Genomic DNA, 44,890 nt, shown 5'->3' with positions numbered 1-44,890 from the left:
GAACTGCTCCAACGATCGACCAAAACAGCAATGAGCTGTGAACTCTCAATTGAGAGCACCAGAGGCAAACTCTAGACCGCTTTGCAACACGACCAGTATTTTGCCGCCGGGGGATTCAGAGAAACGGAACGCGTCGTCGACCACCTCGGGACCGATCCATTCTATGCCGTTATCGGTCGGGAACCACACAGCTGAACGGCCAGTCGGTCTCCAGATGATGTTCCTGCTGCTCTGTTGAAATAATCAAAAATTGATATGTTTTGTGGTCGTGGTGGAAATAGAGCGGTGGTGACGCGTTCAACAGCTCAACCCAGAAGGAGATCATCCTCGGCGCGCTCCGGGAGTGGCAAACGTCGCGTGGGCTACTCCCCTTCTGAGTCCGCAAATTCGGAGCGTTCAGCATCTGACTTTTCGACGTTCTGTAGGAGTAGATCTGTACCAGCTGCAGCAATCATGCCGACACCAATCGCACGCAACTGTTGGAGGTACGCTGGGTTTGCCTCAAGTTCAGAGGCGTTGTCGAAGTTCTTCCCTATCATTTTCTTTGTGAGTCTGACACTTGCCTGTGGAAAGAGTACAGTCACGACTCCCTGTAAGAGTATCAACACTGATCCAAATGAACGGCTGTTTTCGCTGTCTTTCACATATTACTATACACGTTTCTGTCCCATAAGTATTGTCTTACACATCCAATACTGAGTTGATTGGATACTTAATAAGGGCGTTACAGTGTGGATATGCGATTTTTGTCTTGCCAGCATTACCCAACACTACATTTATGAGTCTAGCATTCTTGTGTATGATGTGAACAAAAACGTCGGGCCGACAGATCAGCGAGTGAGAACAGCCATCGGTGCGGTTTCGGGCGTGACCGCTATCGCAACTCTTCTGGGAGCAGTCCCGCTTCCACCCGCAGTGTCTCCAGTGCTCGGTGTCGTTGCTCTGTTATTACTCGGTACAGCATCCGTCCGGAACTGTCCTGCATACTCGCTGCTCGGGGTTGACTCCTGCTCGCGTGCGAGTAATGTCTCCGAATAGCAAGCCAGCATGCCATCTCAGAATCCAACAGCCGCTCGGGCGCTTGCCACTCGGGGAATCGGAACGTTCGTAATTGCGGTCATCGTCAATCTGATTCTCGGCTGGATCACACTATCACAGAACCTTGTAGCTTCAACTGAGTTTTTCCAGTACCCACCGATCATCGTCTGGACGCTACTCGGAACGGTTGGCGCAACGCTCGTGTACGGCGCGCTCACACGACGTTCCGCAACGCCAGACCAGACGTTCGTCCGCATTGCTGTTGCGGTGCTACTACTGTCATTTCTTCCCAATATCGGTCTTCTCTTCGCTGTCGACGATGTGACGACGAGCGAGGCAATCGGACTGATGGCACTTCACGTCCCACCCGCAATCGTCGCAGTCCTTGCGCTTCCTAATACCCCGCTTGGGCGGTAGTTCGTTCCCACTTTCGGCTTCCCGGTGGAGCGTTGACACCCTCCACGACGTCATTTGACGTGGCAATCTTGATTTTGACACCGGATTATCGAGCATCACACTTAGGTAAGCAACTATACCTTATCTCTCGTGGAGACTAGGCACTATCCGTCAGATCGGCAATTGACTCGATGACCTCGGTCGGTCGGTATGCGTACTCCGGTATTTCATCACGATTAGTTGACCCCGTTAACACGAGGTATGTGTTCAGGCCGGCTTCAATACCGGCCACCACGTCTGTATCCATACGATCGCCGATCATCGCCGTGGATTCAGAGTGAGCACCGAGTCGGTTCAACGCGCCGCGAATCATGATTGGATTGGGTTTACCGACGAAGTACGGCTTGTTCCCCGTCGCCTCTGTGATGAGGGCAGCGACGGATCCTGTCGCTGGAAGCGGACCGTCACTAGACGGGGCCGTTGCATCTGGGTTTGTTACAATAAATCGCGCACCTCTGTCGACTAATCGAACGGCCTCGGTGATGTTCTGGAATGAGTACGTGCGACTCTCCCCGAGAACGACGAAATCCGGATCCGTATCAGTGAGCGTATACCCAACGTCATGTAGCGCCGTTTTCAGCCCGGCCTCGCCGATTACGTACGCAGAAGCCTCCGGCATCTGATTCGATACAAACTGTGCCGTCGCGACGGCTGATGTCCAAATTCGTTTTTCTGGGACAGTGAGTCCGGCTTTCGAGAGGTGGGCGGCGAGGTCGCGCCGCGTATATATCGAGTTGTTGGTAAGGACGAGGAATTGACGCTCTTGCTCCCGTAACTGAGCAATAAACTCTTTAGCCCCGTTGAGGGCGGTTTCATCACGTATTAGCACACCGTCCATATCGATCAGCCACGTCTCGTGTTGTGTCTCCGACTTAGACATCCTTCCCACACCTACATCTACTTATCTGAGCAACGAACTTGAGACTTTGTCAGGGAGTCAGTAACTCGTTCAGACGGCCGATCAGACCGAATAGGACGGCCACTATTGTTGTTCAATACAGCGATCCACGGCGAGCACGACCCATAGTTCAGGTCCAGTCGTCGCAATCCGCCGCAGCAAGGATTTCTGGGTAACGATTTCGTATCGTTACCTCACTCACGTCCGCAGCACGGCTGATGTCGACCTGTCGTATCTGCTCGTCACACAGTCGTGCCGCCGCGTACAGCGCCCCTGCAGCGATCCCCACCGGGTGTTTTCCGCTATGAACGCCCTCTTTCCTTGCTGCCTTGACCAACTGTCGCGCCCGCTGTTCCGTCGCCGGCTTACAGTCAACATCCGACGCAAGCCGGCCAATGAATGCGCTGGGGTCCGTGGGAAAAATCTTCAGCCCGAGTTCACGTGAGATGTGTCGGTATGCTCGCTCAACGCGCAGCTGCTTGACCCGGCTCACTGTAGCGATTTCATTAATCGAACGGGGAATACCATCCATTCGACTCGCTGCGTACAGTGAGGCCGACGCAACAGCTTCAACGGCCCGGCCGGGAAGAAGCCCATCGTCAAGCGCCTGCCGATAGATCACGCTTGCCGTCTCCCGCGTACAGTCAGGGACACCGAGTGCGGCGGCCATCCGATCGATCTCACCGAGCGCATGCATGAGGTTGCGGTCGGTTGCTGACTGTTGCCGAGAGCGTTTGTCCCATTTTCGCAGGCGGCTAAACTGTTCTTTCCGCTCTCCTGAGAGATTGTTCCCGTTTGCGTCGACATCTTTCCACCCGATCTCCGTCGACAACCCCTTATCATGTAGGAGATTTGTGGTCGGCGGCCCAACACGTGAGTCCCCATCAGCTTCACCACTCGGTGTGTATAGCGTGATACTCGTGTCAAGTGTTGCGTCTGGAATGACTATCCCGCAGTCGGCACAGACGATCTCCGTGTCATTATCATTTTGACAGAGCTGTCCGTCACACTCAGGACAGAGAGTAGGATCTCCAGACTTCGTGCTTTCATTATTGGTTGTCGGCTTGGAGCGGGTCCGCTGGTCACCACCTACGTTCGGTGTCGCAGCTGATGATCGACCTCGTTGCAGGGCCGCCTCCGTTTCATCCGTGCTGAGGTGTTGTCTTACCACTGGTCATCACCACTACTGGGTCTCATAGATCCACCACAGCAGACGCCACCGAACCGTATTTCGTTCATAACGAAGCCCGGTTTGTTTTTTTATTTTTGATCCTGATCCCGTATGCGGTGACCGTAGTAGCGACACTAGGCGGAACCGACCATATCGGATCAGCCGGAACCCGCATGCCGTCGATGGTGAGACAGACGAGGCTCCCTCGTCCACGGCGTGCTGCGATCTCGAACTCGAACCGCCGTGAGTGTGCGTCGACTGCCGTCACGTGAATTGCCGAAAGCCCGTTTGCACTCTCCCAGACATCCGTATCTACTACTTCAGTATTGCCCGCTGGCGTGACTGATGTCGATCCACACGCTGGGCATGACCCTTGGTGTGGATCCGTTCCGATGTATCCGTAGTCGGTATCACATGCGAAGCAGTGTTCCATGGTTCGGAGCTAGTGACGGTTCCTGATCGTCTCTGCGATGTTCGCTTGACTGGAACATGCTGGGCAGGCAACTACGTCACCGCCGTCTAAGCCGAACACCGTCACGAATCGCTGTGAGACGTGTCCTCCGCAATGTGTACACTCCGGCATCAGATCACCCGAGCGAGCCCTCCATCTCGAGTTCGACGAGTCGGTTCAGTTCGACTGCGTACTCGATGGGTAGCTCTTCCGTGATGGGCTCGATGAAGCCCGAAACAATCATCTGTTTCGCGTCGTCGTCGTCGAGACCACGCGACTGGAGGTAGAAGATATCCTCGTCGCCGATCTTCCCGACGGTCGCCTCATGGGCGACGTCGACTTTCGACTCGTTGATCTCCATGTACGGCATGGTGTCCGACGTCGACTCGTTGTCGAACATCAGCGCGTCGCACTCGACGGCGGTCGAGGAGTCAGAAGCGCCGTCAGCTATGTGGACGAGTCCGCGGTAGTTCGTGCGGCCGCCGTCCTTCGCGATCGATTTCGACTCGACGGTCGACTTCGTCTCCGGCGCGTTGTGGTACACCTTCGCGCCGGTGTCGATGTCTTGGCCCTCGCCCGCGAAGGCGATGGTGATGTGGTTGTCGGAGGCGCCGCGACCCTTCAGGATCGTCGAGGGGTACAGCATCGTCGCCTTCGACCCCATCGATCCCGAGATCCACTCCATGCGCCCGCCCTTCTCGGCGATGGCGCGCTTGGTGTTCAGGTTGTACGTGTTCTTCGACCAGTTCTGCACCGTCGAGTACTGGACGTGGGCGTCCTCGTCGACGAACACTTCGACGCCCCCACAGTGAAGATTAAATTTCGAATACTTCGGTGCCGAGCATCCCTCGATGTAGTGGACTTCGGAGCCCTCCTCAGCAATGATGAGCGTGTGCTCGAACTGGCCCATTCCCTCGGAATTCATCCGGAAATACGCCTGAACCGGCATGTCGACGGTGGTGTTTTCGGGGACGTAGACGAATGAGCCGCCGGACCAGATCGCACCGTGAAGCGCCGCGAACTTGTTGTCGCTCGGTGGGACGCACTCCGTCATGAAGTACTCCTTGACGAGCTCCTCGTGCTCTTGGACGGCCTCGTCCATGTTACAGAAGATGACGCCCTTCTCCTCCCACCGCTCCTGCATGTTCTGGTAGACGACCTCCGATTCGTACTGCGCGCCGACGCCCGAGAGCGCGTTCTTTTCCGCCTCGGGAATGCCCAGCTTGTCGAACGTGTCCTTGATGTCCTCAGGGAGCTCCGTCCAGTCATCGACGCCGGCGCGAACATCGACGTCGGGGCGGATGTACGGGACGATCTCGTCTACGTCGACCTCGCTCAGGTCCGGCTGGCCGGGCCAGTCGGTCGGCATCGGCATCTCTTGGAACTGTCTGAGCGCGCGCAACCGGCGCTCCAGCATCCACTCGGGTTCGTCTTTGTCCTCAGAGATGACGCGGACCGTCTCCTCGGTGAGCCCCTTCTCGCTTTTGAAGGCGGACTTCTCCTCTTTTTTGAACTCGAAGCGAGCCTCGGTGTTTGTCTCTTTAAGATCGTCTTGTTTTGAACTCATCAAAGTATTCTTCAGAGACTACGAATATAAGTGTGGCGCGCTAGAATATACTTTTGTAACGTATATAGGTTTCTTTAACGAAAGAGAACAACTTTATGAGGTTTAATTTGGTTATTCTAATTAATGAATTTAATAAGCGCCGAGAGGGCGATTCCGTGCAAAAAGGAACACAGTCACTCGTTAGCGAGAACGACTCGACAGCATTCAATCGCCGCTTCGATGTGGCGGTCGGCGACCACATCGTCTGTTTCGTCAGCCGACTCAAGCAGTGTGACAACCTGACGAACCCGTTTCTGTCTGGTTTGCGGGTCAAGATCGTCACTGGTAGCATCACGGGCGACTGCTTCAGCCTCTCCGAGCCATCGGTTCGTTGCTGGCGCTACTGGGCGATCTGCGGTCGCAGTTAGATGAGTCGCCAGTGCGTCGACCGCAGCCCGCGGCTCGGTTGGGATATCTATTTCGTCCGTCATCGTTGACGTATTGGCACCCACTGTGAAGAATTGTTGTCCCAAGCTACACTCCAGATGATTGAGGCGTCCCCAGCCTAGCACGACCCCTTGTTAGCCAGTGGTAACGCGTCCTCGGTATCTGTCCGGTCTCGTTCGATAGACACACCAGACGACACAAACCAATACGTAGCCGAGAACGACTGTGATCGAGTCGCTCCTCCGGATTGACGTCGTGCTCTTCGTCCTCATCGGCGTGCTGGGCGGCGCACACTGTATCGGGATGTGCGGTCCACTTGTGACGATGTACTCGAAGCAGATGACGCCGCAGCCTGACAGCGGAACGGCGACAGCCAACGACGGACGTGCCGGTCATCTCACGACCTACGAGGTTCGCCAGCACTTCCTGTTCAACGTCGGGCGAGCGACGACGTACGCAATTCTTGGAACTGTCTTCGGCGCGCTCGGAAGCGTCGTCTTTGTCACCGCTGATCAACTGACACCGATGGCTGGCCTCCTGCGAGGCATTGTCGGTCTTGCGGTAGGAGGGTTCATTGTGCTGACAGGGGTTCGGTACGTCATCGGAGGGAGTGGAGGCGATATTCGAATACCCGGCGTACAGCGCGTCACATCGTGGCTTGCGACGCGAGTTCACCGACACGTCAACAGCCCAAGTATTGTCGGTCTTGGCGCCGTCCATGCGTTTCTTCCCTGTCCGATGCTGTATCCCGCGTATCTGTTCGCTTTCGCGAGCGGATCCCCGACCGCTGGGGCAATCGCTCTCGGTGCCCTCGGTATCGGGACGATCCCGGCCGTCTTCCTCTATGGAACGATTATCCAGTCGATCGACGTTGCCCACCGGCGTCGCGTCCATCGGTTGCTTGGCGTTGTGTTCGTTGTGCTGGGGTACGTGTTGTTCACGCACGGACTGATGGCACTCGGTATACACCTCCCACACCCAATGTTCCCACATTATCAGCCTCTCGGTGGGATGGTACACTGACGCATTCGATGGATGTGTCGAATTAGTACCTAATTCAGTAGATTTCTCTAGGCAGAACACGGAATATCGAGGCGGAACCGTGACCGGAGACCGCGGCAGACCCAACAGACAGGTCTCCTAAGTTGATATACACCCGGAACCCAGACGGGGGTCTGTTGAGGATTTTAAAGACATTACACACCTCGTCTGGACCTGTACCTCACGTACGGACTCTTTCCATATCACTTCGATATATCGAACAACAGGACAGGGGGAGACCGTAATTTCAGACCACTCTCGTGTCGACTGGGAGATTCCGGGAGGAACTGGCAAAAAGAGGCCAATACCAACCGAACTGGATACTTTATCCGATGCGACTGAGCTCACTTACGCCAACAAAATAGACGTGATTGGGGATATAGGGCTGGATCTAATGGGGTTTCTGAAACAGATGAAGCCAAAGCATTCGCTAATAATCACGTCGGATCGACTATCGGGTCCAAGAGTAGCGATCGACCACTCGTCGATAAAATCCAAATGACAGAGATAGAGTAAGTAGACCACTTTGCTGTTAACCGCCTCAGAAATCACATGTACTGTTCTGACGACTCAACTCGCGACGAGTGTCTGTGAATGCGCTCTCTGTGTGAAGCGTACCAACTGGGGAGTACTATTCGGAACAAGCTCAAAGAAACCGATCTCGTCACCGCGTTCGAGAAGCTCGATCATTCGATAGATGCTATCGAAGACGGGTATCCAGCGTGGCATCCTGGGCCACTCTCGTTTCGCGCGATGGTCCTCTCGTTCGTGTTCATGGAGATAACGGGTGACTCGTACGCTAACTTCACTCGACGACTCACCCGACAACCGGAAGTGGCGACTATCCTCGGCTTCAGTCGAGTGCCCGACGAATCAGCGTTCTCGCGGGCATGGCGAAATCGATTCGACGACGCGACCCACGGATACATCCACGCTGCCGCCCACTTCGTTGTCAAAGAAGTCCATGATCGCAGCATCTCAGAGCCGGAGGTGCGGCCTAAGGCAGAGATCGTCGACAATACGCAAGAAGACGCAGACCCAGTCGAAGACAAATCCTTCTCACAGGACGAGATTGTCCAGATAACGCGCCTCGCGCGTGATCACGCCTATGGACACTTCGACTCTGGTCGGGCGTCGAACGCCTCGTACGAGGACACCCAATTTTTCGAGTTACAGACGTTCATGGGGATGGTCCGCTGTGGCACCGCGCAGGGAGCGACTCGCTTCCAATATCGTCGTGGTGAAGAGTACGGTCCCCACGGTGACACCCACCTCCGCACTGTCAAGCAGTTCGATCCCGAAGAGCTCGTGAACGGCTTCGATGAAATAACGGACCACTTGCTTTCCGTGATCGCCTCAGAAGCATCCTTTCGAAGGCCAGTCACTGCCGCGATCGATATCACGACTATTCCCTACTACGGGGATACCGAGGAGATGCCAATGGTCAGCGGGACCAAAGATAGAGACAGCCGAGCCTTCAAATTCGCAACGCTCTCGATCATCGGACAGAATATCCCGGTCGTTCTCGCCGTGGAACCAGTTCGAGAGAGCTCTGAGTGGGATGAGAACCCGTCGAATCAGATCCATCGTACTGTGCGACGGCTCGTTCGACGAGCGAAAAAGCATGTTCCGATCGAGACGGTGCTGTGTGATCGAGAGTTTGATTCGATACAAGTGTTCCAGACACTCTCAAACCTCGATGTGAACTACCTCATTCCGAAGCGGGTCTCCAGCTCCGAACGGGATGTACTCGAACAAATGGAGGAAGACGACCAGGAGGTGGCTGTTGAGTCAGCTTCTGTCCATGTGGAATCTGGATCGCATCCAATGCGGCTCCTGTACGTGCCGTCGACGAGTGGAGAGGGGACGGCCGTCTTCGCGACGAATCTTCGAGTCGGTCCCGAGGAAGCCGAGACATTCTGTCAGCGCTACAGCCGCCGGTGGCAGATCGAGAGTGAGTACAAATCGATCAAAGGTGATTTTCTCGCGAAGACCTCCTCGAAAGATTACCGTGTTCGCCTATTCTACTTCGTGTTCGCGGTCCTCTTGTACAATATTTGGCGGCTGACCGACTTCCTGCTGAAAGCGGATATCGACGGCGAGATGGACTACGCACCTGTGATTACTGCGGGTGAGTGTGTTGAGCTCGTTGCCTCGGCGTTGATCCCGCACGACTAATCGGCTGAGCTCCCGCTGGGTCCGCCGTTCAAGAGTGACAACCGTATTCAGCAGCGCCAAAATCCACGCAATTTCGTACGCTCGTCCGGTAGTTCGACAGTAAGGATTCAAAATCGATTTCCGACCGCTGAGAATCACCACGACTTGATGGCGATTCGATCCAAAACTAGCCCACCCTCCGAAACTGTGAACTACAGACACACAGATTCTATATCGCGGAATGAGATTTATGAAGGATCGAACGCGCGGATCGTCTCGAAGGGGCCGTCGGCGATGGCGGCGGCGATGGCGTCGGTATCGGCGTCTCGTGAGACCTCGTGGGGATACTTGCGGGCGAAGTACCGCAGGAGGTTCGCCACGTCGCGTTCGAGGAACTCACGAGCGTTCTCGTGGTCGACCGGGACCGCCTGCGGCCAGTCGAAGATCGTGATCCCGCTTTCGGCGACCGCGACGTTGTGCTCGGACATGTCCGCGTGGACCCATCCGAGGTCGTAGGTGGTCGCGAGCTCGCGGAACACGAGATCGAGGACGCCGACCGCCTGTTCGGGTTCGAGGGTCGCGCGAGCGAGCTCGACGCCGTCGAACTTGTCCATCACGATGGCGTGACGGTTGTGATCGACCGGTCGCGGGACGCTCACGTCGGGATACAGCGACTCCATCGCCTCGTACTCGCGCTCTGCCGCCTTGCGCGCGGTGTAGAGCCAGGAGACGTGATCCCGGTCGGCGGTGTACTCGCGCTCGCGGTTCACCTCCCGGAAGTTCGTGTATCCCTCCCGGTGGTACTTCAACGCGAGCGGCTTGAACGACTGGACCTCGTACACGTCGCCCTCCTTGCCAAACCCGAGCGGGGAGCCGACGCCGTCGATGGTCTCTCGCTCCGAGAACGTTCGGAGCGCAAGCGCGTCGTACCCCTCGAAAGTGAGTTGGTACCCCTCGTACTGGATCGTCTTCCGCTGGATCAACTCGCGGTCAAGACACCGGTCGATCCGGAACTCCACCTCCTCACGGGTCAGGTCGGCGTAGTCGGGGAGCTTGTCGCGACGCACCCACTCGGAGAAGCGCATCCCCTGCTCGACGCCCGAGAGCAGGTAGAAGTCCTCGGGCGCGAGCTCCGCCATGTCGCCGGCGACGTTTCGAACCATACCGACCCTTACTCCACCGGTTCCTAAAAGCGACACGCGTCGGCCGAGACCGCTCATAAATCGTAATTCACGATATAGAATACGCGAGTTCGACCCGAACCGAGCACAACCGCTTTCGGCACGCCCGACTGAGGGAAGTCTATGACCGCGCCCGACATCGACTGGCGGGTGATACGCGAGGAACAGCGGCCGGGACCGCTACAGATGGCGCTCGACGAGACCGCGGCCGCGACCGCGGGGAGCGGGGGTCCCGCCACGGTCCGGACGTACCGCTGGGATCCGAGCTGTCTGAGTCTCGGATACGGGCAGAACCCGGACACCGTCGACTGGGACGCATGCGATCGGGCAGGCGTGGAGGTCACGCGCAGGCAGACAGGCGGCGGCGGCATTTATCACGACGCGGTCGGGGACATCGCGTACTCGATCGCGGTCCCCGCAGACGCAGTGCCCGGGGCGCTTCTCGACGCGTATCACCTGTTGTGTGAGCCGATCCTCGATGCGTTCGACCGACTCGGGATCGACGCCGACTACGTCGAGGAGGCGGTGCCGGAGCTGTATCACCCGGCCTGTTATCTCCGGGAACTCCATCCCGCACACGACGTGGTCGCCGCGGGGCGGAAGATCGCCGGCAATGCCCAGTATCGGACCCGCGACGCGGTCGTCCAGCACGGTTCACTGGCCTACTCCGTGAACGCGGCAGCCCATCTCGACGTGTTCGCGGATCCACCCGTCGACGCGGAGGGGTTCAGCGAGCGCGTCATCGGCATCGACGAGGTGGCCGACGCCGACAGGTCGACTGCCGTGAGCGCGCTCGAAACGTCGCTGTCGGCGTGGGTCAGGTCGGGCGTCGCGGACGGCGGCGGCTCGGTCGACACGGACGGGTCGTGGACGGACGCGGAGCTTGACCGCGCCCGCGAGTTGGCCGCGGAGAAGTACCGCGACGACGACTGGGTGCGGAGCCGGCGAGGCGGCGGGGACCGCGAGTGATGGATCGGAGCGGTCGATCGCGGCCGATCTCGTGTCGCTCCGGAATGGAAAACGTCGGCTTCCGGAGCACTACGACCCGGGGGGTCGAGAGCTCGGCCCCTTCCGAAGCCGCTTTTTCCTCCGACATCATACGACGGCTATGAGCCTCAGAGTCGGCGCGCACGTGTCGATCGCCGGCGGCATCGACAACGCCGTCGCGAACCAGACGGAAGTGGGCGGCAACTGCGGACAGATCTTCACCCACTCCCCGCAGGTGTGGCAGGACCCGAACGTCGGAGACGAGGAGGCGGCGGCGTTCCGCGACGGGACCGAACGCGAGTTGGAGGGGCCGTGGGTGATCCACACCTCCTACCTCGTGAACCTCTGTACGCCCAAGGAGGGGCTCCGCGAGAAGTCGCTCGACTCGATGCAAAAAGAGGTTGACGCGGCCGCCAAGCTGAACATCCCCTACGTGAACGTCCACCTCGGGGCTCACACCGGGGCGGGCGTCGAGGGCGGCCTCGACAACGCAGCGAGCGTCATCGACGACATCGATGTGCCCGACGGCGTGACGATCCTCATCGAGTCAGATGCCGGGTCGGGGACGAAACTCGGCGGAGAGTTCGAACACCTCGCGGGGATCATCGACCGGACGGAAACCGACATCGACGTCTGTATCGACACTGCCCACGCGTTTGCGGCGGGCTACGACCTCTCAACCCCGGACGCGGTCGACGAGACCATCGCGGCGTTCGACGACGTGGTCGGGCTGGAACACCTACAGTACGTCCATCTGAACGACTCGAAACACGCGTGCGGTACCAACAAGGACGAACACGCCCACATCGGCGAGGGACACATCGGCGAGGACGGGATGCGACGGTTCCTGAATCACCCCGACCTCCGTGACGTGCCGCTCGCGTTGGAGACGCCGACGGAGGACGGGAAGAGCTTCGCGTGGAACATCGAGCGAGTCCGGGAGCTTCGGGAGGAGTGATGCCGGCCCCGAACTAGTTCGAGAAGAGAATCCGAACGGCACGGTCATCGGCGAGAGGCGTGGGGACCGACGCCGCACGTCCGACGCGGCTTTTTAGCCTCCCGGTCCCGATCCCCCACGTATGGCGACCTCGGAAGCCCTGCTGGTCGGCCGCCGACGCGACCGCGCCGTCACGCTCGTCGTCGGGTTCGCGGCCGTCGTCGCGGTCGCGATGGTCGCGGCGGTCGCCGCCGACTGGGCCGATGCCCGGATCGCGGCGACACTCACGGAACGAGCGGTACCGCTCCTCCTCTTTTATGCGCCCGCCCCGGTGGCAGCGCTCGGTGCGTACACCCGGTGTGGCGGCCCCGCCTGCCTCGCGGTCGGGGTCGTTCCCGCCGTCGTGTTCGCCGGCCTCGTCGTCGTCGGCACGCTGTTCGGGATCCCGGGCGTCGGTGCCGCCGACGGCCCCTTCGGATCGCTGACGGGCGGGTTCGCGGCCGTCGGCCTGACAGGCGCGTTCATCGGCTACTGCGTCGGCGTCGCGGCCGCGATGGTTACGGACCTGTTCGGGATCGGTGGTGGCGGAGATGAGGGGGGACGGAAGGACGACGACGGCTCGGTGTGATCCGTCCGGGATCCCCGCGTTTAATCCGGACCGCCGCCAACGACGCGGCGTGAGACGGTTCTCCGCGGCGTATCTCGAACGCACCCGCGAGGGGATGTGGGACGGCGACCGGGAGACGCTCGCCGACCTCGCGCTGGCGAGCCGGCGGCGCGTGCTCGACGTGGGGTGTGGCACGGGAGAGTTCACGCGCGTCCTCCGCGAGGAGACCGGTCCGGACGCGACCGTGCTCGGGGTCGACGCCGACACGAACCTGCTGGCAGTCGCTCGCGACCGATCGGGGTCGCCCGCCTACCTCGCGGGCGACGCCACGCGGCTCCCGCTCGCTGATGACGCAGTCGACCTCGCGACCTGTCAGGCGCTCCTCATCAACCTCCCGGACCCGGCGGCCGGCGTGCGGGAACTGGCGCGGGTCTCCGGCGACCTCGTTGCGGCGGTCGAGCCCAACAACGCGGAAGTCTCGGTTGCCTCGACGGTCGACCGTGAGGCCGACCTCGAACGGGAGGCACGGCGCGCGTACCTCGCCGGCGTCGACACGGACGTCGCGCTCGGCGACCGCGTCCGAACGCTGTTCGCCGACGAGGGGCTCGTCGACGTTCGGACGCGGCGCTATCTCCACGAGAAACGGACGGCCCCGCCGTACGACGACGCCGCGCTCGAAGCGGCCGCGCGGAAGGCCTCCGGGTCGGGGCTCGCCGACCACGAAACGGAGCTGCGAGCCGCGCTGTCGGCCGCCGAGTACGACGATCTCCGGCAGCGCTGGCGCGAACTCGGCCGCGACGTTATAAGTGGGATGCGCGAGGAGAGCTACGAACGGGTCGAGTTAGTCCCGTTCGAGGTGACGGTCGGCCGGGTCCCCGACGCGTCGTGATTGAGGGCGGCACGAGCGACGATCTCTTATAAACCAATACGCGACACGCCATATAAATCGACATGCGATGGCCGGAGCGGTGGCGCGTGCGAAGCGAGGGCGACCGGCGGGAGCCCTCGCCGCGCGCGAGGGAGCCCGCGACGGGCATTTATAAATGCCCGTCGCGGCGAGGCTGGGGAGGTGTGAGGTGCGGTGCCGTGTGGCGGGACTCAAAAGGGCAGCCTCGCGATCGGGGCTTCAAAACGATTCACCGTCGATCAACGATCGACGCCGTATAAACCGCCGCCGGCGACGCCGCTCGGTTACGTATAAACACCGACCAGACCGTATCGGTACGCACGCTTCCGACATCGAACCACGGCTCCGGAACCCGCGACACGACTCCGGAACCCGCGACACGGCTCCGAGAAGCACTCGGCTACGTATAAACCGGTCACGACGCGTCCCGCCGACGCCGGCCTCACACCATGTCGCCACGGACGGAGGGGCCCTCCTGGTCCGCACGGCGCGTTTCGAGTGCCGCCGCGGCCGCCTCCGCCGCCGACTCGTCCGCGCCGAGCATGCCGAACGCGTCTGACAGCGTCGGCATCGGGAACGCGGCGTCACGCAGTTTTGTGAGTGCCTCGTCGTCGCGCTGCCCGTCGACCCACAGGCAAACGCCTCGGGGGTCAAGCGCGTCTTCGTACGCCTCGCGCGCCAGTGCGCCCTTAAACCGCTGTGTGACGTTGTCGTCGAAGCTCGCGTTACACACCTCCAAGTGGATCGGCTCGTCACCAGACGCGTCGACGCCGTCGACCAATTCGGCCGCGAGACACTTTTCAGGGGCGGCGTATCCGTTGTCGCTCGTGCGCACGCGGTCCGGATTCGCTCTCGCCCACGCGGCATCGACCGTGGTGCCCACGCCCTTGATTCCGTACTCGGCCTCAAACTCGGCCGCCGCGTCAGTGTCCCCATCCATGATCACGTCCTTCGTCACGTACACGTCGAGCCGCTGGATCGGGTCGAGCCCGAGCGTGATATCCCCGAACGCCCATACCTCCCGCACCGGGACGGGCATCGGCTCGCGCTCGACACGGTCGACAATCTCCTCAAGCCGGTCGACAGCCGTCGCCAGTTCCATTGCCGGAACGTACGTGCGGCGGGCGCATACCGGTTGCGCTCCGGACGGACCGTTGCTTAGAGATCCCTAAGCGTCGCCGCGACCGACTCCCAGTGGCCCCCTTTCCAGAACCACTGCCCGCACTCGCGACACCGCCAAAGCCGGTCGGGGCTCTCTGGGCCGGGGTCCGGGACGTAGTCGGGGCGGTCGTCGTTCGATATCGCGTCCCCGTCGCTCCGCTCAACCGGCCCGTTACAGGAGCCACACCGGGTCGGTTCAGCCGCGAGCGACACCGGATAGCCGGCAGCCACAACCTCGCGAAGCTGGTCTACGACCTCACGCTCGGTGAGCAGCACCGCATCAGCGGTACGGGCCGCAAGCTCGCGGTCGCGCGTGATCAGCACTCGCCTCTCCGCAGCCGCGAGCTCACGGAGCCGGTCGTCAGCCTCGACGCCACGGTCGAGTGCGTAGGCGGCGTCGTACCCGCACATTCGGAGGTACGTCGCGAGCGACCCGCACATAGCGTCAAGGAGGACGCGCGGCGGGTCGGCAGCGTCGCCGTTGTCCGACTCGTCGCTCATCTATCCGAGGAACTCCCGAACCTCCGTGACGGACCACGTATTGAGCACGTCAGCGTGCTCGGCCCACCCTCGGCGAGCGGTGTGAGCGCCGTAGCGGGCGTTGTCGAGCTCTCGCGGCGAGTGAGCGTCCGTGTTCACGGCGATCGTCGCGCCGGCCTCGACCGCGGCGCGGACTGCGGCCCCGTCCGCATCGAGGCGCGCGGGGTTGGCGTTCACTTCGATCGCAACGCCCTCACGGGCCGCCGCCGCCGCCACCGCGTCCATATCCGGCGCGAGCCCCTGCCGGCTGTTGATAATCCGGCCGGTCGGGTGCCCCAGCACATCGACTTCGGGATGCTCAACCGCACGAACGAGCCGCTCCGTCGCGGCGTCGGAATCGGCATCGAGCGCCGAGTGCGGGGAGGCAACGACGACATCGAGGTCGGCGAGGACCTCGTCGTCGGTCGTGATCGCCCCCGCTGCGTCGATGTTCGCCTCAATTCCGTGGAGCACCTCGATATCGTACTCCCCGGATATTTCCTCGCGGACAGTCTCGACCGCGCCCGCCTGCTCGCAGATCGCGGCCTCATCGAGCCCGGTGTTCCCGAAGATCCCGGGTCCGGCTGCGTGGTCGGTGACCGCGTGGAACGCGTACCCGCGCTCGGCCGCGGCGTCGATCATCTCCCGGATCGTGAACGCGCCGTCCGACCACTCAGTGTGGGTATGGAGGTCGCCGCGGAGATCGCTCGTCTCGATCAGCTCGGGGAGCTCACCGTCGGCCGCGGCCGCGACCTCCCCCGTGTCCTCGCGGAGCTCGGGGGGGACGGGATCCATGCCTAACGCCTCGTAAACGCCCCTCTCCGTTTCGCCCGCTACACGGTCGCCGACCCGCTGACCGGCGTCGGGATCGTCGACGTCGCTCACGTCGAACAGCCCGTACTCGTTGAGCGTGAGCCCCTGGTCGATCGCGCGGTTCCTGACCGCGACGTTGTGCGCCTGCGACCCGGTGAAGTACTGGAGCGCCGCCCCGAACTCGGCGTCGTCGACGATCCGGAGATCGACCCGGGTGCCGTCCGCGCGGACGCTCGCCTTTCCGGTGCCCGCCTCGATCGTCGCGTCCGCCGCCGGCCAGTCGACGAACGCCGCGACGATCGGGTCGCGCTTGTCGCTGGCGACGAGGAGGTCGATGTCCCCGATCGTGTCCTTCCACCGCCGGATCGAGCCGCACACCTCGACGCGAGAGACGGGATCGAGGTCAGCGAGGTACTCCAGCGCCTCGTCCGCGACCGGGCGGGCGTCGCCGAGGCGGGTTCGTTTGCGCGATTCGCGGGCGAAAGGGATGTTCTCCAGAATGGACTCCTCGGTCTTCGCGCCGAACCCCTTCACCTTGCGGATCTCGCCGGCCTCCGCCGCGGCCTCCATCTCGTCGAGCGTCGTGATCCCCAACTCCTCGTACAGCGTGCCGACCGTCTTCGGGCCGACTCCCTCGATAGCGGTCAGTGCCTCGATGTCGGCGGGCAGCTCGGTTCGCAGCTCCTCCAGCTCCTCGATCTCGCCGGTCTCGAAGTACTCGACGATCTTCGCGGCGATGGCGTCACCGACGCGGTCGATCGTCGCGACCGACTCGTCCCCTTCGCCCGCCAAGTTCTCGATCGGCGCGGTGTGCTCGCGGACGTTCTCGGCCGCGCGGCGGTACGCGCTCGGTTTGTACTCGACGCCCGTCGCCTCCAGTCGGTCCGCGAACTCCTCTAAGAGGGCAGCGACCTCGTCGTTCCGACTCATACGCGTCGTTCGCCCGGGCGATCCTTATACTGTCGGCCCGCGCGGCGACATTCCCAAGTCCGTGTGTCCCGATCAACGTGTGTGTCCAACAACGACTCCGAGCCCGCCGACCGCAACGTCCTCGGCGGCGAACTCCGGCCCTGCGGCACCGACCCGGTTACCGGCTACCTCCGCGACGGTCACTGCCGGGACATCGACGGCGACGTCGGCGAGCACACCCTGTGTGCGGTCCTCACGGCGGAGTTCCTGACGTACAGCCGCGACCGCGGCAACGACCTGATCACGCCGCGACCCGAGTTCGACTTTCCCGGGCTGGATCCCGGCGACCGCTGGTGTCTCTGTGTGGGGCGCTGGGTGGAGGCGCTGGAGGCTGGTGTCGCGCCGCCGGTCGTCCTTGAGGCGACCGACGAGTCGGTACTCCGGGCGGTCGACCCCGACATCCTCCGTGAACACGAGTTCGACCCGGAGACGTTCGAGCCCGGAGCGGTCGGCTCGGAGGACCCGGATCGAGCGGCGTGAAACCCGTAGCTGTACCGACGAGACGCGCGGATTTTCCTCAGACCGACCTCACTCCGTCAGCCACAGCCCGGCCGCCACGAGCGCCGCCAATGCCAATGACCCCGCGAGCAGTCCGAACGCCGGGCGAAATCCGGCGACGTCCGCGACCCCGCCGACGACCACGGGCGCGAGCGCTCCGGCACCCATCAGGAGCGTTCGGACGACACCGAGCCCGCCGCCGGCGAGCCGCTCCGGGAGCGCTTCGATCAGGTACGCGCCGCGAACGGGACGGAACCCGTGTGACCCGAGCCCGAGCGCGACGACGAGGACGCCGAGGACGATGGGGCCTCCTCCCGCGACGGCGACGATACCTATCAGGGCCGCGGCCGCGACTCCGAGCGCGGCGACCATCACCGGGAACCGACCCAAGCGGTCGGACAGGTCCCCGGAGACGAGTTGGACGAACGTGACCGCGAACAGCGCGGAGTACAACAGGCTCGCGGTCGCCGTTGTGAGCCCGGCCTCCAGTGAGAGATACAGCGGGAGGAAGGCGACGGTTCCGTTGTACGCGAACGAGAAGGCGACGGTCACGAGGACGAACGCGGCAAGCCGACGGTCCTCGAACAGCGCGAGGTAGTCACGAGCGCTTGGCCCCGGTTCGTCTCGCTGGGGGCCGCGGTCGGCGTCGCCCGGAAGCCGACTCGGGACGCGGACGAGGAAGGCGACCGCCGACGCAAGCGCGACGACGCCGGTGACGACGAAGAGCCCCCGCCAGTCGGCACCCGGCAGCCGCGAGAGGAACGCGTCGAGTGCCGGCGGCGCGGAGACGAACAGAACGACCGCCGCGGGCGCTGCGACGCCGCCGAGCGCGCCGAACGTGTCGTGAGCACCGAGCGCGCGGCCGGTTCGGACCGGATACACTCGGGAGAGCAGCCGCACCGCGACGGTCTTGTGTGCGCCGGTTCCGGCACCGAGAACCAGCATCGCGCCCGCGAGCACCGCGAACGGGGTGTCAAACAGAAACGCGAGCGACCCGACGCCCGCGACGGCGGCCCCCGCGGCGATCACCCGAACCGCTCCGATCCGGTCGGCGATCGCGCCGCTCGGGAACTGCATGAGCGCGTAGACGGCCATGAACCCCGAAAACGCCGCGCCGACGACCGCGTTACTCACGCCGTAACTCGCCTGTAACGGCTCGAACAACGGGGGGAACGCGTACCGTACGAACTTCCCGAGAAACCAGATCAGCGACGTCAACACGAGCACGTCGTAGTCGACGAGCCGCCGGAGATCCATCGACCGGCCGTACTCCGGTGAAACGGTTAAAACGGCGGGAGCCGGCAGTCGGCTATCCGAACGGTCCCTTGCCGCCACCCATCATGTCGCCGAGACCGCCGCCGCCCCCGCCACCCATCTTCTTCATCATCCGTTGCATGTCGCCGTCGCCCATCCCCTGGAACTGCTCGATGGTCTGCTCCATCATCCCGTGTTGTTCGAGGAGCTGCTGAACCGTCTCCTCGTCGGTACCGGAGCCGCGGGCGATCCGCTCCGTGCGCTCCTGACCGACGACGCGCGGGTTCTCCAGCTCCTCGTCGGTCATCGAGTCCATGATCCGCTCGAATCGTCGCATCCGGTCCTGCGTGACGTCCATCGCGTCGTCGGGCAGTTGGTCCATCATTCCGCCGCCCATCCCCGGAATCATGTCCATCACCTGGTCGAGCGGACCCATGCGGTTCATCGCGTTCATCTGTTTTTGCATGTCCTTCAGGGTGAAGTTCCCCTCCAGCAGCTGCTCGGGGTCCCAGTCCTCGTCCTCCGCTTGGGTCTCCTGCATCGCGCGCTCGACGCGCTCGGAGAGCTGCTTGAGATCGCCCATTCCGAGCAGCCGGGAGATGAATCCGGAGGGCTCGAACCGCTCGATGTCCTGAACTGTCTCCCCCGTCCCGAGGAAGGCGATCGAGGAGTCGGTCTCGTTGACCGCGGTGAGCGCGCCCCCACCCTTCGCGGTCCCGTCGAGCTTGGTGATGACGACGCCCTCGATGCCGATCGACGCCTCGAACTGCGAGGCCTGCTCTTTCGCGCCCTGCCCGATCGCGGCGTCGAGGACGAGCAGCGAGCGGTCCGGGTCGACCGCGCGCTCGATCTCCTCGATTTCGGCGATGAGGTCGTCCTCCAGCGCGTGACGACCCGCCGTGTCGACGATGTGGACGTCGGCGTCCTCGGTCGCCTCCATCCCATCGCGGGCGATCTCGACCGGGTCGTCACCGTCGGGGTCGCCGTAGAAGTCGACCTCCGCGCGCTCGCACATCTGTTTCGCCTGGTCGTACGCGCCGGGGCGGAAGGTGTCCGTCTGGATCACCGCGGGCCGGAGTCCCTTCTTCGAGAACCACCACGCCATCTTGGCGGCGGAGGTCGTCTTCCCCGACCCCTGGAGGCCGGCAAGCAGGATCGTCTGGTTCTCCAAGGGGAGCTCGGTGGAGTCGCCGACCAGCTCGACCATCTCCTCGTAGACGATCTTGAGGACGTGGTCCTTCGCCGTGGTGCCGCCCGGCGGCTCCTCGTCTAGTGCTCGACTCTCGATCGAATCCGAGAGCTCCATGACGAGGGAGACGTCGACGTCGGCGGAGAGCAGCGACCGCTGGATCTCCTTGACGATCTCCTCGACGTCTTCCTCGTCGAGGGTTGTTTTTCCCTGAAGCCTGTCGAGACTGCTCCGCAGGGACGTTCCGAGGTCGTCGAGTACCATTTGCCGAATCTAGGTCGGCCACGCGGTAAAGGCTTTGTTCGTCGTGTGACGCGGTGGTCCCCGCGACCCCCGTATCAGCGGCTACTCGAGCGTGTACGGTTCGTCCTCGTCGTAGAGCACGCAGGCGGCCTCCTGTGTGGGGGTCACCTGATGGGTCTCGATCGGGCCCGACTCACACGGGGTCGCGAACTCTCGACGGAGGACATCGGCGGCGTCGTTCGAGTCGCCGGCCAGCACGTCCGAGAGCGCCGCGTCGAGCACGTCATCCGCGGCCGCATCCGCGAGGCGGTCGGGAACGTCGTACGCGTCACGGATCGCGAGGGCGCTAGCCTCGTCGTCGTCGCGGTTTCGACGGATCGCTTCGGGGTCGACGTCACCGGCCAACACGTCCCGGCGGAGGTTTACGACGGCACGCCAGTCGTCCTGGTCGAAGTCGTACCCCTCGGGCTGGACGATCCGGGGACATCGCGGATGGAAACGACAGCCGCTCGGCATGTCGACCGGGTCGGGAACCTCGCCGACGAGTTCGATGCGCTCGCGGTCCTCGTCGGGATCGATACGGGGGACCGAGGAGACGAGCGCCTGCGTGTACGGGTGTTTCGGGTCGTTGATGATCTCGTCCGCAGGGGCAACCTCTACCAGCTCGCCGAGGTACATGATGCCGATCCGGTCACACATGTGTTTCAGAAGCGAAAGGTCGTGGCTGATGTACACCGCGGTCAGTCCGAGATCGGTCTGAAGCCGCTTGAACAGGTCGAGGATGCTCGCGCGGATCGAAACGTCGAGCATGCTCGCCGGTTCGTCGGCCAGCAGGAACGACGGTTCGAGCGCGAGCGCGCGGGCGATCCCGACCCGCTGGCGCTCCCCGCCCGACAGCTCGCTCGGGTACTCCGGGGCATAGGCCTCGGCGGGCTTCAGTCCCGCCTGTTCGATGGTTTCGTACACGCGAGCGTCACGCTCCTCGGCAGTTCCGATCCCGTGGACATCGAGCGGCTCTTTTATCCACTCGTAGACGGTGAACCGCGGGTTCAGCGACTGATAGGGGTCTTGATGAATGATCTGTGCCTCCCGCCGGAACCGATTGATCTCGGCACCGCTGGCGTTCGTGATCTCCGTCCCGTCGAAGTAGATCTTGCCACCGGTCGGTTCGAGCAGGCGGATCGCCGACTTCCCGAGCGTGGTCTTCCCGCAGCCGGACTCCCCGGCGAGTCCGAACGCCTCCCCTTCGCGGATCCCGAGTGACACCCCGTCGACCGCGCGAACCGCCTGATCGCTCTCCCCGCGGAGGATCCGCGAGACGATCCCGGAGTTCACCGGGAAGTGCTTTTCGAGGTCCTCCACCTCCAGTTTGTACGTCTCGGATCCGTCGACGACGCGCCCCGTCGCCTCACTCATCGGCGGAGCCCCCCTCGGTCTCGGTCGCATCGGCACCACTCGTATCGACGATGCCGCCGTCCACGACGGCGTCACGGTCGCCGGTCGTCGCGTCCTGCCACGTGGACTTCTCTCCGGCTGCCGACTGGAGGTAGTCGATCTCATCGGCGCGGTGACACTCGACGAAGTGGCCCGGCTCGTACTCCTGTGGTTCGGGCGTTATCTCCCAACAGTCCTCCTCGGCGAACGGACACCGGGGCGCGAACCGACACCCCTCGCCCGGGTCGACGAGGTCCGGTGGCGTCCCGGGAATGGAGATCAGCTCCTGGTCGTCGTCGCTGATGTCCGGGAACGCGTTACGAAGGCCGAGCGTGTACGGATGTCGTGGGTTCGTGATGATCGTTCTGGCGTCGGCGATCTCGACGATGCGCCCGCCGTACACGACGGCGATCCGGTCACACGTCTCGGAGACGACGGACATATCGTGCGTGATCATAATCATCGCGCTGTCGATCTCCGCCTGTTTCTCTTTGATCGTCTCTAGGATCCGGTCCTGTATGACGACATCGAGCGCGGTCGTCGGCTCGTCAGCCAACACGAGGCTGGGGCCGAGCGCGAGCGCGAGGGCGATCATTGCTCGTTGTGCCATGCCGCCGGAGAACTGGTGCGGATAGTCGTCGATCCGATCGGGTTCGATCCCGAGCTCGTCGAACAGGTCCCGAGCACGGTCGCGCGCATCGGCCTTCGAGACGCCCTCCTCGTGGTGGCGTATCACCTGTACGATCTGTTGACCGACGGTGTAGACGGGGTCGAACCCGTTCATCGCGTTCTGCGGGATCATCGAGATCTCCTGCCACCGGATCCGCCGGCGGAGTTCCTTGTCGCTGAGGTCGGTGATCTCGGTCCCGTCGTAGTCGATCGATCCGCCGTGTATCTCCGCGTTATCGGGGAACAGACGGATGATCGACTTCGCGAGCGTCGTCTTCCCGCTGCCCGACTCGCCGACGAGCCCGACGGTCTCGCCGCGATCGATGGAAAGCGAGACGCCATCGGTCGCGCGAACCCAGCCGCCGTCGGCCCGGTAGTACGTCTTGAGGTCGCGTATTTCGAGTAAACTCATTCTTGATGTCTCAGCTCGGGGTTGATCACTTTCTCCAGCGTGCGGCCGATGAAGAACACCGACATCACGAACAGCGTGATGGCGATCCCCGGCGGGAACACCCACCACCACGCCTGCCGGATCGCGTCCGCGGTGTAGACGGTGAATATCATCTCGCCCCACGACAACATGTTCGGGTCGCCGAAGCCGAGGAACGAGAGGCTGGCTTCCGCGATGACGGCGTACCCGACGGCGAACGCGGCGTATAAGAACGCCAGCGGCAACACGTTGGGGAGGATGTGTTTGTACATGATCCGGACGTCGCTCGCGCCGATCGCCTCGGCGCTCTCGACGTACGGACGCTGTTTGTGGCTCAACACCTGTGATCGGATCACCCGGGCGGTCGACCGCCAGAGGATCAACACGATCGCGCCGATGATGTTGACGATGCTGCTGCCGACGATGGCGACGAGGACGATCGCGAACGGGAGGAACGGCACCGCGTAGACGATGTCCGTGATCCGCATCAGCACGTCGTCGACCCAGCCGCCGTAGTAGGCGCTTATCAGTCCGACGTTCGTGCCGATGAACACCGCCATGAAGGCGGCCAAACTCCCGACCAGAAGCGTCACGCGGGTGCCGGCGATCAGCTGGGAGAGCACGTCGCGGCCGAGCTGGGTCGTCCCCAGCGGATGCGCGAGCGATGGTGGCTCCAGACGGCCGCCGACGGCGCGGGCGTTCGGGTCGTGGGGCGCGAGCCCCGGGATGGTGACGTTCAGGAACTCGATCGTGATCGGACGGGCGAAGACGCCGACGAAGACGAACACGAGAACCAGGGCGATACCGATCTGCCCCAAGCGGTCCCCTTTGAATACTCCGAGGCCGTCCCGGAGCTGTTCGATCCGCTTTTCGAGGCCGGTGACCGCGCCTTGCGGGGTCGTGTCTGTATCAGTGCTCATTCGTATTCCACCCGAGGATCGAGATACACGTACGCGAGGTCGGCAACGAAGTTCATCAGGATCACGACCGATCCCATGAGGAAGAACGCTGCCATCGCGATCGGGTAATCGTTAGTGTTTACGGCGCGCACCATCTCACGACCCATCCCGGGCCAGTTGAAGACGGTCTCGATGACGACGGAGCCGCCCATCGCGGCACCGGTCGCGATCGCCATCACGGTGACGAGCGGGAGCACGGAGTTCCGCGCGGCGTGTTTGTACAACACGGTCATCTCCGGTAACCCCTCGGCCTTCTTGATCTCGACGAAGTCGGCTTTCAACACGTCGAGCATCGTGCTCCGCATCAGGAGCGTCGGCGTCGCTAGGTAGACGATCGCACCCGTGAGCGCCGGCAGGAAGAGGTGCCGGAGGAAGTCGATCGAGCCGTATCGCTGGATGAACCCGCCGCCGAGCTCACCCCCGGTGGTCCGCATCCCGCTGGACGGGAACCAACCGAGCCAGAACACGAACACCGACAGCAACACGATCCCGACCCAGAACTCCGGGGAGGACCGTGCGACGAGCGTGACGATGATGCCGCCGCGTTCGAAGCGCGACCCGCGCCACCAGCCCATCAGGGCACCGAAGGTGACGCCGATGAGGTACGCGAAAAACAGCGCGGTCCCCATCAGCACGATGGTGTTCATGAACCGGACGACGATGATGTCGATCACCGGCTCGCGGTAAATGAACGACTGACCGAAGTCGCCGGTCAACAGCTGTTCGATGTAGTTCACGTACTGTACGTGTAGTGGCTGGTCCAAGCCCAGCTCGGCGATGCGCTGCTCACGCTGTTCCGGGGTCATCCCGTCGAGGAGGAACATCGACGTCGGGTCCCCCGGGACGAGACGGAACAGGACGAACAGGAGCGTAAAAAACGCCCAGAACGTGAAGACGAGCTGGACGAGGCGTCGAACGACGAACTCCCTCAGTCCCACGCGTCGCTCACTCCGGTCCGGACGGGTCGTGTGTTACTGTGTCGGAACATGATTCGGGTGATGTCGGTGTGTTTCGGGTGGTGGGAGGACGACCGGATCGCCGTCCTGTTTTACTGGTCCGCCCCGTAGTGGAGGCGGCCGTCGTCGTCCCAGCCGTAGCCGGCGTCGGCGAGCTCTTGGCGAGCCGCGTCGAGGTCGAGGCGGAACTGCTCGACGTCGGGGTTGTGCCAGAACTCGTTGTGCTCGGAGATGGTCGAGTCCGTGACCGTCCCCATCCCATCGCGGATGAACTCGACGTACTCCTCCTTCGGGACGCAGTACGAGAGCGCCCGACGGATCGCGACGTCGTCAAACGGTTCACGCCGGAGGTTGTACGCGATCTTCACGTAGCCGATGTCCTCAAACGGCGCGCTGTCGAGGTCATCGTCCTCCTCGATTCGGCTGAGCGTCGCCGGCTGCGGCACCGCCCCGACGAAGTCGATCTGACCCGCCTCTAGGTCGCCGATGAGCTGTGAGACGTCGGCACCGGGGATCCGGATGAACCGGTCCGTGTTCGGCGGATTGAAGTGATCGTCGAACGCGCTGAGTTGGAGTTCCGATTGGCGTTCCCAGTCGTCGAACTGGAAGGGACCGCTCCCGATCCAGTTCGGGTCCTCGAAGTCCGCGAGGTCCTCGGGGTCGACGTCGCCCCAGATGTGTTCGGGGAAGACGTACACCTGACCGAGCACGTTCGCGGTGAACGGTGCGAACGGCTCCCCGAGTCTGAACGTGATCTCGTTGCCGGACGTCTCGATCTCGTCGATGACCTCGACGAGACCGCTGTACGTCGGCGAGTCGGCGTACAGCTCGTAGGTGAACTCCACGTCGTCGATGGTGAGGTCCTCGCCGTCGTGGAACGTGACGTCGTCGCGGATCTCGACCGTGTACGTCATGCCGTCGTCCTCGATGACGGGTTCGCCCGTGGCGAGCCACGGCTGCGGGAGCCCGTCCGGGCCGATGCGGAACAGCTGGTCGTACAGCAGCCGAACGAACTGCCGGTCCGGCGTCGCCAGGTCCTGCATCGGATTCAGCGAGATGATCTCGGAGGGGTACCCCATCGTCACGGTGCCGTCGCCGTCCGTCGGGGTGACGCTGATCATGTTCCAGAAGGAGTTGAGCCCCTCGCCGAGCGTCGGATCGATGTTCTCCACGCGGGAACCCGCGTACGGGTGGACACCGCCCTCGTTGGCGATGTACGTCCGGGGTTGCTCGCGGGCGATGATCTCCTGTGCCTCGTAGACAGTCTCCTGTCGCTCGTTCTCGTCGGGCTGTGTGACCTGTAGGTCGGCGAGATCGTCGTACTCGGGGTTCGAGTAGCCGGGCGTGTTCCGCCCGCCCTGCCCGGTGTTGTCCGAGTGATGCATATCGTAGATGAACGTGTGCGGGTCGATCCGCTCCGGCGTTCCACCCCACCCGAGAAGCGAGGCGTCGAAGTCCTGTTGCACGACCGCTTGGTCGACCTGTGCGCCGAACTCCATCTCGTTGAGGTCGACATCGAAGCCGATCTCTTCCCAGTTCTCGGCAGTGACCGAGGCGAGTTCGTTCCGGAACGCGTTCACGCCCGCAGTGGGTCCGAGGAACTGGATCGATTCGACCGGCTCGCCCAACTCGTCCGCTCCGTCAGGGGTCGTACCCTCGTCAGTCTCGTCAGCACAACCCGCGACCGAGACCGCGAAACCGGCCGCACCCGCCGCGCCAGCGGCCCTAATGAACTTACGTCGACTGTGGTTTCCCGATGACATACACCGCCCCGAGGGCACACGATCTTATATACTTTTGTGAAAATTCATCCACAGATCACGGCAATAGCTATATGTACCACACACGCACTGGCCGTTTACATTAAATATATGATAGCACTTTCGCGGAAGATAACACACGGCGGTTGATGACGGACGAGCGGATGCCGACGGACGCTCAGATCAGCCGCTCGGCGATTCGGCCGGCACCTTCGGCCGCGGCCGTCGCAGGATCGTCGGGAGAGACGACCTCGACGTCGCGGTCGAGTTCGGCGGCCAGCCGCGTCTCGAACTCCTCGACCAGTCCGGGGATACAGGCCATTCCGCCGGTGGCGGCGATCGGACGGCCAAGGGCGAGCTGGTAGGGTTTCATGTGGTCGTTCGCGAGCTCCGGCAGGAACTCGTTGGCGACGACGTCGACCGCCTCGTCGATGTACCGGTCGACCGGCTCCCGTACCCCGCGGTCGACGGTGAACTCGTGGCTCCCGCCGCCGGGCTGTTGGATCACGTCGGTGAACGGCTCGAAGTCGTACACGTCGGCGTGCTCCTCCTTGTACTCGCGGGCGGTCGTCCGGTCGATGTGGACGCGGCCCTGCGTCTCCTCCTCGACGGCGGCGACGATCCGGCGGTCGACCTCGTTGCCCGTCACCGAGCCGGTCGAGAACGGGGAGAGCTGCTCGCCGCGCCGGTACGCGCACGCTTCCAGCGTCGTCGACCCCATGTTGACCGAGACGAACACCTCGTCGATGGCGGCCAGATCGTCGCCGTAGGCGGGGATCGCCCCGCACAGCGACTCGGGGTAGCTCCGCGTCTCGACCTCCCCGATGGAAGAGCCCTCGATCACCGACTTGAGGTTGTTCACGCCAGCCTCGTTGTCGATGGTGGGCACCGCGTAGACGACCGCGCTGTCCGTCGGCACGTCGTGGGCGTCGACGAGTGCCTCGAAGAAGCGCTCCGCGTCGGCGACACTCTCGTCGTCCTCCGGGAGCCCCGACCGGAGCATGAACCGCACCGTGTCGGGGTACTCGATCGCGGCCTCGCTGCCGAACAGGACCTTCTCCTCGCCCGTGATGGCGTCCTCGTAGGTCGCCAGACACGTCAGGATCGAGTGTCGCTCGCGACCACCCCGTCCGTCGGGGAGGTCGAGCACCGTCCGAGTGCTGCCGAGTTTGACGCCGACCGCTTCGGGGCCGTCTGTACTGTTGATGTCCGTGGATTCGTCGTCGTCGTCGCTCATTGTTCACTCGCACACGAAACGATCCGGACGATGGAGACGAGGCTGATCCGGTGGTCGGCCGGGGTGAACGGCCGGTCGTAACGCGGGGCGTCGAAGCCGGGAATCCGGCGTTTCAGGGCTGCCGCGACGTCGGGGTCGATCCAGCCGAGCTCGGCGTAATAGGAGAGCGCGTCCCGACTCCGGAGATGCCCGCCGACGTCGACGAGATAGCCGATCCAGTCGCCGATCTCACGCTCCGCCGCGGTGCCGCCGGGAATCGTCCGCAGGTAGGGTCGCTCCCCGTCACGGTCGTGCCGTAGGCCACGCTGACGCCGCAGGAGTTCGGTGAACGCGGCCGAGCGCGCCGCCTGCTCCGCTCGGCTTCCGTTCGGTCGACGAGGCCGCCGCTCCCGAGCCGCCTCGTCCACGCCGCCTCGCGTTCCGGCAAGTCGGCGCAGCTCCCGTACGTCGTATCGTCGTGGGTTCAGACTCATAGTCCGTCCGTCGTTCGCGTCCGTATCGGAACGGTTCATGTCGGAGTATATCAACGTTCGTACCCAGTTATCACCCGTGAGAAACGAGCGGGGAGGTCGGTGGCAGGTCGCCGCTCACTCCTCGTCGGCCCACGGAAGTGGTTCGGTACACCAGTGACAGAAGTCGATTTCGACGTCCGTCTCGCGACCGCAGGCCGGGCACTCGACCTGCGTGGCGCCGTCGGCGTCGTCATCGCCGGACACGAGCGCCTCGACGGGAGCCCCGCCGTCCTCCTCGCCGGCCGCACGACGGCGGATCGCCTCCGCGGTCGCGTCCGCCCGTGCGGCCTCCGCGACCTCCGCTCTCCCGACGAGGAGCGCGTCGATGGCGGAAAGCGTCACCAACAGCGCGATCGGGAGGAGGACATCTGTCGGGACCGCCGCCGCCACCTCGGCGATCGAGGCGGTGAAGTCGAGCGGCTCGACGTCGTAGAGCGTGTACAGGCCGATCGCCCCGCCGACGATGGTCGCGTGCCACACGATAGCACGACCGAAGCGGCGTAGGAACAGATGGCCGAGACCGGGGAAACACATCGCCAGAAACGCGGCGAGCGGCGGGAGCAGGCGGCGTCGCATACCGTTCGGTTTCGGTGGCCACTATTTACCGCCTACGGTGTCGTCGTGGGTGTGGTATCGGGCCGGTCGTCGCTCCGGATAACAACCGTTAATCGGGGCCCTCCCGTCCCCGGAACCATGACACGCGAGCGGGCGACCGCGTTCGTCCCGGGCCACGTCACCGGCTTCTTCAGCGCCCATCCGGCGGACAGCCCGGCACTCGCGGGGTCCCGCGGTGCGGGACTCACGCTCACAGACGGCGTCGACGTGAGGGTGACGGCCGGCCAGCGTCCACCCGAGCAGCATCTGAACGGCGAGCCGGCGACGATCGCTCCCGTCGACGACGTGCTCGATACGCTCGGCGTCGACGGCACGGTCGCCGTCGAGACCGACCTCCCGGTGGGAGCCGGCTTCGGCGTCTCCGGCGCGGCGGCGCTCGGAACGGCGCTCGCCGCGAACGCCGTCGCCGACGCCGGACGCTCCGAGAACGAACTCGTCCGGATCGCCCACGAGGCGGAGGTCGAACGCGGTACCGGGCTCGGCGACGTGGTCGCGCAGGCACGCGGCGGAGCCCCGATCCGCGTCGAGCCCGGCGCACCCGGTCACGGCGAACTCGACGGGATCCCCGCACGCGCCCGCGTTGAGTACGTAGCGTTCGGCGAGCGCTCGACCGAAGCGGTCCTCGCCGAGGACACGACCGCGCTCTCCGCGGCCGGCGAGCGGGCTCTCGATCGGCTCCGCGCCGATCCGCGGCTCTCGACGCTGATGGACGCCTCTCGGACGTTCGCCGAGGATGCCGACTTGCTCGTCCCCGAGGTGGCCGACGCGATCGAGGCGGTCGACGGCGCAACCGACGACGGCCCCGGTGCCGCGATGGCGATGCTCGGTCGAACCGTCTTCGCGCTCGGTACCGGACTCTCCGACGCCGGCTACGACCCCGCAGTTTGTCACACGCACGCGGCGGGGGCACGACTCGTGGAACCGTAGGCCGACGACAGCGTTACCCACTGCTCACGGCGCTGCTCGCAGCAGAATACACCCGGGCGGATTCGAACCGCGGTCGCTTTCGTTCGCTCTGCTCGCTCACCTCGCTCCCTGATTCGGATCCGCAGTGCGACTGTTCATCTTCACTTCGTTCGGAAAATAGTCCCGGGCGGATTCGAACCGCGAAGGCTCGAATCCTCTCGCCTTCTGGGCTCGAATCCGCTGGACGTATTTGCCGCTCGCGGTATCGCTCGCGGGAAAAGTAGTCCCGGGCGGATTCGAACCGCCGTCAATGGCTCCAAAGGCCATTATGATTGGCCACTACACCACGGGACTACGAACACGGGTAACCGCGCCCCACTCAAGTAGGTTACTTTCTGCGGCTCCCCGGAGCCACGTTCAGGTCCCTTCGTCCAACCGTTCGTAGCGGTCGAGGAAGTTCCGACGACACGACCCACAACAGAAGTGATATAACGTCCCGTCGATCCGCTCTGACTCCCCCTCGGCGGTGACGGTGTTGTCACACTCGACGCAGTCGACGGCGAGGTCGGCGTCGCCGAGCCCCGGCGACCACTCCTGCCGGTCCACGACCCGCACGGTCAGATCCCGAACCGAACCGAGTCCCACGGTCCCGTCGACGAACCCGCGGACGTCGTCGTCGGGGACCCGGGCAAGAGCGGTCACGTCGCCGTCGGCGGTCAAGGTCGCGTGTTCCACGTGGTCGTGGCCGGCGAGGGACTCGTACGCCGCTTCGGCGTCGACGGGAGCGACGTCGAGCGTCACCAGCACCTCCAGTCCCGAGGAGAGCTCGTCGGCGTCGACACGGAGCGTGAACCCCTCGATGACGCCCGTCTCGCGGAGTCGATCGATCCGGTCGGAGACCGCTGGTGCGGACAGGTCGACTCGGTCGGCGATGTCGCTGAAGGGGCGTCTGGCGTCCGCCAACAGGAGTCGCAGGATCTCACGGTCCGTCTCGTCGAGGGTGCGCATACGTAACGCTCGCCGGGCAGGAAAAAAAGCGTCCTGCCCGAGGGGAAGCGTCCCGCACAGGGGAGGCGTCCTGCCGGAGGGGAAACCCAATTATTCGTGGCGACCGGATCCACGTCCATGACGACGATAGACGTCGATGGCATGGCGTGTGGTGGCTGCGAGGATAACGTGATCGACGCGCTCTCGGAAGTCCCGGGCGTGGAGGCAGCAACCGCGGACCACGAGGCCGGCACCGCGACCGTCGAGGGCGACGCCGACCCAGACGCCCTTGCGGCCGCCGTTGAGGAGGCCGGCTACGAACCGGTCGTCTGAGCGACCCGACCACCTTCGGCGACGAGGTCATCGACCACCTTCGGCGACGAGGTTATCGACCGCCCTTCGACGACGGTTCCGTCGTACCGTCATCGCCCTCGATACCGTCGTCGTTGTCGACCGGGCGTCCCTCGGATCGGGACGTCTCGGCCGGATCGGGATCGAACGGATCCCGCGAGGAGTCCCCGTCGGACGGAGCCATGTCGAGGAGGGACCCGCCGTCGTCAGCCGCCGTGCCGTCGTTGGCCGCCGTGCCGTCGTCGGCCGTCTCGTCGCCGTTGACCGTCCCACCGGTTGCTGCCGACGCCGCTTCGGTCCCGTCCGGGTCGGAGCGGCGGGCCGGCGGATCGGGCCGTCGGTAGGTGTAGACGAACTCACCGGTGACCGCGTGGAACGCGCCGGTGTCGGGGTCCTCGATGACGCCGGTCTCGTTGTCGATGGCGAAATCGACGAGGTCGCGCAGGCTATCGGCGTACGCCACCGGTCGATCGTGAGCCTCCGGCGGGAGCCGGATCCGGGTGATCCACTCGTCGAACTCCGAGCGGTCGTCCCGATACGAGAGGTACGCCCGCTCTGTATCGCTCACTTCGAGGAGTCCCTCGTACCGACCGTACGAGAGGCCCACACCGGCGACGACGCCGATCACGAGCAGGATCGGCGCGCCGATCGTCCGGAGCGGTCCGTACGTGCGCTCGACTTCCCGAGTGACTTCCTGTGGCACCGTCTCCGACGCGGGATCCGGATCGTCGACGGTGTAGGTGTCGCCGGCGTGGTCGATCTCGAGTTCCAATGACGGCGAGCGCGTGATGGTCTCGCCGTTAAGCTGGCCCTCCAGTTCGAACTCGGTGGAGACGATGGCGTCGGTCTGCCCCGGAGACGCGCCCAGATCCTCCTCGATCGACGTCGCCCGCTCGTCGATCGCGGAGCTGTTGAGCGTGAACTCGGCCGCGACGACCTCGCCGGGCTCGGGGTCCTCCACGCTGACTGGTTCGAGCGGCTCGGTCTCCTCCCAGTACACCACGCCATCGCCGGCGTTCCGACTCGATGTCGACGCGGACGTCCTCGGACTGCTCGGCGGCGTACACGAGTTCTGCCGCGACGTCGAGTTCGGGAGCGATCCGGGTGAAGTACGTCTCACGGTCTTCGAGAACGGTGCCGACCGGGAACACTTCGTTCGGCTCGGTGACTTCGGCGGAGTGGTCGTACCCGGCGTCGTAGCTCCACGAAGAGACTTCCTGACTCTCCGTTTCGGTCCCCGGGTCGACGTAGGTGCCGTAGACCAGAACCCCGCCGGCCGCGGCGAGGACGACACAGACGATGACAAGCAGGGTGAACTGTGCGTCCAACAGGGCTCGGAGGCGGATACGGGTCTCGTCCGGATCTGGTTGTGTACTCATGTGTTACTTGTAGAGTTCGCGTAGCAGCCGCCGATGGAGCGAGGTCTTCCGACGGGATCTCCGGGACCGGATCCGCGCCGGCTCCCCGCGCAACAACAGCAGGCCGGTTAGCAGTATCCCGCCGCCGAGCAGCCCGTTTATCGCCACGATCGGAGCCCACGGGTGGACACCGTAGAGGTCGTCGATGAGCGCCGGCGGCAACACCGCGAGATACCGGTGTTCCTCAACGAACAGTCGGTAGTAGCCGGTCTCGTCGGGGGCGGTGAGCGTCACCGTCGTCGACGCCTCCTCGCGTCCCCCGACCGCGACCCGCTCGGGGTCGACCTCGACACCCTGACTGGCCGGGGTTACGTACGTCTGTACCGGGACGAGCCCGGCGTTGGGAACGATGTACTCCAACTCCTCGCTCGTCCCACGTTCGATCACGGTGGGGTTGTCTGACTCGAAGTCGGCGCTGACGACGCCGTACTCCTGTGTGCCGCCGGGAGCGACCATCGCCGCCGTCGCCGTCGCCATCAACACGAGCGCCAGCAGACCGAGAACGAGGAGTACGGAGGTGCCGTCGTCACGCGATCGGTCACGGTCGGGCCGGTCGCGACTCCCGCTCGTGAGATACCAGTCGGCCGCGTACGCGACGATGGAGAGCCCGAACAGGAGGTACGCCAGCCCCTGTGTCCCCTGTAGCGCCCGCGTCCCGAGCGTCACGGACAGCCACGTCTGTACGGACTCGAGGCCCGACTGGAACGACATTGCAACCGTTCCGAGGTGTGGTATCACCACCACGGATCCGCCGGCGGTGAACGCCGTGGCGACGATGTCCGCGTCCTGAACGATCGGTTCACCCCCGTCCTGATCCGTGAACGGATTGGCATCACCCTGCGTAACGTAGCCCCGCTCGGTCTCCTCGACGACTCGATGTGTCGTCAGCCCGCCGCCCTCGATCTCCTGGGCGTCGAACGTCACGACGTCACCGGTTCCGATGCCGCCCGCGAGCGGGGCGGGGACGGCGATAAACCCGTCTCCGGGGTCGAGCGTCGGCTGCATGCTCCCGGTCTCGACGAAACTCAAGAGGACCGGCTGACCCAGATACTGTCCGACGACGAGCGAGAGCACGATCACTACCGCAGTCGCCTGGGCCAGTATCGAGAGGGTTCGTCGGGGGGACATGTGTCAAGCAGTAATCAATCCGTTCCTGAGCGGATGGAGTAGACGGTGATTAATAAGTTCGCGGGTCGGCGAATCCGCCGGCGACGATCAGGACGTAGGGCCCGATAAACGCGAGACAGAAGCCGAGCAGATGGACGTACAGGTTGATCACCCGTCCGTCGACCGTCGCGTCCGTGGGAAACCCGACGACCGGATACGCGACGGCGAGGACGCTGCCGACCACGAACACGTCCCCGTCCCCCGGCCGGTCACGGATCCGGCGGACGGCAGATCGAAGGGAGCCGAGGAGCGACGGCCCGTTCGGCGGCCGAAGCGAACGAAGCTGTCTGGCAGCCACGACGGCTCCGAGAAGCATCACGAGGGGGCCGGCGAGCCCGCGTGCGCCGAGCGCGGTCGGCAGCGCGAGCGCGGCCATCCAGCCGACCAGCAGCAGGAACGTCGCGGGCAGGAGTCGCACTGGAAGATCGGCCGGGTGTGTCGACGCCTCCGAGCCGAGTCGACGACACGCGAACACCGCGAGCAACAACGGAAGCACCCCTGCGAACGCCATGTTGATGCCGGAGAAGCCGAACCCGATGGCGTCGCGGGGGACTGCGAGGTTCAACGCGGACAGCGCGAACGGGAACGCGAGACAGAACGTTACGAACGAGGTAACGAAGAGACGCCGCTGGCGACTCGCGGTCGCCACCAGATACCCGACGCCGGCAAGCAGTCCGTAGCCGACGAGGTTTGCGAGTAGGTGTTCGAACTGGAGATGAACGTAGTGTGCGGTGAACGCCGTGAGGAGCGTGGGATCGGCGTAGGCGAACGCGAGCGAGCGACGCGTCGACTCCGGAAGCGAGAATACCCAGAGAAGCGCCATCGGGACGAGCGCCAGCAGCAGCACATCGGAGGGCCTTACACCCTCAGCGAGAGCCGTCCGGAACGGGACTCGCTCAGTCTGGTCGCCCTCACCATGTTCGTTCAACGTCACGGTGCGTCACTCACACACTCGTAGTAAATCGTTGTCGCCATACGTTCGACCGCCGATCACGAACCGCCCGGCGCACGACGGGCCAGCAACAGCGACACGACGACGATGAACAGCAGCGCGCTGAGCCCGCCAGCCTGGCGGAGACCGAACCCGCCGGGCTCCTCGGTCGGCCCGTCCGCCGGCTCAGCCGTGTCATCGAGGCTCGCGTCCGTGTCGTCTCCCGCATCTCCGCCGTCTCCCGCGTCCCCGTCGCTACTCGCGCCGTCTCCCTCCTGGTCGCCGTCCGCGGTGGCCACGTCGGTGACGCGGAGCGTCCCCGCCGGAGCGTCGTCAACGGCGACCTCGTAGTCGCCAGCTGCTTCGATCGAGACGGGGAACGAGACGGTCGTCGACTCGCCCGGATCCAACGCGACCTCTCGAGTCGCGAGCGAGTCGCCGTCGGCTGTCAGCGTCAGGGAGTGGTCCCCGGCCGCCCCACCGTCGTTCTCGACGCGAGCCTCGACGGTCGTCGACTCGCCCACGTCGATCGAATCGGTCGCGATCGACGCCTCGACCGCACCGATCCGTGGCGTGTGTACCGCCACCGCGAACGTGGAGAAACCATCGGACGTCGCCGAGAAGTGTGTCCGGTCGGGCGGGGAGTCCCGCAGTTCGACGAGCCGCTCGTCGACGAGTCCGGCGTCGAGCTCGTCCCACACTCCGTCGTCGTTCAGTCGATAGAGGGTAACGGCTTCCGGAGCCGTCTCGCTCTCTGCGAGGAATGCCGAGTCGGCACTAAACAGGAACCGGAGCCCGTCGACATCCATCGGGTCGAAGTCGTACTCGAGCGAGAGGTACGCGAGCGGTCGGGGGTCCCCGTCGGCGTCGAGTGGACCCGCCTCGTCGATTGCCTCTGGACTGCCAGCAACCGCCAGATCGTAGCTCCCGGCCGACGCACCGACGAGGTCGAGGCGGTCGAGGGTCACGTTCCGGTCGTCGAGACGCATCTCGTCCGCATCGAACCGAACAGTGTCACCATCCTCGGCGCCACTTGCCCCGAACCGCCGCTCAGACCGGCTTGGCGCGTCGATAGTCAGGCTAGGACCGGACGAGTCCACCGTGTCGCCCTCCTCGTCCGGTTCCGTGACGGTCGCGTGGATCGAGAACTGATTTTCCGTGATCGTCCCGGCGACCGCGTCGAGATCGGTAGTATCGACGACCAGCCCGACGGATACCGACTCGTTCGGGGCGAGAGTCACGTCTCCCTCGTCGCCCTCAATGAGGCGGTAGTCGGGGTCGGAGCCGGCAGCCGTCGAGTCGTCCGCGACAACGAACGAGACGCCGGGAACGTCGTGGTCTATCCAGACGCTCGCCGTCTCTCCCGCGGTGTACGTTATTGTGAACACGTCCCCGATGACGGCTCTGGAATTCACGTTTACGCCGCTGAACTCGCCATCGAGGTTGGGATTCGACGCTGAGACATCGACCACAAGCTCGTCGTCCGCGTCGAGATAGGCGTAGTCGCCGTTCGACCCGTCCGCCGGTTGGATCGCCACACGGTCGTCGGCGAGGGTATCCGCGGGCCCGCCGATAACGCTCGCACCGGTCGCGAGCGCGAGCGACCCCGCAAGCACGAGCGCGACAACGGCGAGGATCGTTCGTAGTCGTGACATCGATACGGAAGCTCGCGTGAACATACCGGAGAGACGGGTATAGTTATGCCCCGCGTGAATGTTGGTACGGAGTGATCTGTGTGACAACGAGAAACACGACCGAACGCAAGCGACGGTTAGAGGCCGTTTATCACCGAATGAGCGAATTCGTCTCTCCCGGTGGATTGTGAGGTGTGTCAGCCCAAACCGACGCCACCGAGTCGGTTCAGGCAGTGCCTGAACGCGGATAGTGGGCCCAACATCTGAAGGAATCCGATCCGTTGGGCAATAGGTTTCGTTGTTTAAATATTGATATGAAACTCGAATATTAGAATAAACCTATAGTAAATTGTACTCAAATGACTCACACGTCCGTTTTTCACTAGCCATAGAGTGGAGTCTCCTGATCTCAGAACGTATCAGATCGTCCAAACGCTCCGAGGGTTTTATGTTGGACGGATCATATGTTGTATACGAAATGGCATCGGCACAGCAGATCGACGGGAAACCCTCCGCTGCCGGGCCGGAGATCTCCGAGGACGAGCTGTTTGATGTCCTCGCGAACCAGCGACGACGATTCGCAGTACACCTCCTGAAACGCGAGGAGGAGTCGATGGAGATCGGGAAGATGGCGGAGCAGATCGCGGCGTGGGAGAACGGCACTGATACGCGGGAGATCACGGGGAACGAGCGCAAGCGCGTGTACACCGCACTCCAGCAGTCGCATCTGCCGAAGATGGATCGAGCAGGGGTAGTCGAGTTCAATAAGAATCGTGGGATTGTTGCGCCGACCACGGCACTGGAAGACGTCGATCTGTATCTCGACGTTGTCGAAGGAAAAGAAATCCCGTGGAGCGAGTATTATCTCGGCTTATCAGGGGTCGCAGCCGCGCTCGTTGCGGCCGTTTGGATGGGTGCGTGGCCGTTCGTGCTCCTCCCCGAACTTGCATGGACGCTCGCCATCGTCGTCGCATTCGCGTTCTCTGCGCTCGGACACAAGTACTACACCACCGAGATGAAAGTCGGGAAGCCGGACGAACCCCCAGAGCTGTAGCGTATTCCGATTCACCCGCGCCGTCCTCGTCCTGGTGAGTTCCTATCAATACACATGCCAACAGCAAATACAACGACGACACGGCTGTGGGTCCCCGACGAAGGGAGTCCTCTATACGACTTCAGGCTGTCCGTACGGGTCTTCTGGCACCGCATAACCATAGGGATGAAACACGTTAATTCGACTACGGAAACCGTGTCCCCCGAACACCCATGAAACGACGACAGCTCATCCTCATGCTCGGCGGGTCGAGCGCCGGCGCGATGACGATCGGCTCCGGCGCGTTCAGCAGCGCGCAGATGGAGCGCGGGGTGAACGTGAGCGTGGTGGACGACGAAAGTGCGGTGGTGGGGTACGAGACGCCGAGCGATGAGGACGTCGTCAGCGAAGGCGACAAAATAACTCTTGTTGAGGTCCGAAACCGGTTCGGAGCGGATCAGGAGATTGCGATCGTCGGCGTCGGTGTCGAGGAGGGACAGAACGCGTTCGAGGAGTACAGAGTGGAACGAAAGTCGGGTGATGATGACGGATTTAATGAGGTCGAACAAGCGGAGATCGTAGAGGGGTCTCCCGGCCCAGAAGAAATTGACACACCTGAGTCCGGGTTTGGTCCCGGAGGTCGTGAGCGGATCAGAGCGAAAATCGGAGAGATCGATCCAGATGAAGAGGTCGAGATCGTCGTAACGATCACTGTCAAAGGTATTGAGGGGACCGGCGTCACGGCGCAGTTGTTCGGCGACACGCGGTCGTTCGCGATCGAGGGAGAGGAAGATGATACAGCAGTTGAGCCCGGCGTCCCGGAGTTTGCCGGCAACGGGAACGTCTTTTTTGAGCCGGAGGGGGTGGTCGTCGACGTACTCGCGCTCTACGAGGAGCCAAGCGGAAACAGCGACGACACACGCATCGAACCGAGTTCTGGGAAGCCGATCACGTGGGACACGGACGAGCATGAGCAGTTCAAAAACGCGAAGCCAGACGACGAAGACGAATTCGATCCTAGAGGTAAACTCCTCGCCGTCTACTTCGTGGACCGCGGTCTTGTCTACTATAATCCAAAACACGGTAAGGATGATATCAGCTTCCCAGAGGACTGGCCGGAGCCCGACCCTGGAGACACCAGAGGAAACGGTTGATCTAATCAGTCCTGGTTCGGACACATCCTAACGTACGACTCGTTCATTTTGATGCGGTCGGTGATCAAATCGTAAATGAATAACCTCTACTCGGTATAGTGGTCGCCGGACTTAGTACCCGCTCCCGTTTTTATACTCCCACATGCCAACCATCCTCGTCACGGGAGCCTGCGGCGGCGTCGGCAGTTGGACGGTCGAACAGTTCGCCCGCGAGGGCCACGACGTCGTCGGCGTCGACCTCGAAACGCCAAGCGGAACCCGCGAAAACGTCGATTTCAAAGCCGCGGACCTGACCGACTACGGCGAGACGCGCCAGCTCGTCGAGGCCGCGGAGCCGGACGCGGTCGTCCACCTCGCGGCGATCCCAAACCCCGAGGACCACGCGGGCTCGCGCGTGTTCGAGACCAACGTCACCAGTACGTACAACGTCCTTGACGCCGCGGGTGCGGTCGACGCGCGGATCGTCCAGGCGTCGAGCGAGAGCCTCTACGGCACCGTGTTCTCCGAAGACGACTGGCTGCCGGACGCGCTCCCGATCGACGAGGAGACGCCGACCGAGCCGGAGGACCCCTACGGACTCTCGAAGGTCGTCGGCGAGGACGTGGCCGCGCGCGTCGCGCGGCGGCACGGCGTCGGCGCGGTGTCACTCCGGTCGTCGTGGGTGACGTATCCCGGTGAGACGCGGACCCGGGAAGCGCGCGAGGGGTTCGACCCGGAGACGGCCGCGTTGAGCGGCAACGGCTGGAGCCACATCGACGTGCGCGACCTCGTTCGTGCGATCGAGGCGGCGATCGACGCCGAGATCGACGGCCACGAGCCGGTGCTCGTCGCCGCCGCGGAGAACTTCCTCGGCCGCGACACGGCCGCGACGATCGAGGCGGTCCACGGCGACCTGCCCGCGACCTGTGCGGTCAAGGGGACCGAGTCGATCTTCGACTGCTCGAAGGCGGCCCGCGTGCTCGGCTGGGAGCCCGACCGCTCGTGGCGGGACGCGGAGGACGCGTCGGTGGCGGGGCCGGCGTTTGTGTAGGCGCACCCTACGGTCGTCGCCGGCGATCGTGAGCATGCCTCGTCGCTTTTAGGGGGTTGCTCGTTGGGGTTCAGGCCCGCCCAGAATCGGTACAGGCCGTACCAGAACAACCCACAGACTGTCCCAGAAACCCTTCAGACGCGGGCAGAAGGTCTTCTGGCGTGTCATAACGATATGGGTAGCGTTCCATGGGTGTAGTAGAGCGACCCGGGGTGACGCGGGATGTCCCGTGCTCCCGGACGTGGGTCGCATGCGGTAAACGAGGTCTACCAACCATGGAACGACGCAAGTTCATCATCGGCGCAGGGGCATTGGCATCAGGTAGCGCGGCTGCAGTGGGGACGGGCGCGTTCAGCGCGATGGACGCGGACCGCGACGTGAACGTGGATGTTGTGTCTGACGATGTTGGGCTTGTAGCATTGCAGGCCAGCGACAATCATGACTTCGTTAATCAAGATAATGAAGGTAATTTGGAAATCGATGTTCCAACTGATGAGGGTGCTGAAGGGCTCAATAACAACGCCCGCTATCAGATAGGTGCCCTCGCAGAAGATGGTGATGCGGATTGGGTTGATGTTGGTGGCGACCCAACTGAAGACTATGCTTTTGTTATCACCAATAATGATACCCAACCTCACGAGATTGGTTTGTGGGGTGACTTCCCCGCTATTGGGGGGACAGGTGGATTTGATCAACATGTAGCAGCGGGAATGTATTATGACGGAGATCAGCACACAGACCGGGCCGATTCCGGTGGCGAGGTTGGCGAGGAATACTTTGAGGGATCTTGGCCATTCACTGTCGAAGATGTTGGTGCAGGTGAATCGGTATACGTCTCACTACTATTTGACACGACGCAAGACGGCGTAGAGGTGGATGAGGGCGACCTGAGTGGTACGATAACGATTAGTGCTGACTAACTGCTGAGTGAGTACAATCACTATCTTCAGGAAAAATAAATAGACGCTAGGAAATTACGCATTCTGCTGAGTCGCAAACAGTAGAACCACCAATCGGAGCAGTGAATCGCTATATGTGGCTGCTCGTAGCCGCGCTCTCATACGTCCGGGACGCGATCACCGGCGATATCGACGCAGTCGTGCCCTATCCCGCGCTGTTCGGCGCACACGCCGTGTTGACCACGTATTACGGTCGCTCGAACGCGGAGGCGTCACGGCTCATGACGAACTTCATGGACGCGAGTCGGATCCACTGGTATGACCGCCCCCCGTCGGATGTCGTCCGAGGCGGATTCGCCCGTGCGGCCGAGACGAACGTCGACGGGTGGGACGGCTACTACGCACAGGTCGCCATCGACGAGGGAGTGTCCACCGTCGTGACGATCGACGACGACCTCGAACGGTTCGACGCTTTCGAGACCGAGGTGATCCTCACATCCGAGGAGTTCGAGCGTCTGAACCGATATCTCGAGAGTCGCAGGTGAGCGGTCGAGAATCACACTCTTCCACATCGAGTACGTGATCGAGATAGAGACGAGGCGAACGGTCGGATCTTCGACGAGGCAAAACGTACCGAACGCCCACAAACACTCTCAGGCCCATCCGTTCGGGACGTGCCAGACCTGGCCTGCCGTCTCCGTGACCGGTCGATCGATACGCTGAATCGCCGTCACGGCCCTCCGAGGTGATGTCCGCTGTTCGGCGAGAAACAGGACGCCGGGGTGGTCCTCGAACTCGAAGAAATCATCATCGTTCGTGAGAAGTACCCGACTCTCTTCCCGACAAAACCGGATGATGGCTTGCCTTGTTGAACGCAAGACAGCATCGGGGTAGGGGCGATCATTCACGCTTTCACGGTGTCAGAACCCGGTTCTTGAACTCAGAAGATGTAGTAGCCGCAGCTGCCGTCGGTAGCTGAAGGGTCAGAACTATGCTATCTAGCGTTCTTGCTTCGGTGACGACGGCGATGCCTCTCCCGGATACGTCCGGAGAAAGGGAGCAGGCGGCGAGCCCTTAACTCGCCGCCTGCGTCAGGTTATGGACGATGCACTTCCGTGTCAGCTCCCGGAACTGGCCGTGCCAGCTCCGGGAGCGAAGCTTCTCGCCGTCGTCTTCCTTCAACTGCGAGAAGTCCGTTTCACTCATCCAGCGCTGATTGTAATCCTCGTTCATTCGGGCGTTGTGCGCCTTCTACAACGGTGTCTGTTCTCTGTGTTTGATCAACGGTCGCGTTGATTCGGAGCGACACTCCTCACGGAGCTTACCGCACGAGTAGTTCGCATCAGCGGACAATACACGCAGGTCTTCCGCCGGAACGCGGAAGACCTGCATCCCGATGTGGCCGTCCCATGCTTTCTGCGTGGTGAAATGGGCGTCTTTGATCGCTAGTGAGTTCACGTCGATCTGGGTCGTGGTCTTCATCGACTGGAACGAGTAGTTCGCGCGGTCGCGGTAGTGGTAGCTGGTTTGGTCACGCTGGAAGCCACTCGCGTCAATTGCAGCTTCACCACTCCAACCCGCCTGCTCCGCCGAAGCGCGGAGCAGGCGGCGGAGTTCACGCATTCGGTACTCGTTTTCCCACCGACAAAACGAACTGTAGTGCGGTGCCTCATCGAGATCAAACACGGCGAGAATGCCGGGCATCTCGTTGAGGTAGTCTTCAGTCTCACGGAGACTCTTTTTGAGCTCAACGCGGTACAGAATCAACGCGATCTGTACCCACTCGGCGTACCCGTCCGCGCCGTCCGGCGCGGCGGGTACGTCGGGGTCGTCAACATGCTGTTTGGCAAGGTCTCGACACATCCAAGCAAGCCGTCTGAGCGATGCCATATCGCCAGACGGCGTCCAATTCCGGGTTAATCTGACGGAAGAACGCCGTGAGAGTACCTGAGACTGTCGTCACTCGGCGGCAAAACAAGGCAAGATATCTTCACCACGTAACAAACATGCCAAACATCTATGTCCCAACAGTCCCAACATACAGCTATGTCGAGCGGCACCATCGATATCGACGAATTTGAGAACGCCGATCCCGACGAATTCGAGGAACGGAACGACACGGAACGGATCGTGCGGTTTCTCGACACGCACGACGACCGTGCGTGGAAGGCGGCGACGATCGCCGAGCGACTCGGGCTGGAGACGGACGCTGTCAGTGCGATTCTCTCGCGACTGAAGGACCGCGGCCTCGTCCGTCACAAGCGCCCGTACTGGGCGATCACGGACGACACGGAACAGCTCCAATCTGCCTACCGGCTCCACCGACACCACGAGACAGCAGACGACCAATACGGTGCGGAGCGTCTCGAGGACCTCCAGACCGACGAGATGGAAAAAGTACAGTGACGACGTTCGAGGACCTGGACCGTGGCGACATCGTCTGGGCGAGCGATCCGCTCTCAGAGAAGGGACGTCCGATGCTCGTGCTTGGAGTCCCGCACCTCCCGAACCACGGTCCCCAGCTCATCACAGTCCTGATCTCAACGAAGACCTACCACGAGAAGTCGATCACGCTCCGAGACGACGACTACGCGGGTGACCCGCTCGGAGAGCGCAGTCACGTCCTCCCGTGGTCGCTCGTGACCCTCAACAATGCTGTAGATGTCGAACACTATCTAACCTCCCTCGTCGACGACCGTACCGAAGACGTAGCGAGGCAAGTGATCGAATACATATCGCCCTGAGAACCGCCTCTGATCGCGGACAGCCAGTACCTTCACCAGAGCTTCCTGTAGCGGCGGTCCCCCCATTGGTCACGGTACGCGACGCCTGTAGAGTGTCTAAACATTATTTACTGATTCGCTGTAAACTGTAATTAAGAACCTCCCGTGTCACCCACCTCTCACCGCACCGACGGCGACATCGTCCAGGACTTTCTGTTGGTCGCCGATCTCCTCGAGGAGCCACAGCTCGCCCGGCTGTACGCGTATCTCGCTCGGGAGGGGGAGGCGACTGTCCAGGACATGATGGACGACCTCGAGCTCGCACAGGGGACCGCCTATAGCTACGTCAATCGGCTCGTCGACGCCGGCGTCGTCGACGTCACCGACGACGAGCAGCCCCGGCGATACGCTGCTCGGGAGATTGACCTAACCGTGACGACCGCTGCGGACGACCGCGAGTACATGATCACGCCGGCGCTCATCGACGCCGTCGGCCGCCGCGAGACGGACGCCGACATCGACACCTACATTGATCGGCACGGCGTCACCGGCCTCGCCACGGCGCTCACCTATGCGGTCGCTCGCGAACGCGGCGAGGTGACCCATCGGCTGATGGCCGAGGATTTCGACATCTCCCCGCTGGCTGCGGAGATGATCCTCCAGGCTCTTCGGCCCGTCGCCCACGAGCACTACGACATCGAGGAAGCTGGAGCGGGACTCGACGAGGTCGCGGAGATATTCGGCGAGTGACGGCGTCAGTCGCTGATAGAAGCCGCCGGGAGAGATCGTTTCGTCGGCTGTAGAGTTGTAGCTACGTCTGAAGCCAGCGAGTGTTCGGCTCTCGCCTGCGGCGAAGCCGAACACGAACGCCCACACGAGGACGGGGATCTGGAACTTCCCGTCTCGTTCGACCACGCCGAGTTCCTCGGCGTGCTCTTCGAGGAACTCAGAGGGAAACAGTGTAGTGTGCCGACGCATAATTTGAGATGAGGAGCCGGAGTTGTACACAGACTCGGCTTCCTCATTCCTCTCAAAAAGTAGCCTCGATAAGCCGCTGCTGTCACGCGGTTCCTGACTTAGCTAAAACGCTTATATGTAGCACATTGTTGACGGGGAGCCATCCTGCGATTCTACGAGAGTTCTGCTGATCTGAAACTCAGTACCTCACAAAGCATCGTCAGCTAACCCGACCTGAGCCACCTGTTCTGTTACAATAAGTCGTCGGTAGCGGTTGATCAACGCTGTTCGAAGCCGGAGCTGTCGCTGTCGGCGGCGCTCAGCCGCCGACGCGACAGCGTTGCCACTCACAAGACGGCGTACTCGGTCAGTGATTACCGGTGGAACCGGTCGTCTGGTGGTCGATTTGCGGGGACGGCCCGACGCACCGCGAGGGCCGTCCACGCGGCCCGTCGAACCATATTCACGAACTCCTTGTACGGCCACCACCAGAGGCGACGCCCGCCACGGCGGGGCGTCGCCACATATTTGTAGTGGAGATACCGCCAGACGTTCTGTAACAGCAGACTCACCACGACGTACAGCAGTCTCACCGTCGCATCTCGTGTCGTTGTCGTCGCTATCGCTTGCTCGGACAAGCGATAGCTCGACTCGATAC

Annotated in this window: 44 protein-coding genes, 1 tRNA gene and 3 pseudogenes; 20 read left to right on the top strand and 28 right to left on the bottom strand. The window is 63.1% G+C overall.

Annotated elements, in window-relative coordinates; genetic code table 11:
* Positions 1 to 362 precede the first annotated feature (362 nt).
* Positions 363 to 644 (bottom strand): hypothetical protein, encoded by a 282-nt coding sequence (locus J2751_RS12550; protein ID WP_209486478.1) that lies wholly within the window; start codon positions 642 to 644, stop codon positions 363 to 365.
* A gap of 85 nt (positions 645 to 729) precedes the next feature.
* Here J2751_RS12550 and J2751_RS12545 point away from each other — a divergent pair, with 85 nt between their 5' ends.
* On the top strand, positions 730 to 1,038 hold the full coding sequence (locus J2751_RS12545) for a YgaP family membrane protein (protein WP_321168737.1): 309 nt from the start codon (positions 730 to 732) through the stop codon (positions 1,036 to 1,038).
* 9 nt (positions 1,039 to 1,047) lie between these two features.
* A complete protein-coding gene (locus tag J2751_RS12540; RefSeq protein ID WP_209486475.1) occupies positions 1,048 to 1,455 on the top strand; it encodes a DUF6069 family protein in 408 nt (135 codons plus the stop codon).
* 136 nt (positions 1,456 to 1,591) lie between these two features.
* Here the strand turns inward: J2751_RS12540 and J2751_RS12535 are convergent, their stop codons facing one another.
* The 4 genes from J2751_RS12535 to sufB form a co-directional block, all read right to left on the bottom strand.
* A complete protein-coding gene (locus J2751_RS12535; protein ID WP_209486473.1) occupies positions 1,592 to 2,374 on the bottom strand; it encodes an HAD-IIA family hydrolase in 783 nt (260 codons plus the stop codon).
* A gap of 148 nt (positions 2,375 to 2,522) precedes the next feature.
* On the bottom strand, positions 2,523 to 3,521 hold the full coding sequence (locus J2751_RS15895) for a transcription initiation factor IIB (protein ID WP_209486480.1): 999 nt from the start codon (positions 3,519 to 3,521) through the stop codon (positions 2,523 to 2,525).
* A gap of 484 nt (positions 3,522 to 4,005) precedes the next feature.
* Positions 4,006 to 4,146, bottom strand: a complete 141-nt coding sequence (locus J2751_RS15935) for a DUF7563 family protein (RefSeq protein WP_449405241.1) — start codon at positions 4,144 to 4,146, stop codon at positions 4,006 to 4,008.
* Between the two features lie 4 nt (positions 4,147 to 4,150).
* Positions 4,151 to 5,581 carry a Fe-S cluster assembly protein SufB gene (gene sufB / locus J2751_RS12525; protein ID WP_209486471.1) on the bottom strand — a complete coding sequence of 477 codons (1,431 nt, stop codon included), beginning with the start codon at positions 5,579 to 5,581 and terminating at the stop codon, positions 4,151 to 4,153.
* Positions 5,582 to 5,736: 155 nt separating this feature from the next.
* Between sufB and J2751_RS15890 the strand changes: the two genes are divergently transcribed.
* The 3 genes from J2751_RS15890 to J2751_RS12510 all read left to right on the top strand — a co-directional run bounded on the left by J2751_RS15890 (position 5,737) and on the right by J2751_RS12510 (position 9,226).
* Positions 5,737 to 5,988: a hypothetical protein gene (locus J2751_RS15890; protein ID WP_209486469.1), complete on the top strand. Its 252-nt coding sequence runs from the start codon at positions 5,737 to 5,739 to the stop codon at positions 5,986 to 5,988.
* 244 nt (positions 5,989 to 6,232) lie between these two features.
* Positions 6,233 to 7,030 (top strand): sulfite exporter TauE/SafE family protein, encoded by a 798-nt coding sequence (locus J2751_RS12515; protein ID WP_209486467.1) that lies wholly within the window; start codon positions 6,233 to 6,235, stop codon positions 7,028 to 7,030.
* Between the two features lie 612 nt (positions 7,031 to 7,642).
* On the top strand, positions 7,643 to 9,226 hold the full coding sequence (locus tag J2751_RS12510; RefSeq protein WP_209486465.1) for a transposase: 1,584 nt from the start codon (positions 7,643 to 7,645) through the stop codon (positions 9,224 to 9,226).
* Between the two features lie 227 nt (positions 9,227 to 9,453).
* On the opposite strand, the gene J2751_RS12505 is transcribed toward J2751_RS12510, so the two are convergent.
* A complete protein-coding gene (locus J2751_RS12505; RefSeq protein ID WP_209486463.1) occupies positions 9,454 to 10,368 on the bottom strand; it encodes an RIO1 family regulatory kinase/ATPase domain-containing protein in 915 nt (304 codons plus the stop codon).
* A 141-nt stretch (positions 10,369 to 10,509) separates the two neighbouring features.
* On the opposite strand from J2751_RS12505, the gene J2751_RS12500 reads away from it, so the two are divergent.
* From J2751_RS12500 to J2751_RS12485, 4 genes are all read left to right on the top strand, one after another.
* Entirely contained in the window at positions 10,510 to 11,355 is an 846-nt protein-coding gene (locus tag J2751_RS12500) for a lipoate--protein ligase family protein (RefSeq protein ID WP_209486461.1), read from the top strand.
* Positions 11,356 to 11,494: 139 nt separating this feature from the next.
* On the top strand, positions 11,495 to 12,331 hold the full coding sequence (locus J2751_RS12495; protein ID WP_209486459.1) for a deoxyribonuclease IV: 837 nt from the start codon (positions 11,495 to 11,497) through the stop codon (positions 12,329 to 12,331).
* Positions 12,332 to 12,452: 121 nt separating this feature from the next.
* Entirely contained in the window at positions 12,453 to 12,938 is a 486-nt protein-coding gene (locus J2751_RS12490) for a hypothetical protein (RefSeq protein WP_209486457.1), read from the top strand.
* A 49-nt stretch (positions 12,939 to 12,987) separates the two neighbouring features.
* Positions 12,988 to 13,806 (top strand): class I SAM-dependent methyltransferase, encoded by an 819-nt coding sequence (locus J2751_RS12485; RefSeq protein WP_209486455.1) that lies wholly within the window; start codon positions 12,988 to 12,990, stop codon positions 13,804 to 13,806.
* A gap of 460 nt (positions 13,807 to 14,266) precedes the next feature.
* Here the strand turns inward: J2751_RS12485 and J2751_RS12480 are convergent, their stop codons facing one another.
* From J2751_RS12480 to polX, 3 genes are read right to left on the bottom strand one after another with little or no spacing between them, the layout of a single operon-like run.
* Complete coding sequence (locus J2751_RS12480) at positions 14,267 to 14,926, bottom strand: DUF7095 family protein (RefSeq protein ID WP_209486453.1); 660 nt, start codon at positions 14,924 to 14,926, stop codon at positions 14,267 to 14,269.
* A 56-nt stretch (positions 14,927 to 14,982) separates the two neighbouring features.
* Positions 14,983 to 15,486: a Mut7-C RNAse domain-containing protein gene (locus J2751_RS12475; protein ID WP_209486451.1), complete on the bottom strand. Its 504-nt coding sequence runs from the start codon at positions 15,484 to 15,486 to the stop codon at positions 14,983 to 14,985.
* Entirely contained in the window at positions 15,487 to 17,247 is a 1,761-nt protein-coding gene (gene polX / locus J2751_RS12470; protein WP_209486450.1) for a DNA polymerase/3'-5' exonuclease PolX, read from the bottom strand.
* 81 nt (positions 17,248 to 17,328) lie between these two features.
* On the opposite strand from polX, the gene J2751_RS12465 reads away from it, so the two are divergent.
* Positions 17,329 to 17,766, top strand: coding sequence for a DUF2237 family protein (locus J2751_RS12465; RefSeq protein ID WP_209486448.1), 438 nt, complete (start codon positions 17,329 to 17,331; stop codon positions 17,764 to 17,766).
* A gap of 48 nt (positions 17,767 to 17,814) precedes the next feature.
* Here J2751_RS12465 and J2751_RS12460 read toward each other — a convergent pair whose 3' ends face one another.
* The 10 genes from J2751_RS12460 to J2751_RS12415 form a co-directional block, all read right to left on the bottom strand.
* Positions 17,815 to 19,041 carry an MFS transporter gene (locus J2751_RS12460; protein ID WP_209486446.1) on the bottom strand — a complete coding sequence of 409 codons (1,227 nt, stop codon included), beginning with the start codon at positions 19,039 to 19,041 and terminating at the stop codon, positions 17,815 to 17,817.
* Positions 19,042 to 19,093: 52 nt separating this feature from the next.
* On the bottom strand, positions 19,094 to 20,491 hold the full coding sequence (locus J2751_RS12455) for a signal recognition particle protein Srp54 (protein WP_209486444.1): 1,398 nt from the start codon (positions 20,489 to 20,491) through the stop codon (positions 19,094 to 19,096).
* Positions 20,492 to 20,572: 81 nt separating this feature from the next.
* On the bottom strand, positions 20,573 to 21,886 hold the full coding sequence (locus J2751_RS12450; RefSeq protein ID WP_209486442.1) for an ABC transporter ATP-binding protein: 1,314 nt from the start codon (positions 21,884 to 21,886) through the stop codon (positions 20,573 to 20,575).
* Positions 21,879 to 22,985, bottom strand: coding sequence for an ABC transporter ATP-binding protein (locus J2751_RS12445; RefSeq protein WP_209486441.1), 1,107 nt, complete (start codon positions 22,983 to 22,985; stop codon positions 21,879 to 21,881). Before J2751_RS12445 ends, J2751_RS12450 begins: the two co-directional genes overlap by 8 nt.
* Entirely contained in the window at positions 22,982 to 23,923 is a 942-nt protein-coding gene (locus tag J2751_RS12440) for an ABC transporter permease (RefSeq protein ID WP_209486440.1), read from the bottom strand. Before J2751_RS12440 ends, J2751_RS12445 begins: the two co-directional genes overlap by 4 nt.
* The gene (locus J2751_RS12435) at positions 23,920 to 24,900 is read right to left on the bottom strand and encodes an ABC transporter permease (protein WP_209486439.1); all 981 of its coding nucleotides are present in this window, start codon (positions 24,898 to 24,900) and stop codon (positions 23,920 to 23,922) included. The genes J2751_RS12440 and J2751_RS12435 overlap by 4 nt, the downstream gene beginning before the upstream one ends.
* A 110-nt stretch (positions 24,901 to 25,010) precedes the next feature.
* On the bottom strand, positions 25,011 to 26,681 hold the full coding sequence (locus J2751_RS12430; protein WP_209486438.1) for an ABC transporter substrate-binding protein: 1,671 nt from the start codon (positions 26,679 to 26,681) through the stop codon (positions 25,011 to 25,013).
* Between the two features lie 175 nt (positions 26,682 to 26,856).
* Positions 26,857 to 27,915, bottom strand: a complete 1,059-nt coding sequence (locus J2751_RS12425) for an acetate and sugar kinases/Hsc70/actin family protein (RefSeq protein ID WP_209486437.1) — start codon at positions 27,913 to 27,915, stop codon at positions 26,857 to 26,859.
* The gene (locus tag J2751_RS12420) at positions 27,912 to 28,388 is read right to left on the bottom strand and encodes a FlaD/FlaE family flagellar protein (protein WP_209486435.1); all 477 of its coding nucleotides are present in this window, start codon (positions 28,386 to 28,388) and stop codon (positions 27,912 to 27,914) included. The genes J2751_RS12425 and J2751_RS12420 overlap by 4 nt, the downstream gene beginning before the upstream one ends.
* A gap of 114 nt (positions 28,389 to 28,502) precedes the next feature.
* Positions 28,503 to 29,003 (bottom strand): DUF7575 domain-containing protein, encoded by a 501-nt coding sequence (locus J2751_RS12415; protein ID WP_209486433.1) that lies wholly within the window; start codon positions 29,001 to 29,003, stop codon positions 28,503 to 28,505.
* A 117-nt stretch (positions 29,004 to 29,120) separates the two neighbouring features.
* On the opposite strand from J2751_RS12415, the gene J2751_RS12410 reads away from it, so the two are divergent.
* The gene (locus tag J2751_RS12410; protein ID WP_209486431.1) at positions 29,121 to 29,969 is read left to right on the top strand and encodes a pantoate kinase; all 849 of its coding nucleotides are present in this window, start codon (positions 29,121 to 29,123) and stop codon (positions 29,967 to 29,969) included.
* Between the two features lie 260 nt (positions 29,970 to 30,229).
* On the opposite strand, the gene J2751_RS12405 is transcribed toward J2751_RS12410, so the two are convergent.
* Positions 30,230 to 30,302, bottom strand: a tRNA-Gln gene (locus J2751_RS12405).
* Between the two features lie 63 nt (positions 30,303 to 30,365).
* The gene (locus J2751_RS12400; RefSeq protein WP_209486430.1) at positions 30,366 to 30,956 is read right to left on the bottom strand and encodes a winged helix-turn-helix transcriptional regulator; all 591 of its coding nucleotides are present in this window, start codon (positions 30,954 to 30,956) and stop codon (positions 30,366 to 30,368) included.
* A 117-nt stretch (positions 30,957 to 31,073) separates the two neighbouring features.
* Here J2751_RS12400 and J2751_RS12395 point away from each other — a divergent pair, with 117 nt between their 5' ends.
* Positions 31,074 to 31,268 (top strand): heavy-metal-associated domain-containing protein, encoded by a 195-nt coding sequence (locus J2751_RS12395; protein ID WP_209486429.1) that lies wholly within the window; start codon positions 31,074 to 31,076, stop codon positions 31,266 to 31,268.
* 52 nt (positions 31,269 to 31,320) lie between these two features.
* On the opposite strand, the gene J2751_RS12390 is transcribed toward J2751_RS12395, so the two are convergent.
* From J2751_RS12390 to J2751_RS12375, 4 genes are all read right to left on the bottom strand, one after another.
* Complete coding sequence (locus J2751_RS12390) at positions 31,321 to 32,286, bottom strand: DUF5305 domain-containing protein (protein WP_321168734.1); 966 nt, start codon at positions 32,284 to 32,286, stop codon at positions 31,321 to 31,323.
* 382 nt (positions 32,287 to 32,668) lie between these two features.
* Positions 32,669 to 33,832 carry a S26 family signal peptidase gene (locus tag J2751_RS12385; protein WP_209486428.1) on the bottom strand — a complete coding sequence of 388 codons (1,164 nt, stop codon included), beginning with the start codon at positions 33,830 to 33,832 and terminating at the stop codon, positions 32,669 to 32,671.
* A 49-nt stretch (positions 33,833 to 33,881) separates the two neighbouring features.
* The gene (locus J2751_RS12380; protein WP_209486427.1) at positions 33,882 to 34,805 is read right to left on the bottom strand and encodes a hypothetical protein; all 924 of its coding nucleotides are present in this window, start codon (positions 34,803 to 34,805) and stop codon (positions 33,882 to 33,884) included.
* A 56-nt stretch (positions 34,806 to 34,861) separates the two neighbouring features.
* Complete coding sequence (locus J2751_RS12375) at positions 34,862 to 36,457, bottom strand: CARDB domain-containing protein (protein WP_209486426.1); 1,596 nt, start codon at positions 36,455 to 36,457, stop codon at positions 34,862 to 34,864.
* A 457-nt stretch (positions 36,458 to 36,914) separates the two neighbouring features.
* On the opposite strand from J2751_RS12375, the gene J2751_RS12370 reads away from it, so the two are divergent.
* From J2751_RS12370 to J2751_RS12350, 5 genes are all read left to right on the top strand, one after another.
* Positions 36,915 to 37,490, top strand: a complete 576-nt coding sequence (locus J2751_RS12370; protein ID WP_209486425.1) for a DUF7344 domain-containing protein — start codon at positions 36,915 to 36,917, stop codon at positions 37,488 to 37,490.
* A gap of 323 nt (positions 37,491 to 37,813) precedes the next feature.
* Positions 37,814 to 38,623, top strand: coding sequence for a hypothetical protein (locus tag J2751_RS12365; protein ID WP_209486423.1), 810 nt, complete (start codon positions 37,814 to 37,816; stop codon positions 38,621 to 38,623).
* A gap of 142 nt (positions 38,624 to 38,765) precedes the next feature.
* Positions 38,766 to 39,653: an NAD-dependent epimerase/dehydratase family protein gene (locus tag J2751_RS12360; RefSeq protein ID WP_209486421.1), complete on the top strand. Its 888-nt coding sequence runs from the start codon at positions 38,766 to 38,768 to the stop codon at positions 39,651 to 39,653.
* Between the two features lie 275 nt (positions 39,654 to 39,928).
* Positions 39,929 to 40,573: a hypothetical protein gene (locus tag J2751_RS12355; protein ID WP_209486419.1), complete on the top strand. Its 645-nt coding sequence runs from the start codon at positions 39,929 to 39,931 to the stop codon at positions 40,571 to 40,573.
* A gap of 113 nt (positions 40,574 to 40,686) precedes the next feature.
* Positions 40,687 to 41,097, top strand: a complete 411-nt coding sequence (locus J2751_RS12350) for a hypothetical protein (RefSeq protein WP_245202770.1) — start codon at positions 40,687 to 40,689, stop codon at positions 41,095 to 41,097.
* Positions 41,098 to 41,626: 529 nt separating this feature from the next.
* Here J2751_RS12350 and J2751_RS12345 read toward each other — a convergent pair.
* A pseudogene (locus J2751_RS12345) lies at positions 41,627 to 42,442 on the bottom strand (IS5 family transposase).
* Between the two features lie 156 nt (positions 42,443 to 42,598).
* On the opposite strand from J2751_RS12345, the gene J2751_RS12340 reads away from it, so the two are divergent.
* The 3 genes from J2751_RS12340 (at position 42,599) to J2751_RS12330 (ending at position 44,025) form a co-directional block, all read left to right on the top strand.
* Entirely contained in the window at positions 42,599 to 42,958 is a 360-nt protein-coding gene (locus J2751_RS12340) for a MarR family transcriptional regulator (RefSeq protein WP_209486417.1), read from the top strand.
* Positions 42,955 to 43,296 carry a type II toxin-antitoxin system PemK/MazF family toxin gene (locus J2751_RS12335; protein WP_209486415.1) on the top strand — a complete coding sequence of 114 codons (342 nt, stop codon included), beginning with the start codon at positions 42,955 to 42,957 and terminating at the stop codon, positions 43,294 to 43,296. Before J2751_RS12340 ends, J2751_RS12335 begins: the two co-directional genes overlap by 4 nt.
* A 144-nt stretch (positions 43,297 to 43,440) precedes the next feature.
* Entirely contained in the window at positions 43,441 to 44,025 is a 585-nt protein-coding gene (locus J2751_RS12330) for a DUF7437 domain-containing protein (RefSeq protein WP_209486413.1), read from the top strand.
* Here J2751_RS12330 and J2751_RS12325 read toward each other — a convergent pair.
* Both J2751_RS12325 and J2751_RS12320 read right to left on the bottom strand, forming a co-directional pair.
* Positions 43,993 to 44,253 (bottom strand): annotated as a pseudogene (locus J2751_RS12325) (IS4 family transposase); the annotation flags it as partial. The gene J2751_RS12330 and the pseudogene J2751_RS12325 overlap by 33 nt on opposite strands.
* Before the next feature lie 353 nt (positions 44,254 to 44,606).
* A pseudogene (locus tag J2751_RS12320) lies at positions 44,607 to 44,890 on the bottom strand (ISH3 family transposase); the annotation flags it as partial.

Source organism: Halorubrum alkaliphilum (assembly GCF_017873815.1).
GTDB classification, from domain to species: Archaea; Halobacteriota; Halobacteria; order Halobacteriales; family Haloferacaceae; genus Halorubrum; species Halorubrum alkaliphilum.
The sequence above is the reverse complement of the archived record's forward strand: the minus strand, read 5'-3'. Positions and strand labels throughout refer to the sequence as shown.

Excerpts from the sequence above, each read along its gene's own strand:
- J2751_RS12340 (WP_209486417.1), top strand. The coding sequence starts at position 42,599 with ATGTCGAGCGGCACCATCGATATCGACGAATTTGAGAACGCCGATCCC.
- J2751_RS12375 (WP_209486426.1), bottom strand. The coding sequence starts at position 36,457 with ATGTCACGACTACGAACGATCCTCGCCGTTGTCGCGCTCGTGCTTGCG.
- J2751_RS12460 (WP_209486446.1), bottom strand. The coding sequence starts at position 19,041 with ATGGATCTCCGGCGGCTCGTCGACTACGACGTGCTCGTGTTGACGTCG.
- J2751_RS12350 (WP_245202770.1), top strand. The coding sequence starts at position 40,687 with ATGTGGCTGCTCGTAGCCGCGCTCTCATACGTCCGGGACGCGATCACC.
- J2751_RS12410 (WP_209486431.1), top strand. The coding sequence starts at position 29,121 with ATGACACGCGAGCGGGCGACCGCGTTCGTCCCGGGCCACGTCACCGGC.
- J2751_RS12385 (WP_209486428.1), bottom strand. The coding sequence starts at position 33,832 with ATGTCCCCCCGACGAACCCTCTCGATACTGGCCCAGGCGACTGCGGTA.
- J2751_RS12455 (WP_209486444.1), bottom strand. The coding sequence starts at position 20,491 with ATGGTACTCGACGACCTCGGAACGTCCCTGCGGAGCAGTCTCGACAGG.
- J2751_RS12400 (WP_209486430.1), bottom strand. The coding sequence starts at position 30,956 with ATGCGCACCCTCGACGAGACGGACCGTGAGATCCTGCGACTCCTGTTG.
- J2751_RS12445 (WP_209486441.1), bottom strand. The coding sequence starts at position 22,985 with ATGAGTTTACTCGAAATACGCGACCTCAAGACGTACTACCGGGCCGAC.
- J2751_RS12475 (WP_209486451.1), bottom strand. The coding sequence starts at position 15,486 with ATGAGCGACGAGTCGGACAACGGCGACGCTGCCGACCCGCCGCGCGTC.
- J2751_RS12535 (WP_209486473.1), bottom strand. The coding sequence starts at position 2,374 with ATGTCTAAGTCGGAGACACAACACGAGACGTGGCTGATCGATATGGAC.
- J2751_RS12510 (WP_209486465.1), top strand. The coding sequence starts at position 7,643 with ATGCGCTCTCTGTGTGAAGCGTACCAACTGGGGAGTACTATTCGGAAC.
- J2751_RS12415 (WP_209486433.1), bottom strand. The coding sequence starts at position 29,003 with ATGCGACGCCGCCTGCTCCCGCCGCTCGCCGCGTTTCTGGCGATGTGT.
- J2751_RS12450 (WP_209486442.1), bottom strand. The coding sequence starts at position 21,886 with ATGAGTGAGGCGACGGGGCGCGTCGTCGACGGATCCGAGACGTACAAA.
- J2751_RS12500 (WP_209486461.1), top strand. The coding sequence starts at position 10,510 with ATGACCGCGCCCGACATCGACTGGCGGGTGATACGCGAGGAACAGCGG.
- polX (WP_209486450.1), bottom strand. The coding sequence starts at position 17,247 with ATGAGTCGGAACGACGAGGTCGCTGCCCTCTTAGAGGAGTTCGCGGAC.
- J2751_RS12495 (WP_209486459.1), top strand. The coding sequence starts at position 11,495 with ATGAGCCTCAGAGTCGGCGCGCACGTGTCGATCGCCGGCGGCATCGAC.
- J2751_RS12425 (WP_209486437.1), bottom strand. The coding sequence starts at position 27,915 with ATGAGCGACGACGACGACGAATCCACGGACATCAACAGTACAGACGGC.
- J2751_RS12360 (WP_209486421.1), top strand. The coding sequence starts at position 38,766 with ATGCCAACCATCCTCGTCACGGGAGCCTGCGGCGGCGTCGGCAGTTGG.
- J2751_RS12420 (WP_209486435.1), bottom strand. The coding sequence starts at position 28,388 with ATGAGTCTGAACCCACGACGATACGACGTACGGGAGCTGCGCCGACTT.
- J2751_RS12370 (WP_209486425.1), top strand. The coding sequence starts at position 36,915 with ATGGCATCGGCACAGCAGATCGACGGGAAACCCTCCGCTGCCGGGCCG.
- J2751_RS12440 (WP_209486440.1), bottom strand. The coding sequence starts at position 23,923 with ATGAGCACTGATACAGACACGACCCCGCAAGGCGCGGTCACCGGCCTC.
- J2751_RS12480 (WP_209486453.1), bottom strand. The coding sequence starts at position 14,926 with ATGGAACTGGCGACGGCTGTCGACCGGCTTGAGGAGATTGTCGACCGT.
- J2751_RS12540 (WP_209486475.1), top strand. The coding sequence starts at position 1,048 with ATGCCATCTCAGAATCCAACAGCCGCTCGGGCGCTTGCCACTCGGGGA.
- J2751_RS12355 (WP_209486419.1), top strand. The coding sequence starts at position 39,929 with ATGGAACGACGCAAGTTCATCATCGGCGCAGGGGCATTGGCATCAGGT.
- J2751_RS12505 (WP_209486463.1), bottom strand. The coding sequence starts at position 10,368 with ATGGTTCGAAACGTCGCCGGCGACATGGCGGAGCTCGCGCCCGAGGAC.
- J2751_RS15935 (WP_449405241.1), bottom strand. The coding sequence starts at position 4,146 with ATGCCGGAGTGTACACATTGCGGAGGACACGTCTCACAGCGATTCGTG.
- J2751_RS12395 (WP_209486429.1), top strand. The coding sequence starts at position 31,074 with ATGACGACGATAGACGTCGATGGCATGGCGTGTGGTGGCTGCGAGGAT.
- J2751_RS12490 (WP_209486457.1), top strand. The coding sequence starts at position 12,453 with ATGGCGACCTCGGAAGCCCTGCTGGTCGGCCGCCGACGCGACCGCGCC.
- sufB (WP_209486471.1), bottom strand. The coding sequence starts at position 5,581 with ATGAGTTCAAAACAAGACGATCTTAAAGAGACAAACACCGAGGCTCGC.
- J2751_RS12430 (WP_209486438.1), bottom strand. The coding sequence starts at position 26,681 with ATGTCATCGGGAAACCACAGTCGACGTAAGTTCATTAGGGCCGCTGGC.